The following is a 57,671-nucleotide window of genomic DNA, read 5'->3' on the forward strand; positions in this document are numbered from 1 at the left end:
TCTCGGTTCCTTTGTTGGTCGTCCTTTTTTACTTTCTACCAATCCATTATATCCTTGTAATTTATATTTGTGTACCCATTGATAAAGCAGTCCTGCATTAATGCCTGCTTCTATGGCAACTTTCGTTCTTGGTGTGCCTGCAATAACCTTTGAAATCAGTTCAAGTTTTTCTTCGGGTGTCCATACCTTATTAAACACCTTATGTTTTAAAACTTCTGGACCATGTAAATCAACCAATCTGGACCATTCTCGTATATGCCTTTTGAGAGTATTGGGATTCAGCCCCTCTGGGATGTCAGGATACGAACCCGAATGATACAATTCAACACACATCATTTTAAACTCATAACTATAACGCATAAAAATACCCTCCTTACTGGTTGTCCAGTAAAGAGGGTACATATCATGTTTGTTAAACGCTTACTGTCATTTTTGTTTTGTGATTGGATTCATTTTTTATATCCATAAGCTATTAATCAGTGCCTTGACCATCCGTCTATTCCGGCACCCTCGATGGAGGAAAATATACGATCTTTTACATCAGGCACGCGTACTTTGAGTTCGTCTATAATGTCTTTGCTTTCCTGACGTTTTGTGACGCCGTCAGCGGGACAAGGGTTCTTGCAGACTGGAAGATCGTTGGCGCGTGCAAATGCTCTTATTTCGCCTTCCAGGACGTATAAAAGAGGTCTTATGAGTGTGACACCTGATTTCTCCAGATGAGTGACAGGAGAGAAGGTGTGAATGCGCCCCTCATACAGCATGGACATCAGGAAGCTGTCTATAACGTCATCCTTGTGATGGGCATATGCGATCTTGTTGCAGCCAAGTTCTGCAGCACAATCATTGAAGGCTCCTTTACGCATACGGCTGCAGAGTGAACATGGATTAGGTTCCTTCCTGTAATCGAAAACGATCTCGCCTATATGAGTTTTGCAAACCGTGTAATTGACTCCAAGTGACTCGCAATATTCCTTAAGTCTGGACGTGTCAAAATCCTTAAATCCTAGATCTACGGTTATAGCTTCAATTTCAAATGGTATGGGATAAAACTTTTTCAGTTTGGACATTGCATATAAAAGTGTCAGACTGTCTTTGCCTCCGGATATTCCTATGGCTATCTTGTCACCGGGACTGATCATATCGTAATCATTTATAGCTCGTCTTGTATATGATAAAAGCTTTTGTGATTTCATAAAAATACTCCTTAAGTTAACATAATATTATTATGGTTTAATTGTGCGTTTTTCACGAAGCTGTACTTCGTTCCTGAAACGACGTTTTCTGTCCTCATCCATATCAGCGTAGTGTTTTCTTGTTGTATTTACATCCGAGTGGCCTAATACGTCCGCCACCAGGTATATGTCGTCTGTAGCCCTATAAAGCTCAGTGCCAAACGTACTCCTGAGTTTGTGAGGTGTTATATGCTTTAAAGGAACGGAGGTAAGAGAGTATTTTTTTACAATATTCTCAACTGATCTGACAGATATTCTTTTTAATTGACCGGACAGAAATAACGCATCCTCATGGCCTTTTTCCGGTATCAGTTTTTTCCTTTCATCAAGATATTCAAGCAAAGCTTCACTTGCCTCATCACTGAAGTATACGTATGCCTCCTTGCCACCTTTTCGAACGATCTTAATCCGCATATTATCGAAATCAACGTCACGTATATCAATTCCAACGCATTCGGATACACGCATGCCGGTGCTGAGCATAAGTGATAAAAGCGCTAGGTCACGGACTTTATTTTTCTCATGATATTTTTTCTGGCGTTCAGTCAGGCCGCTGCCATACTCAACATTATCAAGAAAATCTGCAACCTCGTTTGGCTCCATTCGTATAATTTTCTTATCGTGTATCTTTGGCATGTCGACCTTTTCTGCAGCGTTTGAGCTTATACGGTCGTTTTTATACAGGTATGCAAAAAATACCCGGAGTGCAGATAATTTGCGTTTTAACGCCTGTTCACCGTTGGTGTATGTACGTCCGTTTTTAGTGTAAAGCTTCATGGCATGCAGGAACTCCTCGATGTCCTCGGCCTCAAGTCTGCTGAGATCCTCAGTAGTAATATCAAGTGGAGTTTTATCACGAAAGAATGGGTTATTTTCACATAAATACTCGTAGAATGTTTTTATATCCCTGGCGTAACCAAGGCGTGTTCTTGTGGATGTAGTATTCTCAATTCCACGAAAAGCGATCGTTGCGTATTGTGGTAACTCGGAAAGAATATCTCTGAGCAATAATATATTATTCTCATCGACCTGTTTGTTGTATGGCTTGGCTGGCATCGTTATATTTGAAACCTCCTGATATATGTTAATTTGTGGGCATATTCATGTATATGACTAAATGGATTATAGCATAATCTAATATAATATGCTATATTTTTTCGTAAAACCTGAGTTTAGCGAATAGAAACATATAGACTAAAATACATTCCAACTGCACTGCTTTCACTGATTCTTACGACTCTCTAAGCAAAAATCTAAACAGAAAACGCATATAGAATCTATCATTTAATAGAATCTATATGCGTTTATCAAGAACATCTAATTCCTTGTTTAATTGAGATCAGTCACTTCATAATATGGTATTACCAGGTTGGTTCCGGCTACTATCGATGAATCGTTGTTCAGATTGTTGATCGAGACAACTTCATCGATATAATCCTGGGTTGATGTATATTCATCAGTCATATACTTCTGGGCTATATCCCAAAGTGAATCGCCAGACTCAACGGATATACATGTGTAATACTTGGTGCTGGCATTAGTGGCATCAGCTTCGGATGCATCCATGTGTGTGATCGAAACATATAATACTGCTGCTATGATTATGGCTACAATTATTGTCACCTTTTTATTGCTAATGAAATTAAATAATCTATTCATCTCTATCCCTCCTGAACGTATGTTTGTTACTATGTTCGTATTATATCGAACAGATGTTTTGTTGTCAAGTGATTTTCGAACACTAGTACGACTGCAGTTCGTATTGTAACTCTGAATCCTTAATACTCCTATATTATGCACTATCAGGTGTCCATTTTTATTCCCACGAAAGAATAGATCCGGTCAAGAATATTCAAAACAAAGCAAAATTAAAACAGAACATTCGTTTGCAATATCAGAACATATGTGCTATCATATTTTGTATACAACAGATTATGTTAAATAGAATTTATTTGTGGAGGTTCAATATACATGGGAAAAGGAAAGATATCTGATAAACAGACAGAGATTTTGGAATATATCAAGGAAGAACAGCTTAAGAAGGGCTATCCACCTTCAGTAAGAGAGATCTGCAAGGCTGTTGGACTCAAGTCTACATCATCAGTACATGCTCATCTCGCATCTCTTGAGGAGAACGGATATATAAGGCGTGATCCAACAAAACCAAGGGCTATAGAGATAATAGATGATGATTTTGCATTGTCAAGGCGTGAGGTTATTAATATACCTGTTGTTGGACAGGTTGCAGCGGGACTTCCTATCCTTGCCACACAGAATATTATGGATTATTTTCCTATTCCACCGGAATATTTACATAACACCAATAATCAGACATTCATGCTTCGCGTTAAGGGCGAAAGTATGATCAACATCGGAATCAACGATGGTGATCTCCTTATTGTTGAACAATGCTCTTCTGCTTCCAATCGTGATATTGTGGTTGCACTTATCGATGATGGGGCTACAGTAAAGAGATATTTTAAGGAGAATGGTCATATAAGACTTCAGCCGGAGAATGATTATATGGATCCAATTATCGTAGACCACTGCGATATACTCGGAAAGGTTATCGGATTATTTAGGCAGATGTAATTACAATATAATAGAATAAATCCATTAAGAAAGAGATCCCCAGGTCAACATACGTCAGCAACATTTACGTATATGACCTGGGGATCAATTTATGTCATATTTTTTAAGAGGGGGCTTATTAAAAGTAAATTAACTTCAAAATAGTTAATTTGTATCAACTTGTTAATTACATTATACCAATTAATTAGCTTATTTCAAGCCTAAATCCAACAAAAATAGGCTAAAAAACCATAAAAAACAGCTTTTTAGCCTATTAGCTTAATGTATATTTAGCCTATTTTTAAGTAATCACATTTTAGTATATGTGCTTATCAGCATTCTGTTCTGCTATCTGTTTGAATTCCTTGAAATGAGCCTGGAATAGTAATACCACCTTTGGATCAAACTGTTTACCACTCTGGCTTACTATCTCGGTATAAGCCTCCTCCATAGACCAGCCTTTCTTGTAGTATCTTGCTGATGTAAGGGCATCGAATACATCACATACAGCCATAAGCCTGCTGATATATGCGATCTCTTCTCCCTTCATATGCAGATATCCAGAGCCATCCCACTTCTCATGATGTTCCTTGGCAATCGTTCTTGCAATCTGAAGGATCTGTCCCGGACATTTTGAGAGAAGTGCGTCGCCATATAATACATGACTCTTCATAATGGCGAACTCCTCATCTGTAAGACGGGAAGGTTTGTTGAGTATTTCTTCGCTGATCATCAGTTTGCCGATATCGTGCATCATGGCTGCGGTTGAAAGCATGTCAACATAATCGTCATCAAAACCGGATGCCTTTCCAAGAACCTCCATGTATTTTGCAACTCTCTTGATGTGCTCACCTGTTGATTTTGACTTGCTCTCTGAGAGCTCGGCAAACGCATATATGAGTTCCTTCTGATTAGTCTTGACCTCTTCAGCATGGTCTATAACATTATTGAGCATTGTTGAGTTTCTTGATACTATGAAATATGATACAAATGACATGATAAAAATGGCTATAACACATGGCGCTATGACCAGTATCATATTGTCAGCAAAATCATCATGTGCGGGTGGAATAACAAGATCACATAATCTGTAATTGACTATATCTGCAGCGAATACACCGACTGTAGATAAAAGCGCAGTATAGAGAACCATTGTCTTGTTATAATAAAGGGAAGCTACAAGCATAGGAAATATCCAGACGATCATAGCTGTGTACGATAAAGTTGTATTGAGTATGGAGCATATGAGTACAGCCAATGCAATTACCACATATTTTATACATTTGCCCTCATTGTTCTTAAGTAGATCAATAAAAATCGTAGGTATAAGGGTCAGAATACAGCATACTCCCATGCAGGAACACAGGAGCACTATATTGCACTGCCCTCCAATATATGTAAATACCCAGTACAAAAGTATCAATACAGCAAAAAGCCTCATACATTTGGAGGCAATATGATTGATCTTGATATAATTGTCGCTTAATAGCCTGTTACTCTCCATGTTTTAATCCCCAAATTCTTACTTGCAACCCAATCTTATTTTAAACTGAATATCTTATATGCTGTCCAGAGATACAATATCTCCGTCACTCCATATCTTCTCTATGTTGTAGAATCTTCTTGATTCTTCAGAAAATATATGGATTATTATATCATAATAATCCAGCAAAATCCATCCACCTTCAGAATATCCCTCCACTCCCTTGTGGGAATATCCAGCTTCGTGCATATTGTCCTCAACATTATCGCTGAGTGCCTGAACCTGTTTTTTATTTGTTCCGTCAGCTATCACTATATAATCACATAAGGTTGAAATTCTGCTTATGTCTATGATCTTAATGTCAAATGCTTTTTTATCCTCAAGAGCAGCACATGCTATCTTGAGCATCTCTCTGGAATCTGCCATATTAGTCCTCACTGTTCAATGATGTATAATATTTATATGTCCGGACAGACATTTCGTCCGTGTCTCCACAGCTGCCACTGTCCAGATAAGTTAAAGTATTCTTTAATATGTGGGCCACCGAAGCGTCAATATCGGAGAATGCCTCATTTCTTATTTCATCTATCTCCGGCAAAGGCTTACGATTCGGCTCTATATAGTCAGCCACAAAAACAATCTTTTCCAGAAGCGACATAGCCGGTCTTCCAGTGGTATGGAATTCTATAGCCGATCGGATGTCCTCATCGTCAACTCCGTATTTTTCTCTTGCGTAATATGCTCCCAGCTTTGCGTGTAAAAGCTCAGGGTTAGCAAATTCGACCTGGCTTATTGGAAGTCCGTGTTTTTGGCATCTTGCTATCTTCTCGTCTGCAGGCAGACATTTGGCGCAGTCATGTAGAAGTCCGGCAGTCAAAGCTTTGTTCACATCTGCTCCGTGAACCATGGCCAGGCAGCCTGATACATATTCCACACCAAGTGAATGTTCAAATCTTTTCTTTGTGAGCTTGTTTTCAAGGCGCTCACGCATCTCAAATCTGTTCATCTTATCTCCTATCTGTTGCAAATGTTCAAGTATAAGTAATATTCAATATATGTTGTTATACCTGCCAGATCAAACGTGATATAGACCATTGTCCCTGATATATGTTATCACGCTGTCGGGAACCATATCCCTGATATCTTCTCCTGACCGCACAGCAGCTCTTATATCACTTGAGGATATATCGTGCTGGTGGATGTACTCCCGGCGGATATCAGAAGCCGGAAACAGGCTTTGCAGGCTTGCTATCTTGTCGTTGATCATATCCTCAGGAGCTCCACTTCTTGTTGTGACAAGCAGCGTTGCATGCCTTGATATGATGTCAGGTCTGTGCCAGTGGTCAAAATACATAATGGAATCCCCGCCCATGATAAAATACCAGTGAACGTCAGGATATAACTCATGAAGGGCCTCAAGCGTATCTGAGGTGTATGTGATCCCGGGACGTCTGAGCTCAAAATCAGAATACTCCAACCCTTTTATGCCATCTATGGCAAGTTTTATCATGTTGACCCGGTGATCTGTTGTAACTTCGTTGGAAATATCTTTATAACCAGGCTTATTGTTGGGCATCACAAGCACTTTATCCAGTCTAAACTGTTCCAGTGCCTGTACGCCAAGCTCTATATGTCCATAGTGTATAGGATTGAATGTTCCGCCGAGTATACCTACATGTCCTGCTTTTTGTGCCAGCATGGCTTATTCCCCCCTATGGAAGTTCGATCTTTTTATGTTCCTTTGACTCCTTGTACAGAACGATCTTTCTGCCGATCACCTGAACTACCTGTGAGTGAGTTCTCTCACCGAGCATAGCTGCTATCTCACGAGGATCGTCAAGACAGTTCTTGAGAACAGAGATCTTGATTAGTTCTCTCGCCTCAAGAGCCTCTGCAACAGATTCTGTGAACTCAGGTGTGAGTGATGATTTGCCTATGTTGAGTATAGGCTGGATGGTCTGTGCCAGCCCCTTTAAATATGCTCTCTGTTTGCTATTCATACGTGTTTATTCCTTTACTTATAATAATCAAATTCAAGGAAATACATTCTTACAGTATCTCCGTCTACACAGCCAAGCTCCTCAAGCTGTGCAAGTATTCCGTTGTCTCTGAGGAACTTCTGGAAGAAATCAAAGCCCTTCTCAGATTCAAGGTTCGTATATCCGAGCATCTTCTCGATTCGTGGACCCTCGACGATATATACACCCTCCTCCTCGTCTGACTTTCTGACTTCAAATGGAAGCTCAGGATCATCCTGCATGGACAGATCTATCTCAGGTTCAAATTCGATGATCTCCCTTGGAGACTGCTTTACAAGGTCATTGACATACCAGAGAAGTTCATTGATACCCTTTCCTGATACTGCAGATATAGGGAATATCTTATATCCTTCATCCTCCGGGAATTCCTCCTTAAGCATCTCTATGACAGTCTCATAGCCCATATCATCCAGAAGATCGACCTTGTTGGCTGCTATAACCTGTGGACGGTTCTCGATGTCTTTATTGTACTTCTTGAGCTCTTCATTGATTACGTGGATATCATTGATCGGATCTCTTCCATCCACCGAGGCTGCATCCACGATGTGGATTATAACCTTTGTACGCTCTATATGTCTTAAGAACTGAAGTCCAAGACCTGTTCCTTCTGACGCACCTTCAATTATGCCTGGAATGTCAGCGATCACGAAGCCGTTCTTATCCCCGAGATCCACCACACCCAGGTTCGGAACTAAAGTGGTAAAATGATATGCCGCGATCTTAGGACGGGCATTCGTAACTCTTGCAAGGAAGGTTGATTTACCTACACTTGGGTATCCGACAAGTCCTACGTCAGCTATACACTTGAGTTCAAGATCTACTGTAAGCTCCTTGGCTGGCTGACCAGGCTGTGCATACTTTGGCGCCTGCATGGTCGAAGTTACATATGTTCTGTTGCCACGGCCACCACGGCCTCCTTTAAGGAAAACAACAGGTTCCTTCTTGTATGCCATATCGAGAATAACCTTACCTGTCTCTGAATCTTTGACAACAGTTCCAGGTGGAACCTTGAGCACGATATCGGCACCATTGCTGCCATGGCAGTTCTTCTTGCCGCCCTCTTCACCGTCTCCGGCTTTGTATTTTGTCACATGTCTATAGTTAGTGAGCGTGTTCATTCCCTCGTCGACAACAAAGATAACGTCACCGCCATTACCTCCGTCACCGCCGTCAGGACCGCCGTTTGGAACATATTTCTCTCTTCTGAAGGATACATGTCCGTCACCGCCCTTGCCTGATCTCACATATATTCTGGCTCTATCGGCAAACATAATATACCGCCTTTCTATGTCAGATATTCTATACCGAATATTCAATGTCTAAACTACCTGTATCAAGTTCTGCAGATACATCTGCACACTATTTCATAGTATACCCCATATCTGCACTTTTGTCTGTAAAAAAAGACTGGAATAATAAAAATTACTCCAGTCTCTTGATAGTATTACTTATATATATCCAATATTACTCGTTAACTACTGGATAGATAGAAACCTGCTTCTTGTCTCTACCCTTTCTCTCAAATCTAACGATACCATCAGCTGTAGCGAACAGTGTGTCATCTCCGCCGATACCAACGTTAAGACCTGGATGAATCTTTGTTCCACGCTGTCTGTAAAGGATGTTACCAGCCTTTACGAACTGACCGTCAGCTCTCTTAGCGCCAAGTCTCTTGGACTCTGAGTCTCTGCCGTTCTTTGTAGAACCTACACCTTTCTTATGAGCGAAAAACTGAAGTTCCATCTTCATCATGTCAATTACACCTCCTTAAAGGTCATACAAATATAATCGCCATAGGATTCTTCGATTCCGGATATACCGATCACAAGCGCCTGCATCAAAGTCTGTGCCTTGATATCCGGCTCCTCTGTGAATATGAAATCCATATGTCCGCTCTCCTGATCGCAGTCAAGTGTGAAATTCACATCTGAAAGCTTCTCAACAGAGTTCAGGATGGTTATCGTGATCGCTGAAACTGCGCTACAGACGATATCTTGTCCAGGATCATCATATTCCGCATGTCCATCTGTCTTAAATCCTATATATTCCGAATTGCTGTTCTGATAAATAACTACATCAATCATGTCTTATAATCGATACAATCAATACCAATTAAGCGTTGATCTTCTTGATCTCAACCTTAGTATATGACTGTCTGTGACCATTCTTCTTGTGATAGCCAGTCTTTCTCTTGTACTTGTAAACAATAACTTTCTTAGACTTGCCTTCACCAACTACTGATGCTGTTACAGATGCATTAGCAACTGCATCTCCACACTTAACGTCTGAATCAGTGCTTACTAAGATAACATCATCAAATGTTACTTCGCTTCCAGCCTCTGCTGCGAGCTTCTCAACCTTGATCACGTCTCCTTCAGCTACCTTGTACTGCTTACCGCCTGTTGCTATAATTGCGTACATGGTTAATACCTCCTTAATCAAACTCGCCAGTTTTGGTGGTGTCTGTTGACACACTTATACCTAACTGTGCGGCATACTCATATAATCTACCATTGAGATGATTATTTGTCAATAATTTTCTGATATATTTTTACAATATTTTTTGATTTATTTTCATCAAAGCTTAACCATTTCGTGAAGCGGTCTCTTTAACTTCTTTCTGGTCAGCTCTATAAGTCCAAGCTTGGTGATATCTACGAATTTGGCTGGTACAGGATCGTCTGCCAGCTCTCTTATCAGGGTATCACGTATCCTGAGGATATCATCGGGATTCTTCATGTTTATAAAGTCTATGACTACTATCCCTGACAGATTGCGGAGCCTTAACTGACGGCAGGTTTCGATGGCAGCCTCGGTGTTGACCTTCAGCATGTGCTGTTCCATATCTCTGCCTGATATGGCCTTGCCTGTATTCACATCCACAACTACCATGGCCTCAGTCTGCTGGATTATAAGGTAGGCACCTGACTTAAGCCATACTCTCTCCTTTAGAGCTCCCTCCACTTCTTTATTGAGATTGTAGATTGCCGTAAGCGGACATTCCGTATCGGTATGAAGCGTTAAGTCTATTGTTCCAGGCTGTTTTTTCTCTATGTAATCCTCAAATACGTGGAATATTTCTTCATCATCGGTTACCAGTGAATCTAGCTTATTACTTCCCATGAAAGTTATGTTTTCTATATATTCCGGTGGATTCCGGTACAGACAGGAAAAGCATTTTCTGGTTGCTGCGGCCTTCAGGATCTGTGTGAGACGACCGCCCAGCTCATTCAGTTCACGTTTTATGAGTTCAGGGTCCGCATCCACAGCATTTGTCCTAATGATACAACCTATACCCGCCGGGAGGGTATTTCGCGCGATGTCCTTAAGCTCGTCCCGGAGCTTTCTGCTGCTTATCTTGTTCGATACACCGATCTGTTCCCCGGTGTGGACCACACAGTAATCCCCGCGGAGGGTGAGCTCCGATGAACCAACAGGGTTCTTGGTCTTGACTGCGTCACGGCTGATCTGAACGACTATCTCATCGCCGATCCTGAGCTTTGTGTGTTCCCTGCCATCGGCGTATATAATATCATTGTCATCCAGACTGTAGTAGCAGGGAAGTCTGTCACCGTAATCCACGAAGCAGGCATTTATATTGTTTACGATGTTGGCCACCTTGCCCACATAGATATTGCCGAGGACTGTACTGCCCTCTGACAGATTAAGATCTGTGACTTTGCCATCCTGTATAACAGCCTGTAATATTTTGTTGTCGTAGTGTGTAACTACCAGCTTTCTCATGTGATATTCCCCTTATAATCTTTCAAATATACGGTCAGGCAGACTCTTAGAATGGTGAACCGGCCTTGTATAGAGGTATTATATTGCCATCAGGGCCATCCATGTACGTCTCCAGTCTGTGAATATGATAATGGAACTGGTTATGACTGACACCCGCATACGCGCAGAGAGCCTGCATGACGAGCTCCGGCTTGAGGTTGTATTCACTTCCGGTTGACAGCAGCATATATATCTGATCGTCCCTCAGCTCGCAGGTCATGATACCAGGTTTTATATTCTCCTCGCGTTCGCTCTTCTTTGTTTTTTTCAGAATGACGATCTGATCCTGCGACATGAAGGATTCCACACTGTCCAGTATATTATGTCGTTCTTCAGTTACTGCTTTGTCAAGGAATGAGATGACATAGTCCGATGCTGACACAACTGACATGGAGTTCTTTGCATCATCGGGAAGAAGTACACACTCAGTGACCTTCATCTCATCAACCGATACGGCATTCAATGCGTCGATCATCTCTCTGGATGTTGTAACGGATTCAAATTCTCCGTCAAAGTATTCGCCATCAGAAGTGATCCCCATGGCCAGCGGAGCGGCAAACGAGATGATCTGGTGAGGCGAATATCCCTTGGAATAGCTCACATCCAGACCGGCACGTCTTATCTCCTTCTGGAAATATCTCATAACGTCAAGGTGTCCTATAAATCTGAGGTTACCGAGCTTGGAGTATTTAATTCTTATTTTCAAAACATACACCTCCTCCAAATCTTGCGGCACCACAGCCGGAACACTGCTGTCTGCAGTTAGGGGTTACCTTTTCGTTCTGGGCGTTCTCCCACTCTCTCTCAAGGAACTTTCTTGTGACTCCTATATCAATGAAATCCCATGGAAGTATCTCATCAACACTTCTGTCCCTGTATGTGTAGAAATCTATATCCAGACCGTGCTTTGCCATGGCGTTGTCCCAGTTTTCTTTTTTGAAGAACTCTGTCCATGCGTCAAATATCTGACCGGCCTTATAGACATCATATATTACATCGCAGAGCTTCCTGTCGCCTCGAGCAAGCAGTCCCTCAAGTATGGTGATATCTGCTTCGTGGTACTGGAACTTAAGACTCTTATGGTTCTTCTCTGCGCGGAATCTGTCCTTCACAAAGTATGCACGCTTGACAAATTCCTCAGGCCTTATCATCGGAGCCCACTGGAATGGGGTGAATGGTTTTGGCACAAAATATGATGCCGATGCGGTGACCATGACACGTCCATTTCGTTCTTCTCTTGGGATATTTGCAAAGAAAAGCTCAGTGATCTCCTCCGACAGGTCTGCAATCCCGGCAATATCGTCATATGTCTCAGTAGGAAGGCCCATCATGAAGTACAGCTTCACCTTATCCCAGCCGCCTTTGAAGGCCTTCAAGGCACCATCCATTATGTTCTCCTTTGTGAGACCCTTGTTTATAACATTTCTGAGTCTCTGCGTTCCTGCCTCAGGGGCAAATGTAAGTGAACTCTTCTTCACATCCTGGATCTTGCTCATGACATCCAGAGAAAAGGCGTCTATACGGAGCGATGGCAGAGAGATATTTACATGCTCATTGTCCATCTTCTCGATCAGGCAGTCTGTGAGCTCCGGAAGCTCCTCGTAATCACTCGACGACAGACTGCTGAAGGTTATCTCCTCGTGTCCTGTACTTGCCAGCATTTTCTCAGCATAGCCCTTTAACAGATTGACATCCTTAGGTCTGGTTGGTCTGTAAATCATTCCAGCCTGGCAGAATCTGCAGCCTCTTATACATCCGCGCATGATCTCAAGAACAACTCTGTCCTGAGTGAGCTTCATGAATGACACAACAGGCTTCTCTGGGTATGTGACTTTGCTGTGATCCATGACGACCGTCTTGGTTATCGTGGCAGGCACATCTTCAAATCTAGGAGCAAATGAAGCTATCGTGCCATCTTCCTTGTATGTGACTTCATAGAGCTCAGGAACGTATAATCCCGGAATGTTGGACACCTTTATGAGAAATTCTTCCCTGGTCATATCAGAGTGCTTATACACCTTGTAAAGCTCCAGAAGTGCATCATATGATACTTCGCCCTCACCCATATAGAATATGTCAAAGAAGTCTGCTATAGGCTCAGGATTGTATGAGCATGGGCCTCCGCCTATAACAAGTGTGTCTCCCTTTTTTCTGTCTCTTGTACGGAGTGGGATCCCTGCCAGATCAAGCACCTGAAGAATATTGGTGTAACACATCTCGTACTGGAGTGTTATTCCAAGGAAATCAAAATCCTTTATAGGATCCTGGGATTCCAGCGCGAACAGAGGGATGTCATGTTCTCTCATCTCCGCGTCCAGATCAGGCCATGGCGAATAAACTCTTTCACACCATGTGTCCTCTCTCCTGTTGAACATATCGTACAGTATCTGAATTCCGAGATGGGACATACCTATCTCGTATACATCAGGAAAACACATGCAGAAACGCACATCAACCTTGTCTTTGTCCTTCATAACACTGTTGTATTCTCCACCTATATATCTGGCGGGCTTTTCAACCTTCATCAGTATTTCATCCGGTAAAGCTAATCTTCTCATAAAATAATATCCTTAAATAATTTTCTTGTAATCATATTATCTGATATCTCCAAATGGAAATATTCAATTACAGCAAAAGAGATGCGCACGGAATATCCGTATTCAGTGCGCATCCTCTATATCTATATCGTATCAGGAACTGTGATCCTATACCGCATTATCCAATATTAGTTTTTGAAACTATGGATAGGGGCTGGAATACGTCCACCTCTGTTGACAAACTTATCACATGCAAATCTGTTGACAGGCATGATAGGTGCGTATCCGAGAAGTCCGCCAAATTCAGCCTGATCTCCAACTGTCTTACCGATAACAGGGATAAGTCTTACAGCGGTTGTCTTCTGGTTGATCATACCAAGAGCCATCTCATCAGCGATAATTCCTGATATAGTTGCAGGTGATGTATCACCAGGAATTGCTATCATATCAAGACCTACTGAACATACACATGTCATGGCCTCAAGTTTCTCAAGAGTTAATGCTCCTGCGGAAACTGCATCGATCATTCTCTGGTCCTCAGATACAGGGATGAATGCACCGGAGAGTCCTCCGACGTATGATGAAGCCATAACTCCACCCTTCTTAACCTGATCGTTGAGGAGCGCAAGTGCTGCTGTTGTACCAGGAGCTCCGGCGTATTCAAGACCGATCTCCTCGAGAATCTCACCTACACTGTCTCCGACTGCAGGAGTAGGGGCAAGTGACAGGTCAACTATACCAAATGGTACGCCGAGCATCTTGGATGCCTCTTTTGCAACGAGCTGTCCAACTCTGGTTACCTTGAAAGCTGTCTTCTTGATGGTCTCGCAGAGTTCCTCAAAGTTTTCTCCTCTTACCTTCTCAAGGGCTTTCTTTACAACACCAGGGCCGCTGACTCCAACATTGATGACACAGTCTCCCTCGGTAACACCGTGGAATGCACCGGCCATAAATGGGTTGTCATCAGGTGCGTTACAGAATACTACAAGCTTTGCACAACCGATGGAATCTGCTTCTTTGGTGAGCTCGGCAGTGTCTCTGATCATCTCTCCTAGAATCTTGACTGCATCCATATCTATACCGGTTTTGGTTGAACCTACATTTATGGAGCTGCACACCTTTCCTGTGCTTGAGAGTGCTTCAGGAATTGAACGGATAAGAAGCTCATCAGCAGGAGTCATGCCCTTATTTACAAGCGCTGAATATCCTCCGATGAAGTTGACTCCTATGGTGTCTGCAGCCTTGTCAAGAGCCTTTGCTATCTTTACAAAATCTCCGGTGGTCTTACATACGGAACCACCAACCAGTGCTATAGGTGTTACAGAAACTCTCTTGTTGACGATTGGTATACCATATCTTCTTGATATCTCCTGACCTGTTGATACAAGATCCTTGGCATATGTTGTTATTTTGTTATATATCTTTGTACATGTATCATCCACATCTGTGCCTACACAATCCAAAAGACTGATTCCCATTGTGATGGTACGAACATCCAGATTCATGTCTGAGATCATCTTATTGGTCTCGATTACTTCATTTATGCTAATCATGTATATCCTCTTTTCTGTCTGTCAGACTGTATATTATTAGATTCTGTGCATTGTCTCAAAGATCTTCTCGTGCTGTACCTTTATCTGTACTCCAATCTCTTCTCCAATCTGTCCGAGTTCTGATGCGATGAGCTCTGTTGATTTGGATGACTCCTGTGTATCAACCACCATCATCATGTTGAAGTACCCTGCAACTATAGTCTGTGATATGTCAAGTATATTGATCTGGTTGTTTGCCAGATATACACATACCTTAGCTGTGATTCCCACGCTGTCCTTACCTACTACAGTTATGATTCTCTTTTTCATTTCATTTATCCTCCTTGTTGATGATGGAGCCTGTACATACAGAACCCATCTTTATTCACTCCTAAAAATCAGCCTACGCCTCTATGGCAGCCATAGGCATGTCTCTTCTGGCTACTGCCAGCCCAAATTCCCTTACATCGTTGGCGTATGAATTGTTTTCAAGCTCCAGCTTGACTGTCTCGTATGCCAGCTCTTCAAAATTGTTCTCCTTGCTCAGATGTCCCAGAAGGATACCCTTCACATGGTCATTCAGAAGTCTGTATATGAGCTGCCCTGACAATTCGTTGGACAGATGACCATAGTTGCCAAGGATTCGTCTCTTGAGATAATAAGGATATGGTCCCGCCTCAAGCATTCTGACATCATGATTGGCCTCAACTACCATTATATCTGAGTTGTCAAGCTTATCTACAATATAATCATTATAATTGCCCATATCAGTCGCTATGGACACTTTTTTGCCATCTCCATACAGGCTGTAGCATACCGGATCCGCTGCGTCATGCCAGATGGATGACGGATCAACGGTTATATCCTTTATCAGTATCTTTTCATCAGGACGAATCTCATGAAACAGTCCCTCATCGATACTGCCAAGAGAGGTCATCTTCTTCATCTCAGCTATGGTTCCTGCAGTGGCATATATAGGAACACCGTGCTTTCTTGCCAGAACACCTATGCCCTTCACATGATCTATATGCTCATGCGTTACAAGAACACCATCGAGTTCAGACGGCTTTATTCCCTCATCCTTAAGGGCGTTTTCAACCCTCTTGCAGCTTATGCCTACATCCACAAGAAGATGGGTAGCGCTATTGCCGACGTAATAGCAGTTACCGCTGCTACCGCTTGCTATACTTAGTAATTTCATAATCTACTCTTCTGTTGTAATTTATTTGTACCATGTGACTGTGCGGTCCATGGTCTGAGATCCATATGACTGTAATATCTTCTGTCAAAGCCCTCAAGCTCACCGAGATTCACAGCAGTCAGGGTCTCTTTAAACGCATATATTCTATCAATAAAACTCTTATCAATCAAGCACTTATGTGCTCCGTGCAGGGATGTATTTCCTGCAAATTCTGATTTTTCCTGAAAACTGTCCGGAAAAAGTCCAAGGCTTACCGCACTTGATATATTAAGACTGCACCCGAAGCCTCCTGCCAGATATACACGTGATACGTCCTCTGCCGTTATCCCCGCCATATCCATGAGGGATTCTATCCCTGCACATATGGCTGCCTTTGCAAGGAGAAAGCTTCTGATCATATCCATGTCAATTGTCACTCCACCCGCAAGTCTGTAGCCGCCGTCTATATACTGATCAACCAGGACTCCATCGTCATTCACTATGTGTAGCAAATTAAGTCTGTTCAGCAGATCAAAGGCTGTGGTTGGAGCTGCAACACCTCTCCTCAGCATTCCCTCAAATGCCGGACCACATGCACATGAGGTGGCATAACCGATGCCCTGCTTTGCAAGTATGAGTTCTCCGTTTGTTCCGAGATCTGCAAACAACTGATATTTGTCAGACCTGTCAATGTTACAGACGACTGCACCGCACAATGCGTCAGCTCCAACAAACGCGCTGAGGTTAGGAAGACATGTGACTTCCGCACTGCAAAATCTTTCATCATCAAAGAAATCCTTCCCTGATACTGTTATACTGTCAGGATTCCTGATCTCAAATGGTGCATGCCCGAGATTGTACAGAAGCAGCCGCTCCAGTATTGCATTCATGGTGGTGTTTCCGGAAATAATTATCCTTGATATATCTGCAGGGGCATCCCCCATTCCGGCCAACTCTGAGGAAATCCTTGTGACTACTGAGCTTCTGAGCTTTGTAAGTCCATCTTCTGTGGAGCCTGTTCGGATCCTTGATATGACATCGCTGCCATATTCAATTTGCGGATTCATAAATCCACATCTGTCCGTGACACTTCCATCAGACATATCTATCTGTTCTATGGCGATGGTGGTGGTGCCTAAATCTATAGCTATGCCTATACCACGACCATCGCCATTATATACGTTGTTGAATTCATCAGCACCCTTGTACGAAGCAAGGACTGACATGTTATCCTCACCTATGGTTATCTGTATGTTATCAGTGATAGTGTAGGTACAGCTTTTTACCGTGCCCGCGCCTTTTACATCCACCAGACATCTCTGACACCTTCCAAGACCTCCGCAGTTTCCACTGAACACATATCCGGCGCTGCACAGCACCTTGAACAGATTGTCACCGCGTCTGCAGGCGATTATTTTGTTGTCATTTACGGTTAAAGTGAGTTCATTGTTAATCATCGATATCAACTACAATTAATTGTATATTCCCTTTGTCATGACTTCCTTTGGCTTGTAGCCCTTATCAGCAAGTGTGTTGATGATGAGCTGCTTGTGCTCAGGGCCAAATGCCTCCATAGTGATAACAAGCTCAACTGCTGAATTCCTGTTGATGGATACGAACTGGTTGTGCTCAAGCTTGATAACATTTCCCTGGAGATCAGCGATAACCTTTGAAATGTTCATGAGTGCACCCGGCTTGTCAGGAAGAAGTGTTGAAACTGTGAAGATCCTGCTTCTTGCGATAAGTCCGTGCTGTACAAGTGAGGCAAATGTTATCATATCCATATTGCCGCCCGACAGTATGCTTACGACCTTGGCACCCTTTACATCGAGATGCTTAAGTGCTGCCACTGTGAGAAGGCCTGAATTCTCAACAAGAAGCTTGTGATTCTCAAGCATATCGAGGAATGAAACGATGAGTTCGTTATCCTCTACAGTTATAATATCATCTATGTTCTTCTGTATATATGGGAAAATCTTGCTTCCCGGTGTCTTTACTGCAGTTCCATCTGCAATGGTGTCTACATATGGAAGTGTTGTAACCTTCTTGTTCTTCAGTGAGACCTGCATACAGTTTGCTCCGGCAGGCTCAACACCTATGACCTTGATGTTCGGATTCATCATCTTGGCAAGTGTGGACACACCTGTTGCCAGACCGCCACCTCCGATAGGAACAAGGATATAGTCAACGAAAGGAAGCTCCTTTATGATCTCCATCGCAACCGAGCCCTGTCCTGTGGCAACATCGAGATCATCGAACGGATGAATGAATGTATAACCCTTGTCCTCTGCAAGCTCAAGAGCGTATGCACATGATTCATCATATACGTCTCCATACAGTATAACCTCTGCGCCGTATGCCTTAGTTCTGTTAACCTTGATGAGAGGTGTAGATGAAGGCATAACGATGGTCGCCTTTACTCCATATGCTTTTGCAGCATATGCCACACCCTGGGCATGATTTCCAGCCGAAGCTGTTATCAGTCCCTTCTGTCTCTCTTCATCTGAAAGAGTGCTTATCTTGTAATATGCACCCCTGATCTTGTATGCACCGGTCTTCTGAAGGTTCTCAGGTTTGAAGTATACCTTGTTGCCTGTTATCCCACTGAAATAGTCACTGTATATGAGCTTTGTAGGGAGAACCACCTTATGTACAATGTCGTAGGCCTCCTCAAATTTCGCAAGTGTCAGTTTGTCTGTTGTGTTCTGTTCTGCCATTTGTTAATGTCTCCTTATGTAAAAATCCTTTTGAAAATCATATATGGTTGTGCACAGATATAAGTACATTGACATACATACATATGATCATTATATATGCCGTAGTATTACATGTCATCGCCGATGAGCATATCGATCTCGGATCTGTCCTCGTCAAAATCTGCGAACAATGCGTTGACATATTCCTGAGGGTCAAATCTCTGGAGATCACCGATCTTCTCACCAACTCCGATAAACTTGACCGGTACGTCAAGCTCTGCCTGGATCGCTATCGCAATACCACCCTTGGCAGTTCCGTCAAGCTTGGTGATAACTATACCGTCAAGCTCAGTTACATTGCTGAACTGTCTTGCCTGTTCAAGGGCATTCTGACCTGTTGTTCCGTCCAGAACTATGAGCGCCTCAACATTTGCCTCCGGATAATCCCTTGTGATGATCCTTCTCATCTTTGCAAGCTCGTCCATGAGATTCTTCTTGTTGTGAAGTCTTCCCGCTGTATCAACGAGAAGGATATCCGTATCTCTTGCCTTGGCGGCAGCCACTGCGTCGTATACAACTGCAGCGGGATCAGCGCCCTCATTGTGTGAAATTATATCAACCTGTGCCCTGTCAGCCCAGGTCTTTAACTGATCTATGGCGGCAGCTCTGAATGTATCGGCAGCAGCCATGAGAACCTTCTTGCCTCTCTGGCGGTACTGGGCAGCAAGCTTTCCGATGGTCGTTGTCTTGCCGACACCATTTACCCCGATGACCAGCACAACGGACTTCTTATTCTCGAAGTCGTACGCTGAATCGTCCACAGACATCTGGTTCTTGATTATATTGATCACAAGTTCCTTGCAGGCAGCAGGTTCTTTGATGTGTGAATCCTCAACCTTCTGCTTAAGTCCCTCTATAACCTTCTCAGTCGTCTCATATCCCATATCAGCCATGATAAATGTCTCTTCAAGATTCTCATAGAAATCATCATCTATATGGGATGCACCGAATACATCTGTAAAGCTTTCTACTATATTATCTCTTGTCTTTGCAAGACCAGCCTTAAGTCTCGCAAAAAATCCTTTTTTCTCTTTTTCCTCTGCCATGACATACCTCCTGTTTAATATCTTCTATTGTTATTTATCCAGATCGTTCTCAATAAGGTTGACTGATACGAGGGTAGATACACCCTTCTCCTGCATGGTTATACCGTACAGGATATCAGCAGCCTCCATGGTTCCTTTTCTGTGTGATATAACTATGAACTGCGTATCCTTTGTAAGCCTGTTGAGATACTGTGCAAATCTTCTTACATTCGAGTCGTCAAGAGCCGCCTCTATCTCGTCCAGCAGACAGAAAGGTGATGGCTTCAGACTCTGAATTGCAAATAACAGTGCTATGGCGGTGAGGGACTTCTCTCCACCTGACAACTGCATCATATTCTGGAGCTTCTTTCCAGGTGGCTGTGCTATGATCCTGATACCTGTTTCAAGAAGATCCTCGGTATCAACCAGCTCAAGTGCACCACGTCCACCACCGAACAGCTCCTTGAATACCTTGTCGAACATGACCTGTATCTCCTTGAACTTCTCGGCAAACTGCTCCTGCATTGATTTTTCAAGCTCCGCAATGATATTTACAAGGTTGGTCTCCGCACTGACTATATCGTCATGCTGTCCCTTGAGAAATTCGTATCTCTCAGAGACTTCCTTGTAGTCATCTATGGCATTGACGTTGACATCTCCAAGGGATTTGATCTTGGCCTTTACTGCAACGATCTCCTTCTTTAGTGCCGGCAGTTCAGGAAGATTATCGTCCTTGAGTTCCTGGGCACTGCTGTATGTAAGCTCATACTCCTCCCACATATAGTTGCTGAGTTCGTCTGCTTTCTCAGTGTTCTTCTCGATTATCGATGTGAGCTTGTATGAGTCCTTCTCGAGTCCTGCAATCTTTTCGGAAAGTTCTTCTCGTCTGGCAAAGAATTCCTTGTGGCTCTGCTGTAATTCCTCTCTCTTGACTGAGAATTCGTTTACCTTGTCCTCGTTGTCAGCGATACTTCCGGTTCTGCTTGCGATATCTGTCTTTATAGCAGCTATCCTGTCTTCCAGCTCTGTGATCTCACTGAATGATGACTCCACGCGGCTTGTAAAGCCCTCAAGTTCTTCCTTGTATTTTTCGATATCCATATTTATTCTTCGGATATTTTCTACAATGAAGTCCTCTTTCTGCTTGACGGAATTAAACTTAATCATAAGCTCAGATACCCTTGCGTTTGCAGCGGTGAGCTTATCCTTGTTCTCCTGTCCCTGTCCCTCAAGTTCTTCCACTCTTGCCTCCGCTTCAAGCCTCATGGCTTCATGCTTTTTGTTGTTGTCGGCAAGAGAATTCTTATTGTTGTTTATCTCCGTTATCTGATTATTGAGCTCTGCTACCTCTTTCTCAATCGAGACAAATACTCTTTCAGATTCGGCAAGTTTTTCTTTGACCTGGTCAATACTCATGGTCAGAGTATTCTTTTTCAGATATGCCTGCTGCAGTTCGGAGTTGTATTTGTCTATATCCTGTCTGAGCTGATCTCTTGAAGTCTTAAGTTGTGCGTCGAGAGCCGCAGCCTTTGACGCTGTTGATTTCAGGTTATCGATTTGCTCCTTGAGTTCATCCAGCTCCCTCTTCCTTCCGAGAAGGTTACTGGAATTCCTGAATGCACCTCCGGTCATTGATCCGCCCGGATTTATCAGTTCTCCCTCTATGGTGACAAGTCTGAGCGACTGATTGTTCTTACGCGCTACTGCCAGGGCATTATCGATATTGTCGACAACTATGATCCTGCCTAAAAGGTTCTTTACCAGCGTGTTGAATTTGGAATCGACCTCAACAAGATCTGATGCAACTCCTATGACTCCTTTTTCCCTGAGCACATCATTTCTGACGGAACCGCGGTCTGTTATGGTGTTAAGCGGAAGAAATGTTGCACGTCCGAGTCTGTTGGTCTTCAGATATGAGATCATTCTCTTGGCAGTGGCATCGTCCTCAGTGACAATGTTCTGTATACTTCCGCCAAGGGCAGTCTCCACAGCGACCTCGTACTTCTGATTTACCGTGATTATGTCCGCAACAACGCCTATTATGCCCGGATTCCACTGCTTCTGTTCCATGACTCGTCTGATACTGTTGCCGTATCCGTCGTATCTCTCAGTTATATTTCTGAGAGCCTCCATCTTGGACTCTGTGGCCGAAAGCTTCTCGTTGGTGTTGTGGATCAGCTCACGGTTAGTTTTGTTTCTATTCTGATTCTGGGCAAGCTGATCGGTTGCACTGTCCAATCCCGCGAGAATGACCTTTACTCCCGCCTCAAGTTCGGCAAGCTGTGATGACAGTGACTCATATTCCTTCTTGTCCCCGGCATCGTCGCTCTTAAACTGCAGAAGTCTCTGGTTGAGCTGTGTCTTTCTAAAGTTGATATTCTCCAGCATGGCGTCATATCTTCCGACCTTTGCCTGGAGATTACCGCTCTCATGCATATATTCTATGATGTCAGCCTTGCAGCTCTCAATCTCCTGCTGGCAGGCCTCTATGTAGGAGGTCATGTCGGAGCTTTCCTTCTGGGCTGTTTTAAGTGCCTGTTCAACTTCTGAGATAGAGTCATCCAGTTCATCTTTCTGGGATGTGTAATCTGCGAGTTCTTCCTCGCCGGACTCGATCTGGCTGTTGATTCGGTCTATCTGATCATGTATGTTCTGATCGTTCATTTTGAGTGTGATTATCTGCTGGTTGATAACATTTATCTCACCTTCAGCACGCTCTTTTGCAAGCCTGTTCTCATGAATCTCGTTTTTAGATGACTCAATTATGGAATTGAGCTGCTCTATAGCAGTCTCTATCTGGTCGTATTCTTCCTTTGTCTGTTCATACGCCTGCTTGCTCTCATCTATATCATCGTTTACGATAGTGAGCCTGTTCTGATCTTCCTCGAGAGCTGTTTTAAGTTTCTCTGTCTCGAGAAGGAATGCATTCACATCGAGTTTTTTTAATTCATTTTTAAATGCCAGGTATTTCCTTGCGGTCTCAGACTGCTCCTTGAGTGGTCCGACCTGTTTTTCAAGCTCCTTGAGAATGTCGTTGACACGGCTGAGATTGTCCCTCTCTGCTTCAAGTGATTTCTCCGCAGCAGCCTTGTTCTTCTTGAACTTTACGATTCCGGCAGCCTCGTCAAAAAGCTCTCGTCTCTCCTCAGGTTTACCATTGAGGATCTTCTCGATCTGGCCCTGTCCGATGATTGAATAACCCTCCTTACCGATACCAGTGTCAAAGAAGAGAGAATATACATCCTTCAGTCTGCTGACAGTACCGTTAATCAGATATTCAGACTCTCCTGATCTGTATACCCGTCTTGCAACTGTGACTTCATTATAATCTATAGGAAGGCTGTGATCGCTGTTGTCAAGAGTTATGGCAACATATGCGGAGCCCTGCGGCTTTCTGAGCTGTGTTCCCGAGAAAATGACATCCTCCATCTTGGAACCACGGAGACTCTTGGCACTCTGTTCACCCAGAACCCATCTCACTGCATCCGCTACATTGCTCTTACCCGAACCATTAGGTCCAACGATACAGGTTATTCCGTGATTGAATTTGAATACTATCTTGTTTGCAAATGACTTGAAGCCATTTACCTCTATACTCTTTAAATACATAAATTAATCCTGCTTTTTTCTTAATTGTAACAATGTTTTGTATGCAGCCATCTGTTCGGAGTTTTTTCTGTTTGAACCCTCACCTCTGGCTGTAGCCTGGCCATCTATCATGGCATCCGATACAAATATCTTGTTATGTTCAGGCCCCTTCTCCTCTATGAGCTCATACTTTAATTCTTTTCCATTCTTCTGGCAGAATTCCTGAAGGGTTGACTTTGCATCGTAGAACAATGATTTTGTCTCAACGTCATCCAGCAGGAACTGATGGACAAACTTCTTGGCGACATCCATTCCGCCATCAAGATACATCGCACCGAGAACGGATTCAAAGAGATCACACAGAATGGATTTCCTTGTTCTTCCGCCTGTCTGGGCTTCACCCTTGCTAAGAAGGACAAATTTGCCATATCCAAGACTCTCGGATATCTGTGAAAGAGTAAATTCGCATACGAGACTTGCCCTCAGCTTTGTGAGTTTTCCCTCCTCATATTCTCTCTTCTTGTGGAAGAGATAGTCACTCACAATATACTCAAGGATGGCATCCCCGAGAAACTCAAGTCTCTCATATGACTCAGTTTTATTAACCTTAAGCTCATTTGCAAATGACGTGTGTGTCAGAGCCGTTATCAGAAGTCTTATATCCTTGAATTCGTATCCTATTCTTTTTTCAAGCTCACCATAATCCTTCTTCATTATGCCTGCTCCTCACTCAGCTTATCAGCTATCTTGGCATTTACACCGGTCTCGCTGAAACTGATACACTGGAATATTGCACTTTTAACTTCTTCGTTGTGTGAGTTGCCGTGGATTTTTACTACGAGTCCCTTAAGTCCAAGAAGAGGTGCTCCACCCTTTGTCTTGGCGTTGAATCTCTCCTTGAGCTCTCCGAGGGAATCCTTTATAAGTGCACCGCCGATCTTTGACTTGAATGAAGACATGACCGCTTTCTTGATCTCTCCAAGCAGCATTTTTGCAAGTCCCTCGTACAGCTTGAGGATAACATTTCCCACAAATGCTTCACATACGATGACATCTGCAGCACCATTTGGAATCTCACGAGCTTCTATACTTCCAACAAAATTGATGTCCTTACATTCCTTGAGCAGTGGGTATGTCTCCTTTACGAGGGCGTTACCCTTCTCCTCCTCGTCACCAATATTGACGATGGCTACTCTTGGCTTCTCGATCTTCTCGATGTTCTCCATATATATGGAACCCATCTTTGCAAACTGAAGCAGATGCTCAGGTCTCGCATCCACATTAGCACCGCAGTCAATAAGAAGCGAATATCCCTTGGTCGTAGGGATGAGTGGTGCCAGAGGTGATCTCTTCACACCTTTGGATCTTCCGACGATAAGCTGTCCTCCTGCAAGGATGGCTCCTGAGCTTCCGGCTGAGATTATTGCGTCAGCCTCTCCACTTTTTACCATATTCATTCCAACTGTAAGTGATGAGTCTTTCTTGCTTCTGATTGCCTGAACAGGTGCATCGTGACATGTGATCTCCTCAGTACAGTTCTTTATCTCTATCTTGGAGGTGTCATATGTGTATTTTGCAAGCTCACCCTTTATGACAGCCTCTTTTCCAGTGAGAATTATATGAGCCTTTGCCCCTTCGTTCACAGCTTCTACAGCACCTCTTATGATCCACTCCGGTGCATAATCTCCGCCCATAGCATCTACTACAATTCTTGTATCGCCCATATCAAAACTCTCCTATCTTACGTGTATTATGGGATATCCCACCATATAATTATTTTTAGGTGCAAACGCACAAGGTCATTATATATTTCTGAATTGTCAAAGTCAAATATTTCAGTACAAATATACAAACCGCTATGTATATATGTGCACGAAAAAAGACCTTCCTTATTATAAAAATAAGAAAGGTCTTGTTTATTCTACTACTCAAATACCGAGTGAGAACTGGAAATTACTCAGCAACTGAGATAATCTCTTTCTTGTTGTATGAACCGCAGTTCTTACAAACTCTGTGTGGAACCATTAACTCGCCACACTTGCTGCACTTAACTAATGCTGGTGCAGACATCTTCCAGTTAGCTCTTCTCTTATCTCTTCTAGCCTTTGAGCTCTTATTCTTTGGACAAATTGACATTATTCACACCTCCTCAATTCTTTAAGATGTCATTAAAAACTGATAATCTCGGATCAGGAACAAAATCATCACAGTTACATGTACCATGATTCAGATTCGTTCCACACACCTTACAGAGTCCCTTGCAGTCATCCCTGCACAGAATCTGTATTGGAACTAAACCCATCAGTTCCTTTTTCAACAGTGCGTCCATATCGATATTACAGTCTTCAAAATAGCTTAACTCATCTATCTCATCTACCTTATCAGAATCCAAAACGGAAGTATCAATAACTGTGTCGATATCTATATGGAAAGTTCTCTCAAACTCCTCCAGACATCTGTCACACACAAGCTCCATGACAACATCAGTGCTTCCGGTAACCTTGACTCTGTTCTTGCCGTCATTCGACAGATTCAGTTGAAAATCATCTGCCTGTCCAATCCGGTAGTCCATTCCCTTAAACTGGAAATTATCAAAGTCTACATGTACTTCAACGCTTTTAGTCAATCCCTCAGTGGATAAAATCTCAGATAAATCAATTAACATAATATCTCCTAAAAATCGCACATCTGCTATTATACATATACAGATATTTATTGTCAACAAAATATTGCAAAATTTTTATACAATTCCGTCAACTGAATCCTGTCGTTATACAGAAGACTTATTTTGTAACAAGCTCTACAGTCTCTCTTGCAATGGCAAGCTCTTCGTTTGTAGGAACTACCCATACCTGAACCTTTGAAGCGTCAGTGGAGATCTTCTGCTCTTCGCCGCGGATCTCGTTCTTAGTCTCATCTATATCGATACCCATGAATGAAAGATCCATTGTTGAAACTCTTCTTACATATGGATTGTTCTCTCCGATTCCTGCCGTAAACGCTATCGCATCAAGACCTCCCATTGCAGCTGCATATGCTCCAATATATTTCTTGACACTGTAGCAGAATACATCGAGAGCGAGCCGGCATCTGTCATTGCCTTCCTTCATACCAGCGTCAAGATCTCTGAAATCACTTGATACGCCCGAAAGTCCTGATACACCTGACTTCTTATTAAGAATAGTTGTTATCTCCTCAACGCTCTTGCCTTCTTTGCCGGCAATGAACTCAAGGATAGCAGGATCTATATCACCGCTTCTTGTTCCCATAGGAAGACCTGCAAGAGGTGTGAGTCCCATGGAAGTGTCCACTGACTTACCGCCGTCAACCGCAGTGATACTTGATCCGTTTCCAAGGTGACATACGATAAGCTTGGTATCTTTGATATCTTTGCCTATGAGCTCTGCCAGTCTCTTGGATACAAAGCTGTGGCTTGTTCCGTGGAAACCGTATCTTCTTATCTTATAATTCTCGTAATATTCGTAAGGTATTGCATATGTATATGCTTTATCAGGCATGGTCTGGTGGAATGCTGTATCAAATACCGCAACCATAGGAACACCCGGCATATGTGCCTGACATGCTCTGATTCCAATGAGGTTGGCAGGGTTGTGAAGTGGTGCAAGATCATTACACTCTTCTATGGCCGCCATTACTTCGTCTGTTATAACTACTGAATTCGCAAACTTCTCACCGCCGTGAACTATTCTGTGTCCAACAGCGTCGATCTCTGACAGTGAAGCGATAGCTCCCTTATCTGTATCAAGAAGAGCGTCAAGAACAAATTTTACAGCAGCATTGTGATCCGGCATAGCGGCATCCACTGTATATTTATCCTTACCCATAGTCTGATGTGTGAGCTTTCCGTCGATACCGATCCTCTCACACAGTCCTTTTGCTATAACAGCCTCTGTATCAGAATCAATAAGCTGATACTTCAGTGATGAACTACCACAATTAATTACAAGAACCTTCATTTCAATCCTCCTGCACAACTTATGTGTAAATAAATCATCTTTAAAAATTATCTTTTACTATCTCTCTTTTGGAGTTACCTTCATTCTGCCGTCCTCCTGAGCCTGAGCCTGGATAGCTGTTATGGCAACAACTCCAACTATATCGTCTGCAACACAGCCTCTTGACAGGTCGTTTACAGGCTTTGCAATACCCTGTGTAACAGGACCATATGCATCAGCCTTTGCGAGTCTCTGTACAAGCTTGTATCCGATGTTCGCTGCATCAAGATCAGGGAACACAAGAACATTCGCATGTCCTGCAACTTTGCTTCCAGGTGCCTTTGATGCTGCAACCTCAGGAACGAGTGCTGCATCTGACTGAAGCTCACCATCACACAGAAGGTCAGGGAACTCAGCGTTAACGATCTCTGTAGCTTCAATAACCTTGTCAACGTCAGGATGCTTTGCGCTTCCCTTTGTTGAATGTGACAGCATAGCCACAACAGGTGTCTCATCAACCAGAAGTTCAAATGACTTCGCTGACTGCTCTGCGATATCTGCAAGCTCTGACGCTGACGGGCTCTGATTGAGTCCTGCATCTGCAAATACAAATGTTCCGTTGGCACCATACTGACAATCTGGAACTACAACCAGGAAGAATGCTGATACGATTCTTGTTCCCGGAGCAGTCTTCAGTGTCTGAAGTGCTGCACGGAGCACATCTGCTGATGCGTTGATCGCACCGGCAACCATACCGTCTGCATCATCCTGCTTAACCATCATACATCCAAAATATAATGGGTTTGTTAAAAGCAGTTCCTTGGCTCTTGCCTCGGTCATGCCCTTCTTTCTTCTCATCTCTACAAAAGCATCCACGTATTCATCAAATTTCTCATAATTCTTAGGGTCAACAAATGATGCTCCGCTGAGATCGATATCACCAGCTCTGCTCATGATATCTTCCTTGTCTCCAACCAGGATAATGTTCGCAATGCCCTCTGCCAATACCTTGCCGGCTGCCTCGATTGTTCTCATGTCTGATGTCTCAGGCAGTACGATCGTTTTCTTATTCTGTTTGGCTTTTTCTTTTAACTGATCAATAAACTTCATGTTTATTTCCCCCTTTGAAATAATGAAAACACACATAGTTAAAGTTTAACTCATTGCCCCATTATTCTCAATAGAAATAGCCAAAAAAATTGTCTTTTTATCCGTACAATCCGTGATAATAACTAAAAAAATCTAACACTCAATTCCCATCGCCAGCTTAAGCTGGTTTCTCAATTTTTCTAAATTACCTGAATTGTCTATCTTTTTTGAACAATTTTTCTCATAATAGCTGTCAGGCTCCTGCGAAGCGATGACTTTTCTTGCTTTTTCATCGGTAAATCCGCGATAAGCACACAAACGTTCAATTCGTTTTGAAACGTCTGCATAGACATACCACATCTCATCGCAGATGTCCAAATACCCATCCTGGATAAGCAGTGCAGCTTCAAGAACGTATAGTCTGCATCCTGACTTTTTCTGCTCCTCCATGGATTCAAGAATGGCCTTTTTTACATTTGGGTGAGTTATGGAATTGAGGATATCGAGCTGCTTCTGATCGCTGAAAACGACCGCTGAAAGCTTTGCTCTGTCGATCCTGCTGTCTTCATCAAGAATATCTCTTCCAAAGTGTTCCACTATGTCATTGTATGATATCTGTCCCGGTTCCATGAGTCTGTGAGCCAAGGCGTCGGCCTCCATAATGAATGCTCCGTAGTCTCGCTGCATTATATCAAGCACAGCGGTTTTTCCAGAACCGATACCACCAGTTATTCCTATGATCTTCATATTATTTTGCCTCATACCAGTTATTTCCTGATGCAACGCCCACCTCAAGAGGTACGGTCATATCTGCGGCATGCATCATCTCATCAACGAGAAGCTTCTTCACTATGTCCACTTCATCCTCGGCAGCCTCTATAAGAAGCTCATCGTGTATCTGCAGGATAAGCTGTGACTTCAGTCCGAGCTCCTTGAGCTTCATGTTAACTCTCACCATGGCGATCTTGATTATGTCCGCAGCGGTTCCCTGTATAGGCGAATTCATGGCAACCCTCTCGCCAAAACTCCTCTGCATAAAGTTGGATGACTTCAGCTCAGGGATAGGCCTGATCCTTCCGAACATAGTCGTCACATAGCCTTTTTCCTTTGCGTGGGCTACCTGTTCATCCAAATACGCTTTTATACTCTTATAGGTGTCGTAATACTTTGCAATGAAATCGGAAGCCTCTTTTCTGGATATACCCAGATCCTCACTCAGACCAAATGCGCTGATTCCGTACACGATTCCGAAGTTGACAGCCTTGGCATGCCGTCTCTGGAGAGGTGTCACTTCACCAATCGGAACCTCAAACACCTCAGATGCCGTAGTGGCATGAATATCCACGTTATTCAGAAAGGCATTCTTCATAACCTCATCTCCTGACAGATGGGCAAGCACACGGAGCTCAACCTGGGAGTAATCAGCATCTACAAATACATATCCTTCCTTAGGGATAAATGCCTTTCTTATAAGTCTTCCAAGCTCCAGCTTCATAGGTATATTTTGAAGATTTGGCTCCGTGGAACTGATTCTTCCAGTTGCCGTGATGGTCTGGTTAAATGTTCCATGGATACGTCCGTCATCTGATATATAATTTACAAGCCCCACTGCATATGTGGAATTAAGCTTTGTGAGCTGTCTGTATTCCAGAATATCCCCTATGATCGGATGTTCGTTCTTGACCTTCTCAAGTACATCCACACTTGTTGAGTAGCCCGTCTTGGTCTTCTTGCCACCAGGTATTCCCATATCTTCAAAAAGGATAGGTCCAAGCTGCTTCGGAGAATTGATATTGAACTCTTTTCCTGCGTAACCGATTATCGAATCGTGAAGCTCCTGAATCCTCTTCTCAAGTTTTTTGCTATATTCCTCAAGTTCTGTCTTGTCGACTCTTATTCCGCGTTTTTCCATGTCGTATAAGGTGTAAACGGTAGGGAGCTCAACCTTATTGTACAATTCAAGCATGCCTTCTTTGGCAAGCTTATCCATGACGATATCCTTTGCAAGGAGCGGAACGACCGCCTTGTACGAAAATACTTCAAGGAAATTATCACTTATAAATGTAAATATATTCAATTCATCTTTGCCGATGAGTTCCTTCTCAGAAGGAAGTATGTTGCCAAGATATTCCTTTGCGACATCATCGTAATCGTATGAATCCTCCATCGGATTGAGGAGATATGCTGCCACTCCTATATCAAGTACATTTGTGTCACATTCATGAAAATCTACATATTTCAGCGCGCTCTTAAGATCCTCCATGCATATGATGATTCCGGCATTCTTCAGATCGTATATGAATTTGACTGCCTCATCAGGATCTATACCAGATGAACAGTTTATCACATACACATTCTTTGAATCACAGGCAATGGCTATGCCGAGCATCATGTCATCACTGTGGGCAACGTATACACCGACAGCTTCTGATTTCTTTGCAGCATCCTCAATATAAGCAAAGTCGGCTGTAGAATTTACCACTGTTATATCCGGTTTCAGTTCACTTACGGTCTGCTTGTTGTCAAACTTCTTTAAGAGACTCTTGAATTCCAGCCTTTTGAAAATGTTGTATGAACTGTCATTAAACGCGTTCTCATATGTGGTATCCTCAAGCTTGAAATCCAGTTCACAGTCAAGCTTGATCGCTGCAAGTTCCCTGGACATTATTGCCTGTTCTGAGAACTCCGCAAGATTTTTCTGGGCTTTAGGAGGTTTGATCTCGTCTATATGTTCAAGAGCTCCGGCCACAGATCCCCACTGCTGAATGATCTTGGATGCGGTCTTCTCGCCTATTCCGGGAACCCCTGGGATGTTATCTGACGTATCTCCCATAAGTCCCTTCATATCTATAAACTGGACTGGTGTAACTCCGTAGAGATCCTTCACATCATCTGCGTAATAGTTCTCTATCGTGGTTCCACCTGCTTTTGTCTTCGGAATACGGACGAGGATATTGTCTGTTGCAAGCTGCAGAAGATCCCTGTCACCCGATACTATCACGACTTTGTATCCGGCAGAATCTGCAACTCTTGACAATGTTCCTATAATGTCATCAGCCTCATAACCACCCTTCTCAACTATGGTGACGTTCATCGCTGTCAAGACTTCTTTTATGAGTGGTACCTGCTCCCGCAGTTCATCCGGCATAGGCTTTCTTGTGCCCTTATACTCTTTGTACACAAGATGTCTGAATGTAGGCTGTTTAACGTCAAATGCCACGCATACATTTGTCGGATTCTCTTCGTCGATTATCCTGAATATAATATTAAGAAAACCGAGGACAGCATTCGTGTGAAGTCCCTCATAGTTGGTGAGATCCGGAAGCCCGTAAAAAGCTCTGTTAAGTATGCTGTGTCCATCTATTATCAATATCTTTTTACCTGTATCTGGCATGAAAACCTCCTCTTATTTACCGCTCGCCATAGAGTATTCTGACTATTCGATACCCTTATGATTTGCATTATATTTTTTGATATTCTGCATAAATTCCGTACTTTCATCCCTGACTTTGTTTTGTTCTTCGTAATATCTGTCGATATCACTGAGATCATAGCGGGAATCGTCCAAAAGTCTTGAGCCAAAGAATTCAGCATAATAGTATTCAGGTTGCTCACTGAGTTTGGAATTCTGTTCATAGTTGTAGACCTTGTCAAGAGCACCGCTGTACAGCCATATAAGTCCGGCAACAACAGCTGCAATTCCGACCAGTATCGTGGAATTTGCTATTCTCTTTACCGTGGTAAGTCTGTTCATCTCTTCCTCAAGATGCTTATCCAGGGCATTCTTAAAATCTGTAGATATATTATCAGACTCGTCCAGTTGTTTCATACCAACTATAAGCGTGTAATAGATATCCAGCTCTTCATAGCAGTTTTTGCATGATCTGACATGCTTAATAAACTCTCTGAGTTCATCGTCAGGGAGTTTATTCTCAATAAACGCCATTATCTTTGACTGTGCTTCCAAACAATTCATATGATCCACCTAGTTAATCTCAAATGATCCATCATCCTGTGTGTTTTCAATCTTTCTTATGACTAGATAATACGGTTCACCCTTCTCTGGAACGACCTGGACTCTGTCGCCAACCTTGTGTCCCATGATCGCCCTGCCTATAGGTGATACGTTGCTCACCCTTCCGTCAAGCACATCAGCACGAACGCTTGTGACAACTCTGTATGTTTCCTCCTCGTCGTCATCCTCAAAATAAACGGTTACCGTGTTATCAATTCCAACCTCATCGTCTGCTGAAGTATCATCTATTATATCTGCAGTCCTGACAAGCCTGTCCAGATATCTGATTCTTCGCTCATTGGCATTCTTGTCTTTCTTTGCTGCATAATATTCGAAATTCTCACTGAGATCCCCCTGAGCTCTGGCCTCCTTTACGGCTTCAAGCTTCTCCTTCCTGACTACACATTTTCTATATTCGATCTCCTGTTCCATCTTTTCGATGTCTTTTTTTGTAAGCTGCTTACCCATATCGATACGCCTCCAAATCTAACGCAATACTTTATATATACTATCACAAAATCCATTCAAAGTAAAATGAGGTGTTGCTGCACTGGTTATCATAGCGGCTGCCTGTATCCAGTGCGGATACGGCCCTCAAAAAAAATACCCGGCAACCACTGCATGCAGTAATTACCGGGTAAAGTGTATACGTTTAAATATATAACCAGAAATTAGTTGTTGATAAGCTTGTCTGACTCGTTGTTCCAGCTATAAAGTGCTCTGATCTGCTCTCCAACCTTCTCTGATGGATGCTCTGAAGCAAGCTTTCTCATAGCCTTGAAGTGAACCTGACGTCCTGCTGGTGACATGTCAAGGAGGAACTCCTTAGCAAATGAACCATCCTGGATGTCCTTAAGGATCTGCTTCATAGCCTTCTTTGTCTCTGCTGTAACGATCTTAGGACCTGTTATATAGTCACCGTACTCTGCTGTGTTAGAGATTGAATATCTCATTCCAGCGAATCCTGACTGGTAGATAAGGTCTACGATAAGCTTCATCTCATGGATACACTCGAAGTATGCGTTTCTTGGATCATAACCAGCCTCGCAAAGTGTCTCGAAACCAGCCTGCATAAGTGCACAAACACCACCACAAAGGACTGCCTGCTCACCGAAGAGGTCTGTCTCTGTCTCTGTTCTGAATGTTGTCTCAAGAACGCCGGCTCTTGCTCCACCGATTGCAAGTGCATATGCAAGTGCAAGGTCAAGTGCCTTACCTGTAGCATCCTGCTCTACAGCAACAAGACAAGGTGTACCCTTTCCTGCCTGGTACTCTGAACGTACTGTGTGTCCAGGTGCCTTTGGAGCAATCATTGTTACGTCAACATCCTTTGGTGGCTTGATACAACCGAAGTGAATGTTGAAACCATGAGCGAACATAAGCATGTTACCTGGCTCAAGGTTTGGCTCGATATCCTTCTTGTACATATCTGCCTGTAACTCATCGTTGATAAGAATCATAATTATATCAGCCTGCTTTGCAGCCTCAGCGGCTGTGTATACCTTAAATCCCTGTGCCTCAGCCTTAGCCCATGACTTGCTTCCCTCGTAAAGACCGATGATGACATTGCATCCTGACTCCTTAGCGTTGAGGGCATGTGCATGACCCTGACTACCATATCCTATGATTGCGATTGTCTTTCCATCAAGTAATGAAAGATTGCAATCCTGCTGATAATAAATCTTTGCTTCTGCCATTTCTTTAATCCTCCTAAATATGTATAAAATGACTTATATATTAACTACCACTTGGATAATTAAAAACGTATTAACCTCTGATGAGACCTGTGAGACCTGTGCGTACAAGCTCAACTATCTCATGTCCATCGAGCAGTCTGAGGAACGCCTCACACTTGGTTGTTGTTCCCGTAAGTTCTATAATAACCGAATCTTTTGAAACGTCAACTATATTTGCTCTGAAAATATCTGCAACTGAGATAATATCCTTTCTCTCGGACGGATTCGCTTTAACCTTGACAAGAACGAGCTCTCTGCACACAGACTTGCCAGGCTCAAGCTCCACTATATCCACTACATCCTCAAGCTTGTTGAGCTGTTTCTTGATCTGGATAAGGCTGGCTTCATCGCCGCTAACTGCAACAGTCATTCTGGAATAAGCGGGATTCTCAGTCTCTCCTACTGTCACACTGTCAATGTTATAACCTCTTCTACTGAACAGTCCTGACACTCTGCTCAAAACTCCCGATGTGTTGTCAACAAGCAGTGACAAAACAATATTACCCATCTATATGTACCACCTTTCAACTCGTCTCTTTAAAATGTACTAAATTATTATAGTTATAAACCACTTTAATGTCAATTTATAACGTGAATTTTGTAATTATTTTTATCTGTTATTTCTGATAATTTTTGTTGTGTATTTACAAATACCCCAAAACTTATAGTGAGATATCCGGATTTTTCCAAATATTTACTCTATGCCCAAAAGATTCTTGACTACAACCACGCAGTTTGCCGCATCCTCGGAATATCCATCCGCACCGATCTCCTCGGCGTAGCTCTCGGTTATAACTGCACCGCCTATAACAACTTTACTGTCCAGGCCATTCTCCTTCACAGCTTCAACAACATCCTTCATCTTGACCATGGTGGTTGTCATGAGGGCTGACAGTCCGATTATGCTGGCGTTATTATCCTTTGCCGCTTGTATTATCACATCACAAGGAACATCCTTGCCGAGATCTATAACATTAAATCCATAGTTTCTGAGCATAAGAACCACGAGGTTCTTACCTATATCATGTATATCGCCCTCAACTGTCGCCACGACTATGGTAGGCATATCAGAGCTGTCCTTGTCCTTCAGAACAAGTGGACTTATAACACCTATCGCCATCTCCATGGTCTCAGCACTTGATATGAGCTGTGGCAGGAAATATTTTTTCTTCTCGAAGAGTCGTCCAACCTCATTTATCGCACCTATCAGATCGTTATCTATGATGGACTGGGGATCAGCTCCGCTGTCAAGCACAGCATGTACATCGTCAAGTATGGTTCTCTTATTTCCCTTGAGAACATCTATATAAATCTGACTTTTTCCTTCCAGATCAGATCCTGCTTTGCCGCCGGATGCACCCGCTCCCGGTGAGGCAAGCTCAAGAGGTTTGACATTCTCAATATAACGGACATCGCTCTCCTCCTTGAAAAGCAGCATATCAGAAGCAAATGCAGCATTCATAAGCATGGTCTGGGAAGGATTTGCTATAGCCATCGTAAGTCCACGAGAAATAGCCATGGTGAGGAATGCTGTATTTACAAACATTCTCTCAGGGAGTCCAAATGAAATGTTGGACAGACCACAGATGGTTGCAAGTCCGTTGTTATAACAGTAGTTTATGGTTTTCAGGCAGTTGATGGCAGCGTCCTTCTGGGCACCGACCGTTGCAACAAGTCCGTCCACAACCACATCATTCTTCGTAAATCCCATCTCATACGCAGTGCCAAGCACCGTGTTGATTATGTCCTCCTTCTCCTGTGGACTCTCCGGAAGCCCCTTATCCGACAGAGGAAGAAGAATAAACATAGCTCCGTACTTCTTTACAAGAGGCAGTATCTCTTCCATCTTCACCTTCTCAAGGGATACTGAATTGACAAGCGCACGTCCCGGATAGATACGAAGTGCCGCTTCAAGTACCTCTGGTGAGCTGGAATCAAGGCATAACGGAAGGTTTACAGCCTGCGATACCTGATATACTACCTTAAGCATCATATCCCTCTCATCGATACCATTCATACCGACATTGATATCAAGTATTGAAGCGCCTTTATCTACCTGCTCTTCGGCCATATTCATGACAAGCTCAAGAGATCCCTCCCTGAGCTCAGCCTGAAGCTTCTTCTTTCCAGTCGGGTTGATTCTCTCTCCAACAACCTTAAACGGAGCATCCAGATCTATTATGAGAGATGAACGCTCAGATGATATACATCTGACATGCTCTGAACTTATCTCAGGAACAGGCATCTTGGAAGCCATATCAGCAAGAGCCTTTATGTGTTCAGGTCTTGTACCGCAACAGCCACCAACCATTCCGGCCCCGGCCTCGATTATCATCTTCATATCTTCAGCAAATTCCTCAGGGGTCATCCGATATACGCTTTTATCATTTACAAGCTCCGGCATTCCGGCGTTCGGCTTTGCAAATACAGGGATAAATGCGATGCTCTTCATCTGTCTAACAAGCTCGACCATCTTATCAGGGCCTGTGGAACAGTTTACACCTATAGCTGCCACTCCAAGATTCTGAAGAACATTTACTGCTGTCACAGGATCGGTTCCATACAGGGTACGTCCATCCTCGTTGAATGTAAGGCTGGCGATTATAGGGAGATCTGACACTTCATTTGCCGCAATAACCGCAGCTCTGGTCTCAGCGAGGCTCATCATGGTCTCGACCACAAGCAGGTCACAACCACTCTCGTCTATGACCTTTATCTGTTCCTTATACACGTCGACCAGCTCTTCAAACTTCAGTTTTCCCATAGGATAGAGCATCTCGCCGGTCATGGTGATATCGCCCGCCACAAGGCCATGGCCTGCAGCCTTGACCGCTTCCTTAGACAATTTTACAAGTCTTCTGTTCATGTCCTCAAGGTCATCGGCAAGCCCATACTCGTTGAGTTTTATCCTGTTACATGTAAAGGTTGGAGCATACAGAATATCTGTGCCGGCGTTCAGATATGCAACCTGGAGGTCAAACATTATCTGTGGATGTTCAAGTATCCATTTCTCGGGGCACACGCCAAGAGGCATGCCTGCATTCATAAGATTTGTTCCTGTGGCTCCATCAAGTATAAGTATCTTATCATCAAACAGTTTTCTGAAATCTGTCTTTTTCATGTCTTATCTCCTCGTACTCAGGCCTGATCCAGACCTTCATCAGTTATTTTTCCATCGCCGTCTGCGGCTGCTGTTGCAAGCATGTCACATCTCTCATTTCCAGGGTTGCCGGCATGACCCTTGACCCACAGGAATTCCACGTTGTGTGGTGCTTTTGCTGCAAGCAGACGTTCCCACAAATCCCGGTTTTTGACCGGTTCATTCTTGCCGCGCTTCCAGCCTTTTTTGATCCAGCCCTCTATCCAGTGCTGGTTAAATGCGTTGCACAGATACTGTGAATCTGAATACAATTTCACATTACATGGCTTTATAAGAGCCTCAAGCCCGACTATCGCCGCCATAAGCTCCATTCTATTGTTTGTTGTCTTTATATATCCCTGGCTGTATTCTCTCTCATGAAGCTGTCCCTTTGCATCGATAAACTGAAGAACAGCGCCATATCCACCAGGTCCATTTGGATTGCCTCTGGCAGATCCATCAGTGTACAATATTACATCCATATATGATCTCCATAATTATATTTTCTGTATAAATGAGTCTATGATACGAACAAGTCTTCCTGACGCTTCATCGCCCGCCGCAATGATCTCCTCGTGCGAAAGCTCTCCGCCGAGGCCTGCAGCTTTGTTGCATATTGAGGAAAGACCTGCGACACGCATTCCCATATGTCTTGCAGCTATGGCTTCACATACAGTGCTCATTCCAACTGCATCTGCCCCCATTCCCGCAAACATTCTTATCTCTGCAGGAGTCTCATACTGAGGACCGGTGACCTGAATATATACACCCGACCTGAAATCAATATCATTTTCAGCAAATGCTTCTCTGATATAGCTATTCAGCTCCACATCGTAGACATGTGTCATATCGGGAAATCTCACACCCAATTTATTGTAGTAACTGCAAATGAGTGGCGATGGTACAAATGTTGAAATGTGATCACTTATCATCATGATATCGCCCGGCTCAAGCTTCTCAGATATTCCGCCTGCAGCATTTGTGAGCAGAAGTTTATCTACACCAAGCAGCCCTATGACACGGACAGGCATGACAACCTGGCTCATATCGTATCCTTCATAATAATGAACCCGTCCCTGCATGATAAGGACCTTTTTCCCGTGGATACATCCGTATACGAAGCGGCCTCTGTGTCCTGCTACTGTAGATACAGGAAAATGTGGAATATCTCCGTAATCCACATACACAGGGTTCTCAATAACGTCCGCCATATGTCCCAGACCACTGCCCAGGATAAAGGCTATATCAGGAACATCTCCTATCGCATGTCTCAAATACGAGGCAGCCTCCGTCAACTGATCGTATGTTACCAAATCATCACCCCCATAATACAAAACAAGGTCAGGATATTATTCCTGACCAGGATCTATATAAATTATAACGGAGACGGAGGGATTTGAACCCTCGCGCCGGTTGCCCGACCTACCGCATTTCGAGTGCGGACCCTTCAACCTCTTGGGTACGTCTCCAATTACACTTTAATAATAGCAGATGACAGGCATTCCGTCATATACTATATTAAACAACTGTTCTGCCGCGGATACAGGAAGATTTACACATCCATGGGATCCGCTGTTCTTGTATATATCACCGCCGAATGAACTTCTCCACGATGCATCATGGAATCCGATTCCCAGCTCGCCTATGAATGGCATCCAGTATGTTACAGGAGTCTCATAGTCATCGCCGATAAGCACAGCAGGTGTCTTCTTATACAGGATCGTATATACACCTTCAGGTGTTCTGTATTTGCCATTGTTTGCAAGGCTTCCGGTTACGCAGTCGGAATCCCACACAAGATTGCCGTCTACATATGCATATACATGCTGCTGGCCAAAATCACATTCGATATATGAATCACCGATATCATCGCCGCCATCGTGATAAACTGCAGCGTAGCAGTCAAACGGCGGTGTATGTGTTGTAGACTCTCCGGCTTCAAGAAGCTTCATGAGCTCTTCTGTCTCACCGTCCACATCGATCATCCAGCCATACCAGGTATTCGCCAGAGTGATGACATCACCATTATGAGTTCTGAAATTTCTCGGCACACCGTATGTATCGTATCTGCTTGCGATATTCTCGACATACTCACGCACCTTGTCTTCTGAGAATTTCCATTTTCCTTTTACGTTGCTGATCCAGTCGCCATATTCCTTGCTGGTAAGCCTCCATGACACCTGATCTATCTCGTATGTAATGGTCATCTCAAGGATTTTTGCAAGTTCCTTCTGCTCATTTACTATCCCTTCACTGTCGGCTGTGAGCTCAGGACTCTCGTATGCGTCACTTTCCGATACATCAAGCACGGATTCACCTTTAACAATCGCCTCATCTATTATACAGCATAATCTGTCAAAATCAAGATAATTTCCTTCAGATTCAGGAATAATTGTTGATTCTCCATCCTTGATCGTAACATAGGCATCTTCCGGTTTCTCCATCTTGGACTCATCAAGACTGTCATAGCTCTTCAAAAGCTTCTCGAGAGCATCCTTGTTATACGACGCTGAATAGTAAAGGTCATAATCTTTTCTCTTTAGCATGTAATAAGGCCAGAGAAAACCATTTTGTTCGCTTATGATCTTCTTAGCTGTTATATTCGGCTTTATATCAAGCGATATATCTTCTGGTTTTATGACATGTTCCTCACCGCCCCTGAGCTTGAGTGTGAGGGAATAATCCTGTATGTAACTCTCTATGTATGCATCGACATCATCAAGTGAGTAAAACGAATAGTCTATATCATTGATGTATGTCTTGTAGTTGTAATGGAACATGAACCATATCGATATAACTATATATGTACATACGACCACCGCTCCAAATATAGCCGCCGTGATCTTCAAAGCTCTGTGAGTCTTTTTTGCAGGCTTGTCATCCGGTTCGTCCGCTTCATCAGAAGCTTCATTATCTGGGAATATCGGTATCCCTGCTCCATCGGGAATGGCTGCATCCGATGCCGCAGTCTCCGGTTCGGTCTCTGTCCCCCCGAATATTTTCTCTTCAGCAACTATCTCTTCAGCAACTGTCTCTTCAGTGGCATCAGTGTTCACATTATCTTTATCTATATTGTTATCATCTGTGTTATTGTTCATAAAATCACGCTCTTCCCCTTCGCACATAATTCCATGCGAACTTATGTCCAACATACATAATATTATATGCTATATTGCTATAATTCAACTCTTAATTATGTTTAAATATAATAGGCTAACGCACTGTTATCTGGACAAATTGATGGTCACCAGATCCGGTTCGTTATTAACTCTGATTCGGATAGTGTGAAGTCCGAGTCCTGCACTGACTATCATATTATGTCCATCGCAGGAATATAACCCCTTATAGTATTTCGGAAACAGTCTGATCATAGGCGATATCACGCCTCCGAGAAATGGCAGGATCACAAGTCCGCCATGTACATGGCCGGATACAGTAAGATCAGCGCCCCATCTGGAATATTCTTCAAAATAATCGGGATCATGTCCTATAAGTATATTGTAATCGGATCTGCTTATCGGTGGAAGTTCATTCAGCAGATACTCTTCATCCATATCGAGCTTTTTGAATCTTCTGTAATATTCCGTCTTCATGTCAAGTCCGTATATCGTGACATTGTATTCATCAAGATGAACACTTTCATTTATAAGCCAGGTGATGTTATCTTTTGTTCCTTCATATAACCTGTTCCACATATCACCATATTTTTCATATATGGATGCGCGCATCTCATGATTTCCTTTTCCCATATACACAGGAAAACGCTTGCCAAGTTCATTCAGGAAATGTATACCTATATCTACTGTAAGTCCCGGCTTCCCGACTATTATATCCCCCGCCACCAGTATGAAATCCGGATTGATCTTTTCTATACAGCTTATAAGCTTCTCGTTGTCCTTTCCAAATTCCGCATTGTGGAGATCTGATATCATGACTATCCGGGCTTTTTTTCTTATTCTCCTGTCATGCAGTTGATAATTTGAAAACGAGATTCTTCTGTTTTCGCGGTAACTCTCTATCAAAACATTAACAAGCGTTATAATGCATAGTACGATAACTACAACTAAAAAAATCTTCATGTATTTAACCTCAATATGTAAATTGTAACTTGAGCACTTTAACGAAAGCGTACTTCATACTCATGGAATCAACCTTCTCCACCGCATATATCGGCACTGAACCGATGCACCTCTCGCCAATATAATAGCTCATCTTTCCAAGCTCTTCACCACTGTCAACCGGGGCAGTCAGAGGATCTCTCATCTCCAGTTTCTTCTTCACATCCTCCGCGTGTTCTCCCGCAAGCAGGATCCCGGTGAATTGTGAGTCGGTCTTAATTGTAACACAACTTTCGGTGCCATTGTCTATGGAAATCTCTTTTTCCTGAAGAATATTCAGATCTGTATATTTCTGGCACATCGAATATCCATAATCAAGCAGCCTGCAGGCGTCTTTGTTTCTGATATCCTTTGTATCAGCTCCCATGATGACAGCAATAAGCTGTATGCCGTCCCTCTCAGCAGTCGCCGACATGCAATATTTTGCGGTATTTGTGAAACCTGTCTTAAGACCGGTTGCTCCTGTATACATATTCAAAAATTTATTTGTGTTGACGAGATCAAACTGACTCTCGCCCCTTCGTGTTTTATGTATGATCGAATCCATCCATATGCCTGAATAATCAAAGATGGCAGGATATTTTGTTATGAGTTCTCTGGACATTATGGAGATATCCCTTGCTGACATTTTATGTCCATCCGCATCCAGGCCACACGCATTTTTGAAACTTGCATTTGTCATCCCCAGCTCAGCAGCCCTCTCATTCATCTTTTTCACAAACGCTTCTTCGCTTCCGGCAACCTTTTCCGCCATGGCAACAGCCGCATCGTTTCCGGATGCAATTATAATACACTTTATCATATCTTCAACAGTCTGTTCTTCTCCTGCCTCAAAGAAGCATTGCGATCCGCCCATGGACGCAGCATGTTCACTCACAGTTACAATATCATCAAGAGTCATTTGTCCGGCCTCTATCGCCTCAAAAGCCAGAAGAAGCGTCATAACCTTTGTAACCGAAGCCGGAGCCATGGCTTCATCACAGTTTTTCTCAAATAACACCTGACCTGTGGATGCCTCAACGAGTATACAGCTTGGAGATTCCACCTCCAGAACTTCTGTCTGGTCTGCCGCCTGAGTCTCTGTCTGTTCCTCTGCATATACCATAAGATTCGTACTCATTGTGTTTGCAAATATGATAAAGATGAGTACCGTTATAACAGATAATCTTCTGATATTTTTCTTCCTGCCCATCTTTTTTCTATCCGGAAAATGCTGCATACAACTCCTCTTTCAGTTTCTGTTTATATATTATATTATGCATTTATCCGGCAATATGACTTTTTATCCCACCAATATAGTATTATTTTCTTTATTTTGTAAAGTTTTTCTGATATAATCAATGGCTAGAAAAAAGGAGGACATGTTTCATGAGTATGAAATTAGTTAAACGAGTACCAACTGGCGATGAGATCAAGGAACTATACCCTCTTTCAAGCGAGTTGAAAGCCATCAAAGCCAGAAGAGATGAAGAGATCAGAAAAATTTTCGTAGGCGATGATGACCGATTTATATTTATCATCGGACCTTGTTCAGCAGATAATGAGGATGCTGTTTGCGATTATCAGAATCGTCTTGCAAAGGTTGCAGATGAAGTTAAGGATAAGATACTGGTCATTCCACGTATATATACTAACAAGCCAAGAACTACTGGTGATGGTTACAAAGGAATGCTCCATCAGCCTGATCCTACAAAGGCATCAGACATGCTCGAGGGCCTTTACGCCATCAGAAAAATGCATATAAGAGCTATCAGGGAGACAGGACTCACCGCTGCTGATGAGATGCTTTATTCAGAAAACTGGCAGTATGTAGATGATATCCTCTCTTACGTTGCCATAGGCGCACGTTCTGTTGAGGATCAGCAGCACAGACTTACCGCAAGTGGAATGGATGTTCCTGTAGGTATGAAGAATCCTACAAGTGGTGACTACAACGTTATGATGAATTCCTGTATAGCAGGACAGCATCACCACACATTCCTCTATTCTGGATGGGAGGCACATACAGACGGAAATCCTTTGACACATTGTATATTGAGAGGTGCACTGAATAAGCATGGACAATCTATATCCAATTATCACTATGAGGATCTCAGGCTCCTTGCTGACACATACAAGAAGTTCAACCTCGTAAATCATGCATGTATAGTTGATGCCAACCACAATAATTCTGGCAAGAAATTTATTGAACAGCCAAGAATTGTCAAAGAGATAATCCACAGCAGGAATTACGATTCTGAGATCAAGAATCTTGTAAAGGGTGTTATGGTTGAGAGTTATATTGAGGATGGCAACCAGCCAGTAGATGGTGGATGCTATGGTAAATCTATCACAGATCCTTGTCTTGGATGGGATAAGACAGAGAGACTTCTCAAAGAAGTTGCTGATCTTCTGTAAAAAATACATTTTAAGCCTGCGCGCTTATACAATTACACGTGCTGTGCTTATACAACAAGAGAAAACCGGCGGATCTATCATGATACCACCGGTTTTCTTTATTTATCTGTCAGGCCGAAGCCTCGCAGAGTTTGACGAGTATGCATCTTCCCAAAGACACATCTCCCATCATCTTATATTTACTTGTAGTATACGCATACATCGGATCGACAACTCTTCTCAAAAGTCTCGAAAGAACTGGAACTGTAAATACATATTTAACCTTATACTCCCTGTCCGAATCCTCTGTTAATCTGGCAACATGATCCCTTATATCTATGTAGAACACCCCACTATCATTGCCGATAACATTGAACTGAAGACAACAATCACCAATATCCGCCAATTCCAAAGAACTGAGAACGCCGTCAATACACTCCACGCATTCTTTATACGTCATATAAACACCCAATCTTATAAGAACTCGAAATCTGCATCCTCATCGCCATCGCCGATAAGTACCTGATTACGCTTAACGCCCTCTTCAACTTCTCCGATGATAAGCTCTTCTTCCTCTTCCTCCTGAGCAGCCTGAGCACTCTTACCTGTGAATGCTGCCGGCTTTGGCTCTGCCTCTGGAGCAGCCTTTGGTGTCATCTTGAGCTTCTGAGGTGCATCTCCGCCCTGCGACTTCATCTTAAGCTTTGTTATAGGATCCGCCTCAACTGCAGCTTCAACCTTATCTGCAGCCTCAGCAACCTTTGCGCTTGATCCGCTCTTGAGTGTCTCCATCTCTTCCTTGAGCTTGGCAAGCTCAGCCTTTGCATTTGCGATAACCTCGTTAGCCTTCTTCTTAGCGTCGTTTATTATCTTGTTAGCCTCAGCATTTGCTGCGTTGGCTTCCTTCTTGGAACCAGGAGCAGCCTGCTCGAGCTGCTTCTCAAGCTCATAAATCTTTACGCTGTTCTCCATAAGGTTCTTCTTTGACACTTCGTTCTCTGACTCAAGAGCTGCATACTTTGTCTCAAGTTCTGCATAATCTTCTGCAACTGAGCGCAGGAAGCTGTTAACCTCATCCTTATTATATCCAAAAAGTCCTTTTTTAAAGGTTTTAGATTCAATCTGATCCTTTGTCATTGTATAGTTCTCCTTTTCAGTATTAGTTCTCTCTATAATATTATCCTTTGCATATAGAAACTCCACTTGTAATTATATTAACAAATATTCATTTTTTCAACAATATTGTTGGATTTTATAAAATTTTCCCAATATATTACAATTTTTTCGGCAAATCATGGATATATTACAATTCATTACTGTCAAGTAATATGGTAAATGGCCCATCATTGGACAGATCTACTTTCATATCTGCGCCAAATTCTCCATGTTCAACCACAGGCACAAACTCACGGCATCTTTCAATTATATACTCATACATCTCATTGGCCATATCAGGTGCTCCTGCACCAGTAAATGATGGTCTGTTGCCCTTCCGGCAGTCTGCACACAGAGTGAACTGAGATACGATCAGGAGCTGTCCTTTCACACTGTTTATATCAAGATTCGTCTTGCCGTTCTCATCGGCAAATATCCTCATCTTCACAAGTTTGTTTATCATCTTGTCAGCGCTCTCTCTGGTATCCGAATCGTATACTCCGACAAACACCAGAAGACCTTTTTGGATGCTGCCTATCACATTTCCATCTACCTCGACTGATGCGTGATTGACACGCTGTATTACAAATTTCATTTTATTTTACGGATCCTTTCATAATCTTTTTACAGACTATTTTACCAGCAATATCATTTTGACCGCTATTTGCCGGTTGTTCTATCTGTCCGACATGCTTATCGCTTCAACTGCAACACTGCCGCCTCTTACAACTTCTATCCTGTTAGGGAAACTCTCCTTGAACAGTTTTATGGCATTGTCATTCTTTGCATCAGTCTGAACGCACTCTACAAGCACAGATTTCTTATTGTAGTCAGTTATCTTGTATCCAAATGCATTCGCAATTCTGAATACTTCATCTTTATCCTCATTTGAACAGCTGTTGACCTTGACAAATAAAATCTCGTTGTTGTGAATGGCTATATCAGTGTAGTCAACTACCTTGATAACCTCCACACTTCTGTTGAGCTGCTTTTTCACCTGCTCAAATGTCCTGTCATCACTGGTGAAACCGATGGTCATTCTGGATATTGTCTCATCCTCGGTTACTCCAACGGTTATAGTATCTATATTGTATGATTTGCTTGAAAACAAACCTGAAATTCTTGCAAGTACACCTACCTCATTCTCTACGAACAGGCATATCCATCTCTTCTTTACGCTCATTCTATATACCCCTTTCATCTGGATAATATACAAATCTATATATGTACATTCTATTACCAATATAAAATCAATTTATCAATCTCAGCAGTCAAGTATCATGTCATTCAGTGACTTTCCACCCGGAACCATAGGAAATACGTTGGCCGTAGGATCGATGAAGAATTCTATAACTGTAGGTCCGTTTGTATTTGCCCTGGCAGCCTCAAATGCCGGCCTGATTTCCTCAGGCTTTGTAACTCTGATGCCCTTTGCATCATAGCTCTCTGCCAGTTTTACAAAGTCAGGAGAATACTTTGGACAGCATTTATCCGGATTCTGACAGTCTCTGTTGCATCTTCTTCTGTATCTGAGACATGTACTGCTGTATCTCTTATTGAAGAACAGCTCCTGCCACTGGCGCACATTACCGAGATAGCCGTTGTTCAGTATACATAGGGTAACAGGAAGCTCAAGCGCAACAGCTGTAGCCATCTCCTGAATGTTCATCTGGACTCCGCCGTCTCCGGATATACAGATAACATCTTTATCCATGTTGCCAAGCTTTGCGCCTATGGCGGCAGGAAATCCATAACCCATGGTTCCAAGGCCTCCAGAAGTTAAGAGCTGTTTGTTCTCGTCTATATCAATGTACTGCGTTGTCCAGAGCTGATTCTGTCCAACATCAGTTGTAACGATGAGATTGCTGTACATATCGTTTATGGTTCTGATGATAGCCTCAGGGGTCACACCATCATATCTGTTCATGTTGATAGGATACTCAGCCTTGACATTCATAATGTCATCCACCCAGCCTTTGATATCAAGAGGTTCTGCATATTCAAGCATCTTGGATATGGCAACCTTGGCATCAGCAACGATAGGTATATCTACCTTTATATTTCTTGATATGGACGCTGCATCTATATCAACATGTATGATCTTGGCATTCTTGGCAAATGTATCTATAGTACCTGTTATTCGGTCATTGAATCTACATCCGATTGAGAAGAGAACATCGCTCTCCATGATAGCCTTGTTGGATGCCATGTTACCATGCATACCGATGTTACCGACATAGAGTGGATGGTCAGTAGGTATAGCACCCTTACCCATAATTGTAGTAACTACAGGTATACCGGTCTTCTCTGCAAGCTCCTGCATTTCTTTTCTCGCATGTGCGATATTGACTCCGCCGCCGCAGAGGAACACAGGCTTCTTTGCATTCTTAAGCTCCGCAAGGGCTCGCTTGATCTGTCCAACATGTACACCCTCTGAAGGCTTGTAACCTCTGATATTTACTTCTGTAGGATACTCGTCACTTCCCATGGCAAGCTGTATATCCTTAGGAATATCAACAACTACAGGACCTGGCTTTCCGGTTCTTGCTATGTAAAAAGCATTTTTAATGATCCTTGCAAGATCTTCTCTCTTTCTTACTGTGACTGCATACTTACATATGCTTCTTGTGATTCCAACTATATCAACCTCCTGAAAAGCATCATTTCCAATAAGATTCATTGGAACCTGTCCTGTAAAACATACCAGTGGCACGCTGTCGTAGTTGGCTGTGGCAATTCCCGTTACAAGGTTTGTCGCACCCGGACCACTTGTTACCAGACACACTCCAACTCTTCCTGTTGAACGTGCATATCCATCTGCTGCGTGGACAAGCGCCTGCTCGTGTCTTGGAAGTATCATATCGATACCTTCTGCATCATACAACGCATCAAACAGGTCTATCGCCGTTCCACCAGGGTATGCGAACAGAGTGTCTACCCCCTCTTCCTGCAACGCTTTTACAAACATCTTTGCTCCATTGATCTCCATATCTTATACCTCCTGTAAAGTTCATGATAATCTAAACTTACGCCTCGGGATGTATATATGCATCCCATGCATAGAAAAAGCCCTAAGCGCAACTGTTTTACGCTTAGGGCGAATATGCTCATATCCGTGGTACCACCTAAATTCAGACAAATGTCTGCACTCATCAGATACTATAATAAATTATCACTGTAATCATTATTAATATCTTATTCCTGTAACGGGGAAAACCGTTGAAACCTACTCGACAACAGCCGACAAATATGTATGCTGCAATCTTTCAATCCACTGCTCGAAGGCTACCTTCCACACATTCCTGATGAAGACTCTCACCATTGTCTTCTCTCTGTTGATCTGGGGGATGCATGTACTCCTCCTCGTCATAGCATTTGACTATTTCCCGGTCGTTTTACGACCCTTAGATGTGATTATTTTATCATTAACATGAAGATGTGTCAACGATTCTTTTACTTGCCCGCCAGCAGTTCAAACCAGAACACATCATAACCTGCCGCAGCGGCAACTCTCTGGGAGGCTATATGGGACATGCCAGTTCCATAATATGGTATCCTGCCACTTCTGAGTATATCCATAGTGAGTTCAGATACCAGCGATGTACCCACATGCCTTCCCTCAGCTTCTTGAACAACATTTATACCAATCTGCCAGAAGTCGTCACTGTCAGCGCTTGCGCCAGCCATACCAATAATCTCACCATCTGATACAGCAGCCACAGCCAGCACATCAGGTGTGTTATCATCAAAACAGAAAGCTTCATCCCATCTGTCATCTCCTTTGAATTGCAGGATTTCATCCCCAGTATACCTGACAAGGTTAAAATCTTCTTTTATCATCGAATCAACGGTTTTATCTGTATTATCTTTTCTCGCTGCCTGTTCGCTCAGTTTCGTCGGAAGGTAAAATGGGTGGGCAGATTTCAATTTGCATCCGTATCTGGAAAGAATATTGTCGAGTTCACGAAAATTCTCTATATCCATGAACCATTTTCCAGATGCATTCTCATAGCGTTTTCTGCATTCATCTACAATCTCTCTACGACCGGTAAATAACAGCTTGCCATTTACCACAGCTATTTTGAGCGGGCACTTTTCCTGTCCTTTGAACTGCCTCTGCCCTGCTATCTGTCTGTATTCAGAGAATATATTGTCACTGGAATATATATCGGCCGCATCACAGCAATAATCCCTGGCCAGCTGATCATACAGTGCATTCTTCATCTTTCCAGACAGCCAATGTTTTCTCGTCAGAATATTCGTATGTCCTATCCGGACTTCATTCAAAAGAGGCACATCCACTTCATCACAGGTATGATGAAACACAAATCCGAGCTTTTCCTGTACTATGCGTGACTTGGAATTGCCATCGTAGTAACCGCACCATATCGTTCTCATGCCCAAATCAAGGAATCCATGTTCTATAAGCCTCCCAGCCGCCTCCGGTGCGTATTCGTTGCCCCAGTGAGGCTTTCCTATCCAGTATCCAAGTTCACATTCGTCATCGCGGTCTGTCATATCTGTCCTTCCATTTAACAGTAATTCGATGGCACCGACAACCAGACCGCTGTCCTTCAGACACACAGCATAACACTCCGGCCCATTAAATACATTCCGTATCACATCAAGGCTGTACTCCCTGCTCTCATGCACAGGCCAGCCAGCTATAGGTCCCACATCAGGGTCACTTGCATATTCAAATAATATATCTGCGTCACTCTCCTGCCAGTGACGTAATATCAATCTCTTAGTTTCTAAAATCAAATCATATATCCCCTTTCATATAAGACTTTCTTTCCCCCAGTCTGTGCTTTCCCAGTTCTTCACTATCCTCAGATATTTACCGAGATTGATAAATGATCTAACGATCTCGTCCACTATGACTGCAAGAAAGACGCCTGCTATTCCAAGCTTAAGGACAAACACAAACAAAAGCGCCACAGAAACCACCCACACCGTGCCAAACAGCTGTGTTATGAGCATCCATATCGTGTTGCCACTGCCCCTGATCGCATTGCCAACAACTATGTTTGCTGATTTTGCGAACAGATTGATGCTGATAAAGATCAGATATATCCCACACGATGCAATTATACTCTTGTCGTTGGTGAAAAGTGATATGATCTGCTGCGGAAACGCAAGACAGACACCGAGTGTGATGATTCCAACTACTATACACAAGCCATACGCACAGACACATACACCCTTGTATTTACCCAGATCATTGTTTCCTTTTGCCTCACCGGTTAGTGTCATTGTACCATTTCCTATCGCTCCAATGATGACAACCGCCAGAACCTCGACACTGAATATGATGGAATAAATTCCGGCAGCCATCTCATTTATGGCGTTGAGAATCCTTATAAGCAGCAGATTACCGAGGTTCCACGCAAAATCCTCAAGAGCTGTGTTGACACCAAGCTTCGCAGACAAAAGATACGGCTTTATATGTGCCTTTAACACCCATTTCATTGATGGTTTAGTGTTAAGCTTCTTGCTTGATACCACGAATATCACTGCGAATATAAGTCCAGAGTACTCCGCTATTGTAGTCGCTATGGCTGCACCCTTTATCCCCATGGCCGGAAGCCCGAATCTTCCAAATATCATAACCCAGTCAAGGAATATATTTACACCAGATCTTAATATTCCATATATGACAAGCGGCTTTGTATAATTAGACGTCTGAAGTATTACACTGAAAGCACCGCCAAGTCCTGTTATCAGAAATACAGGCGCATAATACCTGGAATAATCAAGACACATCGGCATCAGGCCATCTGACACACCCATGAGTCTGAATACAAATTCAGCGCAGAATGTCCAGAAGAAAAATAACAGTATCGGTATGATATTGTTGTATTTCACCATGGCACCGGAGTATTCCTCTATATGTTCATTATCTCCTGCACCAACACTCTGGCTTATAAGTATGGACGCTCCTGTCACTATGGAAAAACAGAACGACATGGTTGTCCACATCGGCGAAGTCACATTGCCAAGTGCACTCATGTACATGCTGTTTACGTGTCCTAAGAATATTCTGTCTATAAGCATCTGGAGCTGTGATATCAGATTGCTCAGCATGATCGGAACCGCAATATTTAACAGTCCCGGAAGGTATTTTTTATTAGTCTGTATTATTGTATTTTTCACGATAGATTTCCTCTTTCTGTATTGTTTCTTATGGATATGTATTTCTATAAACTCCAAGCTCTATTGTCGCAATAATCATAACATGACAGCATATTCAATTATATCAACGCATGCTTTATTCTGCATTACACCTGTGGTGTGATATAACAAAATAAAGTGCATGAAAAACCGATTCATGCACTTTGCTTTACATACATTTATCTACAAATTATCAGTCCAGATCAAGCCAATATGCTATATGTTCAGCAAGATCATCCTCGTCCATCTCAGGATGTTCTGCTATGTAATCTTTTATCTCATATATTTGCTGTTCTTTGATTCCCAGTATTTTAGCAGCAATCTCGGCATCTTTTACATCTAGCTTCTTTACCTGATCAATCAGATGCATATATTTGCCCAACAGCTTATTTTCGTTATCTCTCATCAACAATGTCATAAATTCGCGCCTCCATTTCTTATTGCTTTTAACATTATTAACCTCTTCATCAAGCAATTTTGTTAGAGTGCTTGATGGTTTATCTCCACCAATATAGTGGAGAAGCTCTTTTACTTCATCGCTCACATCATCCATAGTGCCTTTTGTATTAAGTATAATTTTTACAGTATCATCATTAAGCTTAAGTGCAGGTTCCTGAATGCACGTATTCTCAAAAGTATAGATATGACGACCCATGCCAAATTCATCATAATCACATATAAATATTACATAACTCTTCTTTAACTTGTTATAATCTTCGCCCTTGTCGATGATATTGATATCTATTATACCTTGATAATATCTCATCCTTTTAGGAAGATTTTTCTTATTTGTTGTCTGCATCTCAATGTTGTATATTGTGTCGAATTCATCTTCAATATACACATCAAGTCGAACACTTTTTGAGCCTACGCCTTTGCTTATCGTCTTTTCAAGCTCTGGATATTTTATCTCCCGTATTTTTATGTTTAAAATGCATTCCAGCAGTGCTTTACACAATTTCGGATTCTGCATTACAGCGCCAAAAATAAAATTGTCCGTTATAGTCTTATCTTTAAATATCGTCATTTTATATGTCCTCCTGTATGTGCCTCTCCAAGCGCAATGTCAGTCCTTCATATAAAAATCTTGTTTAGATTATAACTTTTATTTAATCATACTACAACCGCATATCATCTAAAAGTTCTATAAAATCAACTCCCCAATATAATATATAGATACCACAAAAAGAGGTAAATATATGTGTTCCATCGCAGGATTCTATAACTCCAACAGGGATTTCAATACCGAACATGAACGATACTCATACATATTGAACGACATGAATAAGGCGCTTGCTCACAGAGGTCCGGATGCACAGAATACAGTGCTGTCATTCCACTGCGGGCTTGCCCACACCAGACTGTCCATACGTGACGTGGCAAGAGGCGAACAACCCATGAAAAAGACAATCGGAGAAAATGATATATACATAGTGTACAACGGCGAGATCTACAACACAAAGGAGCTGAAATCGGAGCTACTCGCCCTTGGATATACATTTGACACAACATCTGATACAGAGGTTATACTCAACTGCTTTCTACATTATGGCCCGGACTTTGTACATAGATTGAACGGTATATTTGCATTTGCAATATATGATGAGCATATCCAGACAATATATCTGTACAGAGACCACTTCGGTGTCAAGCCACTGTATTACTCAGTGACAGACGACAGGACTCTTGTATTTGCATCGGAGATAAAAGGGATACTATGCTATCCGGGCATACGACCTGTCATAGATGCAAATGGACTGTGTGAAGTGTTTGGAATTGGTCCGTCCAAAACTCCCGGCTGCGGTGTGTTCAAGAACATAGACGAAGTGAAACCGGGACATTTTATGAAGTTCTCAGCATATGGAACGAGTGACTTCACATACTACCGCATCACAAGCACACCACACACGGACAGCTACGAAGACACAGTGAAAAAAGTTCGATATCTTGTTAAGGACAGTATAGAAAAACAGATTGTATCAGATGTACCTATTTGCACTTTTCTCTCAGGCGGCATCGACTCATCAATCGTCAGCAGTGTGTGTGCGGCAAAGCTTAAGGAGCAGGGAAAGCAGCTTCACACATTCTCATTTGACTTCAAGGACAACTCCATATATTTCAAGTCAAACGCATTTCAGCCGGAGCAAGATCGTCCATACGTCGACATGATGGTCTCGCACATAGATTCAGACCACACATATCTGACTTGCAATTATAGTGACCTTGCAGATTACCTCTACACATCCGTAGAATCCAGGGATATGCCGACGATGGCGGATGTGGATTCTTCCCTTCTCTACTTCTGCTCACTTGTGGCAAAGGAATACAAAGTAGTATTGACCGGAGAATGTGCAGATGAGATATTTGGAGGATACCCATGGTTCTACAGGGAAGAACTGCTTTCATCTGATACATTTCCGTGGATGAAAGACCTGTCACCGAGACTGTCCGTACTGTCGCCCGAACTTCGTGAAAGTCTTGATATACCGGGATATGTGTCATCACTGTACAATTCTCTCCTGTCCGAGATCAATCTTCTTCCGGGGGAATCCGATACAGAAAAGCGGCGCAGGCAGATATCTTATCTGAATATCAGGATGTTCATGCAGACATTGCTTGACCGAATGGACAGAACAAGCATGGCAAGCGGACTTGAGGCGAGAGTTCCATTTGCAGATCCACGAATACTTGATTATGTGTTCAACGTTCCATGGGAGTACAAATATTCCGAAGGCTGTGAGAAAAAGCTTCTCAGAGAGGCCATGAAGGATTATGTTCCGCACGAGATCATGTACAGAAAGAAAAGCCCTTATCCAAAGTCATATGACCCTCATTATGAGCAGGAGCTTGCAAAGAGGCTTCTCTGTGTGCTAAACGATCCGGAAAGTCCTCTTCTGCCTCTCATTGACAGAGAATATGTGAAAAGTTTCATAAACGCGCCAAAGGATTACGGCAGACCTTGGTTCGGTCAGCTCATGGCAGGCCCTCAGATGATGGCATATCTGCTTCAGGTAGACTACTGGCTGAAAAAATATGCCATTGTCCTTGACATATAAAAAGACTTCCAGACTTCTGTATACATGCGGCGTATCGAAAATGGCGAATACGCTGCATGTACAAGAGTTCTGAAAGTCTTGTTTTTACAGGCAATTTATATATTTGTTATTTATAGATTGCTTTCGCAGAAGGACTGCCCTTCTTTATCAGTTTCTTGTATGCTGTGGCCTTATTCCTAGGTACTGCAAATGTAATTTTACTGTATGTTCCACTGAAGGCTTTCGCTCCAACGCTCCTAAGTTTAGCTGACTTTATCGTCATCTTCTTAAGGTTTTTGCATGATAAAAATGCGTTTGCCCCTATGCTTGTCACATTGTTACCTATAGTGACATTCTTTAGAGCCGTATATCTGCTGAATGCATTTGCGCTTACAGATGTTATCTTAAACCTTACATCTCCTATAACTACAGTATCTGCGATGGTCAGTGATGCAAATTTCTTATCTGACCTTGAGTACGTTGTTCCGGCAATTGCAACTGTTCCGGTGCCGTCTGCCTTTGCTCCGGTTATTGTGTACCTGAACTTTCCAACTGTATATGTCTTTCCCTTGGCAGCCTTTACTATGGTAAATGTCTTTGTTATCTTCCCTGAATATGCATTCTTACCACATATAGTCACGCTTGCCTTGCCAACCGCTTTGTTCTTGCTGTAGGTTACAGTGTAATCCTTGTTCAGTCTAAGTGTCTTTGCACCAGCCTTGACAACAAGAGACTTCTGGGTATGTACCTTTCCATTATAGATCTTGTTCTCTATTCCGGAAACAGTGATCTTGCTTGTCTTTTTACTTATATCAGTTGTTGCAAGTTTGGCAATACTTCCAATTTTAGTTGCTTTGCACACGGTACATGTGAATGTCTTCACACCTGTCGCCGTGTATGTAGGTTTCCTTGTCACCCTGCCGGAATTCCACTTATGTCCAAGTTCCTTTACATACACACCTGTGCTCATGACATCACCGCAGATTGAACACTCTGTATGTCCAGTACCAGACTTTGTACAGGTCGGAGCCTTCTCTCCTTTTAGTGTATACTTTACTGTCTTCCCCTCTGAACATGCCGCTCTGTAGATGGTTATCTTCAGCTCTGTGCTGTCATAATTTTCCTTGTCATCGCCAACGTATACAGCGGTTGCCTCCACTGATCCGCCTGCCTTTATCACAATCTCAGTGTCTTTATCAAGCCATGTCCAGTCACCCGGAAGGGAAATACTTCCTACTGTCTTGTGGGTATTATCAACACTTATCACAAGATTCGGCATGGCAGCCCTACTTACATTTACCGTAATTTCAGCTTCTGCTGTGTTGTAATTCACACTGTCAGCCGGCGTAAATACAACGGTATACAGCGTCTTGTCACTGTCAGATACAAACGGCTTTATGGAATCATCCTTCCATGCAAATGTTCCCGGTATCTCAACCTGATCAATACCCTCAAAGGACACTCTTCCTCCAGATATAACAGCTTTTGCAAGATTGTCACCGTATGTTATTCCGCTTGCCGCTGGTAATTCAACTACTTCTACATCGGCCTTTGAGACATTCAACTGAATAGTTCCCCTGACTGAATTGTAATGTTTCTGGTCATCTGGGATAAATATGACATCATAGTCTGTAACGTCCACCGATGGTACTACAGAATCATCAGCCCAGCTCCATGTTCCGGTTATGTTTTCTCCTGAAACTCCGATTACGACTCCGCCCGAAATACTTGCTTCATTTAAGGTTTTGTGTGGATCGTAGCTTATAGGATCTGCCACCGGAAGTTCACTTATAACCGGATCAGCTTTAACTATATCGAATTCAGCCTTGCAGTTTATATCGTAATTTCCTCCCATGACGTCCGTGATGGTTATTGCCGCTGTTCCAACTTCTGTATTGTCACTGTAAGATACTTCATATTCGCTTGAAGGAATGACTGTATCACCATCCATAAGGGCAAACTCAGGCTCTACCTTCTGTCCTGTGTATGTGTACTCAGACTTAAGTCCGTCAAATGTTGGACTGCTGATCTTCTTTGGCTCAATGGTAAATGTCACGTTCTTTGTTCCTGAGTAAGCACCGATTCCTGTTACAATCGCAGTCGCTGTGCCGGCGTTGATATTGTCGGAATACGTTACATTATAATCTGAGCCTTCTTTTAGCTGTACAGAAAACATATTGTCCCAATTATAATATACCTTTACAGATGGTTTTAACTCACTTCCGGAGTAGATGATGTTTTTATTTTCATCTAACTCTGCATATACTTTATCGTTCAGCAATGCTCCTATTCTAAGCTTATTATCTTCTATACTTGTTGACAGATCAATTATAGAATCATCTGATGATGCGTTGAACCAATCTGACTTTAACGCAATGCCATCACCTGCTACAGCATATGCAGCACCTTGTTGTACACCTATTCCATCCAGAACAATCGGAATAACATTATGAGGCTCTGCATTTATAATTATTTTTTCTCCGTATATTCCATACAAATATATTCCGTCATTGATTTTTATATCACTGTTGTTAAAGTATAATTTTATTGTTTCATCAGCTAGAATTATCTTGTTTATATCTCCACCATTTAGTATCAATTGACCCATAGTATGTATCGTTCCCGAAATTTTTACATTACCAATTGTTACTGTTGAATCTTTTTTTATATCTAAATGACCTTTTACGTATCCTCCCGTCTTGGAAGCAATTATCGTTATTTTTCCGTTATTTACATTAATATCATCTATCTTATGTCCATTTATGTCTATAGTAAAATCAGAATCAGGATTGTTTATATCAAGAGCTGTATTCGTATCTTCCATAACGGTAACAACACTACCCGGCATTTTTTCGGCATAACCTATTGCTTCCGGCAGTGAAACACAGGATAAAGTCTCATCACCTTTTGTGACTGTCGCCGCAAGTTTCTCACCACAGTATCTGCATATGCCATCCTCGAAGTTATGTTTGCCAAATACATCCTTTTTCTCATTGCTGTATGACACCGAGGCAACGTCAGATGAATCGTTACAGCCTATATAAGTTATGCTCTTATATACCTTTGCACCGCGTAATACAGGATAAGTGTCTGTTCCGATGGTCTGTCCCCAGATTTCTTCTGACTGGCCGTTCTGCAGGAGATATGCA

53 protein-coding genes, 1 tRNA gene and 1 other annotated feature (1 of these 55 running past the window's edge) are annotated in these 57,671 nt (G+C 42.7%); of the genes, 3 read left to right on the forward strand and 51 right to left on the reverse strand.

Translation table 11 applies throughout. The features are described from left to right. The 4 genes from DXB91_RS00005 to yneA form a co-directional block, all read right to left on the reverse strand. A partial coding sequence (locus DXB91_RS00005; protein WP_243003483.1) for a transposase occupies nucleotides 1-360 on the reverse strand: 360 nt, incomplete at its 3' end. Between the two features lie 116 nt (nucleotides 361-476). Continuing rightward, a complete protein-coding gene (locus DXB91_RS00010) occupies nucleotides 477-1,196 on the reverse strand; it encodes a tRNA 2-thiocytidine biosynthesis TtcA family protein (RefSeq protein ID WP_055279951.1) in 720 nt (239 codons plus the stop codon). Between the two features lie 30 nt (nucleotides 1,197-1,226). After that, nucleotides 1,227-2,291 (reverse strand): tyrosine-type recombinase/integrase, encoded by a 1,065-nt coding sequence (locus DXB91_RS00015; RefSeq protein ID WP_055144446.1) that lies wholly within the window; start codon nucleotides 2,289-2,291, stop codon nucleotides 1,227-1,229. Nucleotides 2,292-2,564: 273 nt separating this feature from the next. Continuing rightward, the gene (gene yneA, locus DXB91_RS00020) at nucleotides 2,565-2,894 is read right to left on the reverse strand and encodes a cell division suppressor protein YneA (RefSeq protein WP_015534940.1); all 330 of its coding nucleotides are present in this window, start codon (nucleotides 2,892-2,894) and stop codon (nucleotides 2,565-2,567) included. A gap of 312 nt (nucleotides 2,895-3,206) precedes the next feature. Here yneA and lexA point away from each other — a divergent pair, with 312 nt between their 5' ends. Next, complete coding sequence (gene lexA / locus DXB91_RS00025) at nucleotides 3,207-3,827, forward strand: transcriptional repressor LexA (RefSeq protein WP_022216463.1); 621 nt, start codon at nucleotides 3,207-3,209, stop codon at nucleotides 3,825-3,827. 295 nt (nucleotides 3,828-4,122) lie between these two features. Here lexA and DXB91_RS00030 read toward each other — a convergent pair whose 3' ends face one another. From DXB91_RS00030 to DXB91_RS00215, 38 genes are all read right to left on the reverse strand, one after another. Further along, nucleotides 4,123-5,310 (reverse strand): HD-GYP domain-containing protein, encoded by a 1,188-nt coding sequence (locus tag DXB91_RS00030; protein WP_118016533.1) that lies wholly within the window; start codon nucleotides 5,308-5,310, stop codon nucleotides 4,123-4,125. Between the two features lie 54 nt (nucleotides 5,311-5,364). Then, nucleotides 5,365-5,715, reverse strand: coding sequence for a ribosome silencing factor (gene rsfS / locus DXB91_RS00035; RefSeq protein ID WP_022216461.1), 351 nt, complete (start codon nucleotides 5,713-5,715; stop codon nucleotides 5,365-5,367). A 1-nt stretch (nucleotide 5,716) separates the two neighbouring features. Further along, on the reverse strand, nucleotides 5,717-6,295 hold the full coding sequence (gene yqeK / locus DXB91_RS00040; RefSeq protein WP_082419750.1) for a bis(5'-nucleosyl)-tetraphosphatase (symmetrical) YqeK: 579 nt from the start codon (nucleotides 6,293-6,295) through the stop codon (nucleotides 5,717-5,719). Nucleotides 6,296-6,364: 69 nt separating this feature from the next. Beyond that, a complete protein-coding gene (nadD, locus tag DXB91_RS00045; protein WP_022216459.1) occupies nucleotides 6,365-6,988 on the reverse strand; it encodes a nicotinate (nicotinamide) nucleotide adenylyltransferase in 624 nt (207 codons plus the stop codon). Between the two features lie 13 nt (nucleotides 6,989-7,001). Next, nucleotides 7,002-7,289, reverse strand: a complete 288-nt coding sequence (gene yhbY, locus DXB91_RS00050; RefSeq protein WP_022216458.1) for a ribosome assembly RNA-binding protein YhbY — start codon at nucleotides 7,287-7,289, stop codon at nucleotides 7,002-7,004. A gap of 14 nt (nucleotides 7,290-7,303) precedes the next feature. Then, nucleotides 7,304-8,599 (reverse strand): GTPase ObgE, encoded by a 1,296-nt coding sequence (gene obgE, locus DXB91_RS00055; RefSeq protein ID WP_055144437.1) that lies wholly within the window; start codon nucleotides 8,597-8,599, stop codon nucleotides 7,304-7,306. 193 nt (nucleotides 8,600-8,792) lie between these two features. Further along, nucleotides 8,793-9,080 carry a 50S ribosomal protein L27 gene (gene rpmA / locus DXB91_RS00060; RefSeq protein WP_004850948.1) on the reverse strand — a complete coding sequence of 96 codons (288 nt, stop codon included), beginning with the start codon at nucleotides 9,078-9,080 and terminating at the stop codon, nucleotides 8,793-8,795. Between the two features lie 5 nt (nucleotides 9,081-9,085). Beyond that, the gene (locus DXB91_RS00065; RefSeq protein WP_015534943.1) at nucleotides 9,086-9,412 is read right to left on the reverse strand and encodes a ribosomal-processing cysteine protease Prp; all 327 of its coding nucleotides are present in this window, start codon (nucleotides 9,410-9,412) and stop codon (nucleotides 9,086-9,088) included. A gap of 28 nt (nucleotides 9,413-9,440) precedes the next feature. After that, nucleotides 9,441-9,749: a 50S ribosomal protein L21 gene (gene rplU, locus DXB91_RS00070; protein ID WP_004850943.1), complete on the reverse strand. Its 309-nt coding sequence runs from the start codon at nucleotides 9,747-9,749 to the stop codon at nucleotides 9,441-9,443. 156 nt (nucleotides 9,750-9,905) lie between these two features. Beyond that, nucleotides 9,906-11,072 carry a ribonuclease E/G gene (locus DXB91_RS00075; protein ID WP_055144434.1) on the reverse strand — a complete coding sequence of 389 codons (1,167 nt, stop codon included), beginning with the start codon at nucleotides 11,070-11,072 and terminating at the stop codon, nucleotides 9,906-9,908. 46 nt (nucleotides 11,073-11,118) lie between these two features. After that, nucleotides 11,119-11,817: a TIGR03936 family radical SAM-associated protein gene (locus tag DXB91_RS00080; RefSeq protein ID WP_022216455.1), complete on the reverse strand. Its 699-nt coding sequence runs from the start codon at nucleotides 11,815-11,817 to the stop codon at nucleotides 11,119-11,121. After that, nucleotides 11,801-13,669, reverse strand: coding sequence for a TIGR03960 family B12-binding radical SAM protein (locus DXB91_RS00085; protein ID WP_118016534.1), 1,869 nt, complete (start codon nucleotides 13,667-13,669; stop codon nucleotides 11,801-11,803). The genes DXB91_RS00080 and DXB91_RS00085 overlap by 17 nt, the downstream gene beginning before the upstream one ends. Nucleotides 13,670-13,836: 167 nt before the next feature. Then, nucleotides 13,837-15,201, reverse strand: a complete 1,365-nt coding sequence (locus DXB91_RS00090) for a PFL family protein (RefSeq protein WP_015534944.1) — start codon at nucleotides 15,199-15,201, stop codon at nucleotides 13,837-13,839. 36 nt (nucleotides 15,202-15,237) lie between these two features. After that, nucleotides 15,238-15,510, reverse strand: coding sequence for an ACT domain-containing protein (locus DXB91_RS00095; protein ID WP_015534945.1), 273 nt, complete (start codon nucleotides 15,508-15,510; stop codon nucleotides 15,238-15,240). Nucleotides 15,511-15,583: 73 nt separating this feature from the next. Then, nucleotides 15,584-16,381 (reverse strand): MBL fold metallo-hydrolase, encoded by a 798-nt coding sequence (locus DXB91_RS00100; protein ID WP_118016535.1) that lies wholly within the window; start codon nucleotides 16,379-16,381, stop codon nucleotides 15,584-15,586. Further along, a complete protein-coding gene (locus tag DXB91_RS00105; RefSeq protein ID WP_118016797.1) occupies nucleotides 16,378-17,817 on the reverse strand; it encodes an ASKHA domain-containing protein in 1,440 nt (479 codons plus the stop codon). Before DXB91_RS00105 ends, DXB91_RS00100 begins: the two co-directional genes overlap by 4 nt. Nucleotides 17,818-17,832: 15 nt before the next feature. Continuing rightward, entirely contained in the window at nucleotides 17,833-19,077 is a 1,245-nt protein-coding gene (ilvA, locus tag DXB91_RS00110) for a threonine ammonia-lyase (RefSeq protein WP_015534949.1), read from the reverse strand. 107 nt (nucleotides 19,078-19,184) lie between these two features. Further along, the gene (gene ftsY / locus DXB91_RS00115; protein ID WP_022216450.1) at nucleotides 19,185-20,162 is read right to left on the reverse strand and encodes a signal recognition particle-docking protein FtsY; all 978 of its coding nucleotides are present in this window, start codon (nucleotides 20,160-20,162) and stop codon (nucleotides 19,185-19,187) included. Between the two features lie 30 nt (nucleotides 20,163-20,192). Next, nucleotides 20,193-23,750 (reverse strand): chromosome segregation protein SMC, encoded by a 3,558-nt coding sequence (gene smc / locus DXB91_RS00120; RefSeq protein ID WP_022216449.1) that lies wholly within the window; start codon nucleotides 23,748-23,750, stop codon nucleotides 20,193-20,195. Between the two features lie 3 nt (nucleotides 23,751-23,753). Continuing rightward, nucleotides 23,754-24,443, reverse strand: a complete 690-nt coding sequence (rnc, locus tag DXB91_RS00125; protein WP_117548951.1) for a ribonuclease III — start codon at nucleotides 24,441-24,443, stop codon at nucleotides 23,754-23,756. Next, complete coding sequence (gene plsX, locus DXB91_RS00130; protein ID WP_118016536.1) at nucleotides 24,443-25,453, reverse strand: phosphate acyltransferase PlsX; 1,011 nt, start codon at nucleotides 25,451-25,453, stop codon at nucleotides 24,443-24,445. The genes rnc and plsX overlap by 1 nt, the downstream gene beginning before the upstream one ends. A gap of 229 nt (nucleotides 25,454-25,682) precedes the next feature. Next, nucleotides 25,683-25,865: a 50S ribosomal protein L32 gene (rpmF, locus tag DXB91_RS00135; RefSeq protein WP_004850916.1), complete on the reverse strand. Its 183-nt coding sequence runs from the start codon at nucleotides 25,863-25,865 to the stop codon at nucleotides 25,683-25,685. 13 nt (nucleotides 25,866-25,878) lie between these two features. Then, nucleotides 25,879-26,394, reverse strand: a complete 516-nt coding sequence (locus DXB91_RS00140; protein ID WP_117548949.1) for a YceD family protein — start codon at nucleotides 26,392-26,394, stop codon at nucleotides 25,879-25,881. Nucleotides 26,395-26,512: 118 nt separating this feature from the next. Then, complete coding sequence (locus DXB91_RS00145; RefSeq protein ID WP_118016537.1) at nucleotides 26,513-27,706, reverse strand: acetate/propionate family kinase; 1,194 nt, start codon at nucleotides 27,704-27,706, stop codon at nucleotides 26,513-26,515. A gap of 57 nt (nucleotides 27,707-27,763) precedes the next feature. Beyond that, nucleotides 27,764-28,795 (reverse strand): phosphate acetyltransferase, encoded by a 1,032-nt coding sequence (gene pta, locus DXB91_RS00150; protein WP_055222666.1) that lies wholly within the window; start codon nucleotides 28,793-28,795, stop codon nucleotides 27,764-27,766. A 132-nt stretch (nucleotides 28,796-28,927) separates the two neighbouring features. Further along, nucleotides 28,928-29,536, reverse strand: coding sequence for a dephospho-CoA kinase (coaE, locus tag DXB91_RS00155; RefSeq protein WP_242857267.1), 609 nt, complete (start codon nucleotides 29,534-29,536; stop codon nucleotides 28,928-28,930). Further along, nucleotides 29,523-32,168, reverse strand: a complete 2,646-nt coding sequence (gene polA, locus DXB91_RS00160) for a DNA polymerase I (RefSeq protein WP_118016538.1) — start codon at nucleotides 32,166-32,168, stop codon at nucleotides 29,523-29,525. Before polA ends, coaE begins: the two co-directional genes overlap by 14 nt. 42 nt (nucleotides 32,169-32,210) lie before the next feature. After that, entirely contained in the window at nucleotides 32,211-32,750 is a 540-nt protein-coding gene (locus DXB91_RS00165; protein ID WP_022216444.1) for an anti-sigma factor family protein, read from the reverse strand. A gap of 9 nt (nucleotides 32,751-32,759) precedes the next feature. Further along, complete coding sequence (gene greA, locus DXB91_RS00170) at nucleotides 32,760-33,257, reverse strand: transcription elongation factor GreA (protein WP_015534956.1); 498 nt, start codon at nucleotides 33,255-33,257, stop codon at nucleotides 32,760-32,762. A gap of 203 nt (nucleotides 33,258-33,460) precedes the next feature. Next, entirely contained in the window at nucleotides 33,461-34,486 is a 1,026-nt protein-coding gene (gene ilvC, locus DXB91_RS00175; protein WP_015534957.1) for a ketol-acid reductoisomerase, read from the reverse strand. A gap of 70 nt (nucleotides 34,487-34,556) precedes the next feature. Further along, entirely contained in the window at nucleotides 34,557-35,033 is a 477-nt protein-coding gene (gene ilvN / locus DXB91_RS00180) for an acetolactate synthase small subunit (protein ID WP_015534958.1), read from the reverse strand. A 186-nt stretch (nucleotides 35,034-35,219) separates the two neighbouring features. Continuing rightward, nucleotides 35,220-37,646, reverse strand: a complete 2,427-nt coding sequence (locus DXB91_RS00185; RefSeq protein WP_117548945.1) for a homocysteine S-methyltransferase family protein — start codon at nucleotides 37,644-37,646, stop codon at nucleotides 35,220-35,222. Nucleotides 37,647-37,663: 17 nt separating this feature from the next. After that, entirely contained in the window at nucleotides 37,664-38,146 is a 483-nt protein-coding gene (gene rnhA / locus DXB91_RS00190; RefSeq protein ID WP_022216442.1) for a ribonuclease HI, read from the reverse strand. 15 nt (nucleotides 38,147-38,161) lie between these two features. After that, nucleotides 38,162-38,977 (reverse strand): purine-nucleoside phosphorylase, encoded by an 816-nt coding sequence (locus DXB91_RS00195; RefSeq protein WP_242849647.1) that lies wholly within the window; start codon nucleotides 38,975-38,977, stop codon nucleotides 38,162-38,164. Between the two features lie 68 nt (nucleotides 38,978-39,045). Next, nucleotides 39,046-39,133 (reverse strand) — tRNA-Ser (locus tag DXB91_RS00200). Nucleotides 39,134-39,142: 9 nt separating this feature from the next. Further along, on the reverse strand, nucleotides 39,143-40,762 hold the full coding sequence (locus DXB91_RS00205; RefSeq protein WP_158564560.1) for a L,D-transpeptidase family protein: 1,620 nt from the start codon (nucleotides 40,760-40,762) through the stop codon (nucleotides 39,143-39,145). Between the two features lie 126 nt (nucleotides 40,763-40,888). Then, nucleotides 40,889-41,743: a metallophosphoesterase gene (locus DXB91_RS00210; RefSeq protein ID WP_242992604.1), complete on the reverse strand. Its 855-nt coding sequence runs from the start codon at nucleotides 41,741-41,743 to the stop codon at nucleotides 40,889-40,891. A 10-nt stretch (nucleotides 41,744-41,753) separates the two neighbouring features. Continuing rightward, nucleotides 41,754-43,001, reverse strand: coding sequence for a D-alanyl-D-alanine carboxypeptidase family protein (locus DXB91_RS00215; protein WP_118016540.1), 1,248 nt, complete (start codon nucleotides 42,999-43,001; stop codon nucleotides 41,754-41,756). Nucleotides 43,002-43,150: 149 nt separating this feature from the next. Here DXB91_RS00215 and DXB91_RS00220 point away from each other — a divergent pair, with 149 nt between their 5' ends. Further along, nucleotides 43,151-44,179 carry a 3-deoxy-7-phosphoheptulonate synthase gene (locus DXB91_RS00220; protein ID WP_022216437.1) on the forward strand — a complete coding sequence of 343 codons (1,029 nt, stop codon included), beginning with the start codon at nucleotides 43,151-43,153 and terminating at the stop codon, nucleotides 44,177-44,179. Nucleotides 44,180-44,288: 109 nt separating this feature from the next. Here DXB91_RS00220 and DXB91_RS00225 read toward each other — a convergent pair whose 3' ends face one another. The 8 genes from DXB91_RS00225 to DXB91_RS00265 form a co-directional block, all read right to left on the reverse strand. Further along, on the reverse strand, nucleotides 44,289-44,618 hold the full coding sequence (locus DXB91_RS00225; protein ID WP_117548940.1) for a hypothetical protein: 330 nt from the start codon (nucleotides 44,616-44,618) through the stop codon (nucleotides 44,289-44,291). A gap of 14 nt (nucleotides 44,619-44,632) precedes the next feature. Next, on the reverse strand, nucleotides 44,633-45,295 hold the full coding sequence (locus DXB91_RS00230) for a DivIVA domain-containing protein (RefSeq protein WP_117548939.1): 663 nt from the start codon (nucleotides 45,293-45,295) through the stop codon (nucleotides 44,633-44,635). Nucleotides 45,296-45,461: 166 nt separating this feature from the next. Continuing rightward, nucleotides 45,462-45,908 carry a D-aminoacyl-tRNA deacylase gene (gene dtd / locus DXB91_RS00235; protein WP_118016541.1) on the reverse strand — a complete coding sequence of 149 codons (447 nt, stop codon included), beginning with the start codon at nucleotides 45,906-45,908 and terminating at the stop codon, nucleotides 45,462-45,464. Nucleotides 45,909-45,989: 81 nt separating this feature from the next. Beyond that, nucleotides 45,990-46,496, reverse strand: a complete 507-nt coding sequence (ilvN, locus tag DXB91_RS00240; RefSeq protein WP_022058961.1) for an acetolactate synthase small subunit — start codon at nucleotides 46,494-46,496, stop codon at nucleotides 45,990-45,992. A gap of 81 nt (nucleotides 46,497-46,577) precedes the next feature. Beyond that, nucleotides 46,578-48,302 (reverse strand): biosynthetic-type acetolactate synthase large subunit, encoded by a 1,725-nt coding sequence (ilvB, locus tag DXB91_RS00245; RefSeq protein WP_022216433.1) that lies wholly within the window; start codon nucleotides 48,300-48,302, stop codon nucleotides 46,578-46,580. 101 nt (nucleotides 48,303-48,403) lie between these two features. Next, nucleotides 48,404-48,692, reverse strand: a binding site (T-box leader). 74 nt (nucleotides 48,693-48,766) lie between these two features. After that, on the reverse strand, nucleotides 48,767-50,077 hold the full coding sequence (locus DXB91_RS14295; protein ID WP_243003485.1) for a GNAT family N-acetyltransferase: 1,311 nt from the start codon (nucleotides 50,075-50,077) through the stop codon (nucleotides 48,767-48,769). 15 nt (nucleotides 50,078-50,092) lie between these two features. After that, a complete protein-coding gene (locus tag DXB91_RS00260; protein WP_117548937.1) occupies nucleotides 50,093-51,469 on the reverse strand; it encodes an MATE family efflux transporter in 1,377 nt (458 codons plus the stop codon). Nucleotides 51,470-51,680: 211 nt separating this feature from the next. Next, nucleotides 51,681-52,514, reverse strand: a complete 834-nt coding sequence (locus tag DXB91_RS00265; RefSeq protein WP_117548936.1) for an Rpn family recombination-promoting nuclease/putative transposase — start codon at nucleotides 52,512-52,514, stop codon at nucleotides 51,681-51,683. Between the two features lie 172 nt (nucleotides 52,515-52,686). Here DXB91_RS00265 and asnB point away from each other — a divergent pair, with 172 nt between their 5' ends. Then, a complete protein-coding gene (gene asnB, locus DXB91_RS00270) occupies nucleotides 52,687-54,543 on the forward strand; it encodes an asparagine synthase (glutamine-hydrolyzing) (RefSeq protein ID WP_118016542.1) in 1,857 nt (618 codons plus the stop codon). Between the two features lie 106 nt (nucleotides 54,544-54,649). Here asnB and DXB91_RS00275 read toward each other — a convergent pair whose 3' ends face one another. Next, on the reverse strand, nucleotides 54,650-57,671 hold the 3' portion of the coding sequence (locus tag DXB91_RS00275; protein WP_118016543.1) for a GLUG motif-containing protein. It continues 2,294 nt past the right edge of the window; 3,022 of the gene's 5,316 nt are visible here — the last part of the coding sequence; its start codon lies beyond the right edge, outside the window — the gene reads right to left on this strand; its stop codon occupies nucleotides 54,650-54,652.

This window comes from Coprococcus sp. OM06-34AC, from assembly GCF_003462545.1.
Taxonomy (GTDB): Bacteria; Bacillota; Clostridia; order Lachnospirales; family Lachnospiraceae; genus Coprococcus; species Coprococcus aceti.

What these genes read in the sequence shown, in the direction of transcription:
- DXB91_RS00095 (WP_015534945.1), bottom strand. Translation starts at nt 15,510, where the DNA reads ATGAAAAAGAGAATCATAACTGTAGTAGGTAAGGACAGCGTGGGAATC.
- obgE (WP_055144437.1), bottom strand. Translation starts at nt 8,599, where the DNA reads ATGTTTGCCGATAGAGCCAGAATATATGTGAGATCAGGCAAGGGCGGT.
- ftsY (WP_022216450.1), bottom strand. Translation starts at nt 20,162, where the DNA reads ATGGCAGAGGAAAAAGAGAAAAAAGGATTTTTTGCGAGACTTAAGGCT.
- DXB91_RS00010 (WP_055279951.1), bottom strand. Translation starts at nt 1,196, where the DNA reads ATGAAATCACAAAAGCTTTTATCATATACAAGACGAGCTATAAATGAT.
- ilvB (WP_022216433.1), bottom strand. Translation starts at nt 48,302, where the DNA reads ATGGAGATCAATGGAGCAAAGATGTTTGTAAAAGCGTTGCAGGAAGAG.
- DXB91_RS00215 (WP_118016540.1), bottom strand. Translation starts at nt 43,001, where the DNA reads ATGCAGCATTTTCCGGATAGAAAAAAGATGGGCAGGAAGAAAAATATC.
- ilvN (WP_022058961.1), bottom strand. Translation starts at nt 46,496, where the DNA reads ATGAGCGTAAAGAAGAGATGGATATGCCTGTTCGTAGAGAATGAGGTA.
- DXB91_RS00220 (WP_022216437.1), top strand. Translation starts at nt 43,151, where the DNA reads ATGAGTATGAAATTAGTTAAACGAGTACCAACTGGCGATGAGATCAAG.
- DXB91_RS00205 (WP_158564560.1), bottom strand. Translation starts at nt 40,762, where the DNA reads ATGAACAATAACACAGATGATAACAATATAGATAAAGATAATGTGAAC.
- rnhA (WP_022216442.1), bottom strand. Translation starts at nt 38,146, where the DNA reads ATGGATGTAATATTGTACACTGATGGATCTGCCAGAGGCAATCCAAAT.
- DXB91_RS00090 (WP_015534944.1), bottom strand. Translation starts at nt 15,201, where the DNA reads ATGATTAGCATAAATGAAGTAATCGAGACCAATAAGATGATCTCAGAC.
- ilvC (WP_015534957.1), bottom strand. Translation starts at nt 34,486, where the DNA reads ATGGCAGAAGCAAAGATTTATTATCAGCAGGATTGCAATCTTTCATTA.
- DXB91_RS00230 (WP_117548939.1), bottom strand. Translation starts at nt 45,295, where the DNA reads ATGACAAAGGATCAGATTGAATCTAAAACCTTTAAAAAAGGACTTTTT.
- DXB91_RS00165 (WP_022216444.1), bottom strand. Translation starts at nt 32,750, where the DNA reads ATGAATTGTTTGGAAGCACAGTCAAAGATAATGGCGTTTATTGAGAAT.
- DXB91_RS00140 (WP_117548949.1), bottom strand. Translation starts at nt 26,394, where the DNA reads ATGTTAATTGATTTATCTGAGATTTTATCCACTGAGGGATTGACTAAA.
- DXB91_RS00105 (WP_118016797.1), bottom strand. Translation starts at nt 17,817, where the DNA reads ATGATTAACAATGAACTCACTTTAACCGTAAATGACAACAAAATAATC.
- ilvA (WP_015534949.1), bottom strand. Translation starts at nt 19,077, where the DNA reads ATGGCAGAACAGAACACAACAGACAAACTGACACTTGCGAAATTTGAG.
- lexA (WP_022216463.1), top strand. Translation starts at nt 3,207, where the DNA reads ATGGGAAAAGGAAAGATATCTGATAAACAGACAGAGATTTTGGAATAT.
- coaE (WP_242857267.1), bottom strand. Translation starts at nt 29,536, where the DNA reads ATGAGGCAAAATAATATGAAGATCATAGGAATAACTGGTGGTATCGGT.
- DXB91_RS00075 (WP_055144434.1), bottom strand. Translation starts at nt 11,072, where the DNA reads ATGAGAAAGCTGGTAGTTACACACTACGACAACAAAATATTACAGGCT.
- nadD (WP_022216459.1), bottom strand. Translation starts at nt 6,988, where the DNA reads ATGCTGGCACAAAAAGCAGGACATGTAGGTATACTCGGCGGAACATTC.
- DXB91_RS00210 (WP_242992604.1), bottom strand. Translation starts at nt 41,743, where the DNA reads ATGAAGATTTTTTTAGTTGTAGTTATCGTACTATGCATTATAACGCTT.
- rsfS (WP_022216461.1), bottom strand. Translation starts at nt 5,715, where the DNA reads ATGGCAGATTCCAGAGAGATGCTCAAGATAGCATGTGCTGCTCTTGAG.
- rpmA (WP_004850948.1), bottom strand. Translation starts at nt 9,080, where the DNA reads ATGATGAAGATGGAACTTCAGTTTTTCGCTCATAAGAAAGGTGTAGGT.
- smc (WP_022216449.1), bottom strand. Translation starts at nt 23,750, where the DNA reads ATGTATTTAAAGAGTATAGAGGTAAATGGCTTCAAGTCATTTGCAAAC.
- polA (WP_118016538.1), bottom strand. Translation starts at nt 32,168, where the DNA reads ATGCCAGATACAGGTAAAAAGATATTGATAATAGATGGACACAGCATA.
- dtd (WP_118016541.1), bottom strand. Translation starts at nt 45,908, where the DNA reads ATGAAATTTGTAATACAGCGTGTCAATCACGCATCAGTCGAGGTAGAT.
- DXB91_RS00225 (WP_117548940.1), bottom strand. Translation starts at nt 44,618, where the DNA reads ATGACGTATAAAGAATGCGTGGAGTGTATTGACGGCGTTCTCAGTTCT.
- DXB91_RS00100 (WP_118016535.1), bottom strand. Translation starts at nt 16,381, where the DNA reads ATGAAATTACTAAGTATAGCAAGCGGTAGCAGCGGTAACTGCTATTAC.
- DXB91_RS00065 (WP_015534943.1), bottom strand. Translation starts at nt 9,412, where the DNA reads ATGATTGATGTAGTTATTTATCAGAACAGCAATTCGGAATATATAGGA.
- rplU (WP_004850943.1), bottom strand. Translation starts at nt 9,749, where the DNA reads ATGTACGCAATTATAGCAACAGGCGGTAAGCAGTACAAGGTAGCTGAA.
- yneA (WP_015534940.1), bottom strand. Translation starts at nt 2,894, where the DNA reads ATGAATAGATTATTTAATTTCATTAGCAATAAAAAGGTGACAATAATT.
- DXB91_RS00145 (WP_118016537.1), bottom strand. Translation starts at nt 27,706, where the DNA reads ATGAAGGTTCTTGTAATTAATTGTGGTAGTTCATCACTGAAGTATCAG.
- DXB91_RS00085 (WP_118016534.1), bottom strand. Translation starts at nt 13,669, where the DNA reads ATGAGAAGATTAGCTTTACCGGATGAAATACTGATGAAGGTTGAAAAG.
- DXB91_RS00015 (WP_055144446.1), bottom strand. Translation starts at nt 2,291, where the DNA reads ATGCCAGCCAAGCCATACAACAAACAGGTCGATGAGAATAATATATTA.
- rnc (WP_117548951.1), bottom strand. Translation starts at nt 24,443, where the DNA reads ATGAAGAAGGATTATGGTGAGCTTGAAAAAAGAATAGGATACGAATTC.
- DXB91_RS00265 (WP_117548936.1), bottom strand. Translation starts at nt 52,514, where the DNA reads ATGACGATATTTAAAGATAAGACTATAACGGACAATTTTATTTTTGGC.
- yhbY (WP_022216458.1), bottom strand. Translation starts at nt 7,289, where the DNA reads ATGAATAGCAAACAGAGAGCATATTTAAAGGGGCTGGCACAGACCATC.
- DXB91_RS00030 (WP_118016533.1), bottom strand. Translation starts at nt 5,310, where the DNA reads ATGGAGAGTAACAGGCTATTAAGCGACAATTATATCAAGATCAATCAT.
- asnB (WP_118016542.1), top strand. Translation starts at nt 52,687, where the DNA reads ATGTGTTCCATCGCAGGATTCTATAACTCCAACAGGGATTTCAATACC.
- greA (WP_015534956.1), bottom strand. Translation starts at nt 33,257, where the DNA reads ATGGGTAAGCAGCTTACAAAAAAAGACATCGAAAAGATGGAACAGGAG.
- rpmF (WP_004850916.1), bottom strand. Translation starts at nt 25,865, where the DNA reads ATGTCAATTTGTCCAAAGAATAAGAGCTCAAAGGCTAGAAGAGATAAG.
- yqeK (WP_082419750.1), bottom strand. Translation starts at nt 6,295, where the DNA reads ATGAACAGATTTGAGATGCGTGAGCGCCTTGAAAACAAGCTCACAAAG.
- ilvN (WP_015534958.1), bottom strand. Translation starts at nt 35,033, where the DNA reads ATGGGTAATATTGTTTTGTCACTGCTTGTTGACAACACATCGGGAGTT.
- pta (WP_055222666.1), bottom strand. Translation starts at nt 28,795, where the DNA reads ATGAAGTTTATTGATCAGTTAAAAGAAAAAGCCAAACAGAATAAGAAA.
- plsX (WP_118016536.1), bottom strand. Translation starts at nt 25,453, where the DNA reads ATGGGCGATACAAGAATTGTAGTAGATGCTATGGGCGGAGATTATGCA.
- DXB91_RS00185 (WP_117548945.1), bottom strand. Translation starts at nt 37,646, where the DNA reads ATGAAAAAGACAGATTTCAGAAAACTGTTTGATGATAAGATACTTATA.